Source organism: Pseudomonas sp. 1121_17, assembly GCF_052850745.1.
Genome location: NZ_VXCX01000004.1, coordinates 346029 through 386773 on the forward strand (window position 1 = coordinate 346029; position 40745 = coordinate 386773).

General features: G+C 62.0%; 33 protein-coding genes and 1 pseudogene (1 of these 34 only partly in view). 18 read left to right on the forward strand and 16 right to left on the reverse strand.

Annotated features, from left to right (window positions below):
- Positions 1-351, forward strand: partial view of a LysR substrate-binding domain-containing protein gene (locus FW789_RS11725; RefSeq protein ID WP_103436596.1) — the end only. Its footprint begins 534 nt before the window's first position; only the last 351 of its 885 coding nucleotides appear in the window; its start codon lies beyond the left edge, outside the window; the stop codon is at positions 349-351.
- A 67-nt stretch (positions 352-418) separates the two neighbouring features.
- On the opposite strand, the gene FW789_RS11730 is transcribed toward FW789_RS11725, so the two are convergent.
- The 6 genes from FW789_RS11730 to FW789_RS11755 form a co-directional block, all read right to left on the reverse strand.
- Positions 419-1840, reverse strand: a complete 1422-nt coding sequence (locus tag FW789_RS11730) for an amino acid permease (RefSeq protein WP_446431478.1) — start codon at positions 1838-1840, stop codon at positions 419-421.
- A gap of 597 nt (positions 1841-2437) precedes the next feature.
- Positions 2438-3544: a 23S rRNA pseudouridine(2605) synthase RluB gene (rluB, locus tag FW789_RS11735; protein ID WP_103436594.1), complete on the reverse strand. Its 1107-nt coding sequence runs from the start codon at positions 3542-3544 to the stop codon at positions 2438-2440.
- A 142-nt stretch (positions 3545-3686) separates the two neighbouring features.
- Complete coding sequence (gene scpB, locus FW789_RS11740) at positions 3687-4451, reverse strand: SMC-Scp complex subunit ScpB (protein WP_150569809.1); 765 nt, start codon at positions 4449-4451, stop codon at positions 3687-3689.
- Between the two features lie 20 nt (positions 4452-4471).
- On the reverse strand, positions 4472-5185 hold the full coding sequence (locus FW789_RS11745; protein WP_181003841.1) for a segregation and condensation protein A: 714 nt from the start codon (positions 5183-5185) through the stop codon (positions 4472-4474).
- 110 nt (positions 5186-5295) lie between these two features.
- Positions 5296-5925 carry an L-threonylcarbamoyladenylate synthase gene (locus FW789_RS11750; RefSeq protein WP_101317683.1) on the reverse strand — a complete coding sequence of 210 codons (630 nt, stop codon included), beginning with the start codon at positions 5923-5925 and terminating at the stop codon, positions 5296-5298.
- Positions 5926-5938: 13 nt separating this feature from the next.
- Positions 5939-6799 carry a PHP domain-containing protein gene (locus tag FW789_RS11755; RefSeq protein WP_101317681.1) on the reverse strand — a complete coding sequence of 287 codons (861 nt, stop codon included), beginning with the start codon at positions 6797-6799 and terminating at the stop codon, positions 5939-5941.
- A gap of 67 nt (positions 6800-6866) precedes the next feature.
- On the opposite strand from FW789_RS11755, the gene FW789_RS11760 reads away from it, so the two are divergent.
- The 6 genes and pseudogenes from FW789_RS11760 to FW789_RS11785 all read left to right on the forward strand — a co-directional run bounded on the left by FW789_RS11760 (position 6867) and on the right by FW789_RS11785 (position 10642).
- Positions 6867-7463, forward strand: a complete 597-nt coding sequence (locus FW789_RS11760; protein WP_186698563.1) for a septation protein A — start codon at positions 6867-6869, stop codon at positions 7461-7463.
- 1 nt (position 7464) lies between these two features.
- Positions 7465-7764 (forward strand): YciI family protein, encoded by a 300-nt coding sequence (locus tag FW789_RS11765; protein ID WP_103436592.1) that lies wholly within the window; start codon positions 7465-7467, stop codon positions 7762-7764.
- Positions 7765-7882: 118 nt separating this feature from the next.
- Positions 7883-7966 (forward strand): annotated as a pseudogene (locus FW789_RS11770) (translation initiation factor 2); the annotation flags it as partial.
- Between the two features lie 7 nt (positions 7967-7973).
- Positions 7974-8651, forward strand: a complete 678-nt coding sequence (locus FW789_RS11775) for a response regulator transcription factor (RefSeq protein ID WP_101317674.1) — start codon at positions 7974-7976, stop codon at positions 8649-8651.
- A gap of 173 nt (positions 8652-8824) precedes the next feature.
- Positions 8825-9241 (forward strand): Spy/CpxP family protein refolding chaperone, encoded by a 417-nt coding sequence (locus tag FW789_RS11780; protein ID WP_101317672.1) that lies wholly within the window; start codon positions 8825-8827, stop codon positions 9239-9241.
- Between the two features lie 66 nt (positions 9242-9307).
- Positions 9308-10642, forward strand: a complete 1335-nt coding sequence (locus tag FW789_RS11785) for a sensor histidine kinase (RefSeq protein WP_446431479.1) — start codon at positions 9308-9310, stop codon at positions 10640-10642.
- Positions 10643-10696: 54 nt separating this feature from the next.
- Here FW789_RS11785 and FW789_RS11790 read toward each other — a convergent pair whose 3' ends face one another.
- Positions 10697-11251 carry an NAD(P)H nitroreductase gene (locus tag FW789_RS11790; protein WP_103436590.1) on the reverse strand — a complete coding sequence of 185 codons (555 nt, stop codon included), beginning with the start codon at positions 11249-11251 and terminating at the stop codon, positions 10697-10699.
- A 148-nt stretch (positions 11252-11399) separates the two neighbouring features.
- Between FW789_RS11790 and FW789_RS11795 the strand changes: the two genes are divergently transcribed.
- Positions 11400-12854, forward strand: a complete 1455-nt coding sequence (locus FW789_RS11795) for a TrkH family potassium uptake protein (protein ID WP_186698558.1) — start codon at positions 11400-11402, stop codon at positions 12852-12854.
- On the opposite strand, the gene FW789_RS11800 is transcribed toward FW789_RS11795, so the two are convergent.
- On the reverse strand, positions 12811-13866 hold the full coding sequence (locus FW789_RS11800; protein WP_103436588.1) for an AraC family transcriptional regulator: 1056 nt from the start codon (positions 13864-13866) through the stop codon (positions 12811-12813). The two genes, FW789_RS11795 and FW789_RS11800, sit on opposite strands and share 44 nt — an antisense overlap.
- Before the next feature lie 154 nt (positions 13867-14020).
- Between FW789_RS11800 and FW789_RS11805 the strand changes: the two genes are divergently transcribed.
- Together FW789_RS11805 and FW789_RS11810 are read left to right on the forward strand one after the other, a co-directional pair.
- Positions 14021-14332, forward strand: coding sequence for a DUF962 domain-containing protein (locus tag FW789_RS11805; RefSeq protein WP_186698555.1), 312 nt, complete (start codon positions 14021-14023; stop codon positions 14330-14332).
- A gap of 159 nt (positions 14333-14491) precedes the next feature.
- Positions 14492-15382 (forward strand): DMT family transporter, encoded by an 891-nt coding sequence (locus FW789_RS11810; RefSeq protein ID WP_411562016.1) that lies wholly within the window; start codon positions 14492-14494, stop codon positions 15380-15382.
- Here FW789_RS11810 and FW789_RS11815 read toward each other — a convergent pair whose 3' ends face one another.
- Positions 15383-15664 carry a SelT/SelW/SelH family protein gene (locus tag FW789_RS11815; RefSeq protein ID WP_103436586.1) on the reverse strand — a complete coding sequence of 94 codons (282 nt, stop codon included), beginning with the start codon at positions 15662-15664 and terminating at the stop codon, positions 15383-15385.
- Between the two features lie 66 nt (positions 15665-15730).
- Between FW789_RS11815 and FW789_RS11820 the strand changes: the two genes are divergently transcribed.
- Positions 15731-17917, forward strand: a complete 2187-nt coding sequence (locus FW789_RS11820) for a patatin-like phospholipase family protein (protein ID WP_446431480.1) — start codon at positions 15731-15733, stop codon at positions 17915-17917.
- Positions 17918-17963: 46 nt separating this feature from the next.
- On the opposite strand, the gene FW789_RS11825 is transcribed toward FW789_RS11820, so the two are convergent.
- Positions 17964-18401: a MarR family transcriptional regulator gene (locus FW789_RS11825; protein WP_101317654.1), complete on the reverse strand. Its 438-nt coding sequence runs from the start codon at positions 18399-18401 to the stop codon at positions 17964-17966.
- A gap of 148 nt (positions 18402-18549) precedes the next feature.
- A complete protein-coding gene (gene recQ / locus FW789_RS11830) occupies positions 18550-20688 on the reverse strand; it encodes a DNA helicase RecQ (protein WP_186698549.1) in 2139 nt (712 codons plus the stop codon).
- 246 nt (positions 20689-20934) lie between these two features.
- On the opposite strand from recQ, the gene FW789_RS11835 reads away from it, so the two are divergent.
- Together FW789_RS11835 and FW789_RS11840 are read left to right on the forward strand one after the other, a co-directional pair.
- Positions 20935-21522 carry a UPF0149 family protein gene (locus FW789_RS11835; protein ID WP_103436583.1) on the forward strand — a complete coding sequence of 196 codons (588 nt, stop codon included), beginning with the start codon at positions 20935-20937 and terminating at the stop codon, positions 21520-21522.
- Between the two features lie 8 nt (positions 21523-21530).
- Complete coding sequence (locus tag FW789_RS11840) at positions 21531-21893, forward strand: YbaN family protein (RefSeq protein ID WP_103436582.1); 363 nt, start codon at positions 21531-21533, stop codon at positions 21891-21893.
- A 44-nt stretch (positions 21894-21937) separates the two neighbouring features.
- On the opposite strand, the gene FW789_RS11845 is transcribed toward FW789_RS11840, so the two are convergent.
- The gene (locus tag FW789_RS11845; RefSeq protein WP_446431481.1) at positions 21938-28891 is read right to left on the reverse strand and encodes a retention module-containing protein; all 6954 of its coding nucleotides are present in this window, start codon (positions 28889-28891) and stop codon (positions 21938-21940) included.
- A gap of 481 nt (positions 28892-29372) precedes the next feature.
- Here FW789_RS11845 and FW789_RS11850 point away from each other — a divergent pair, with 481 nt between their 5' ends.
- The 3 genes from FW789_RS11850 to FW789_RS11860 all read left to right on the forward strand — a co-directional run bounded on the left by FW789_RS11850 (position 29373) and on the right by FW789_RS11860 (position 34322).
- Positions 29373-30746, forward strand: coding sequence for a TolC family outer membrane protein (locus tag FW789_RS11850; protein WP_103436580.1), 1374 nt, complete (start codon positions 29373-29375; stop codon positions 30744-30746).
- A gap of 72 nt (positions 30747-30818) precedes the next feature.
- Positions 30819-32954 (forward strand): type I secretion system permease/ATPase, encoded by a 2136-nt coding sequence (locus FW789_RS11855; protein ID WP_207072749.1) that lies wholly within the window; start codon positions 30819-30821, stop codon positions 32952-32954.
- A 21-nt stretch (positions 32955-32975) separates the two neighbouring features.
- Complete coding sequence (locus FW789_RS11860; RefSeq protein ID WP_101317637.1) at positions 32976-34322, forward strand: HlyD family type I secretion periplasmic adaptor subunit; 1347 nt, start codon at positions 32976-32978, stop codon at positions 34320-34322.
- Between the two features lies 1 nt (position 34323).
- Here FW789_RS11860 and FW789_RS11865 read toward each other — a convergent pair whose 3' ends face one another.
- From FW789_RS11865 to FW789_RS11875, 3 genes are all read right to left on the reverse strand, one after another.
- A complete protein-coding gene (locus FW789_RS11865) occupies positions 34324-34920 on the reverse strand; it encodes a tRNA-uridine aminocarboxypropyltransferase (RefSeq protein WP_446431482.1) in 597 nt (198 codons plus the stop codon).
- An 84-nt stretch (positions 34921-35004) separates the two neighbouring features.
- Positions 35005-36570: a methyl-accepting chemotaxis protein gene (locus tag FW789_RS11870; protein WP_446431483.1), complete on the reverse strand. Its 1566-nt coding sequence runs from the start codon at positions 36568-36570 to the stop codon at positions 35005-35007.
- 136 nt (positions 36571-36706) lie between these two features.
- Positions 36707-37600 carry a LysR family transcriptional regulator gene (locus FW789_RS11875; RefSeq protein ID WP_101317631.1) on the reverse strand — a complete coding sequence of 298 codons (894 nt, stop codon included), beginning with the start codon at positions 37598-37600 and terminating at the stop codon, positions 36707-36709.
- 234 nt (positions 37601-37834) lie between these two features.
- On the opposite strand from FW789_RS11875, the gene speB reads away from it, so the two are divergent.
- Both speB and FW789_RS11885 read left to right on the forward strand, forming a co-directional pair.
- On the forward strand, positions 37835-38785 hold the full coding sequence (speB, locus tag FW789_RS11880; protein ID WP_101317629.1) for an agmatinase: 951 nt from the start codon (positions 37835-37837) through the stop codon (positions 38783-38785).
- 147 nt (positions 38786-38932) lie between these two features.
- Positions 38933-40312 carry a sodium:solute symporter gene (locus FW789_RS11885; RefSeq protein WP_446431484.1) on the forward strand — a complete coding sequence of 460 codons (1380 nt, stop codon included), beginning with the start codon at positions 38933-38935 and terminating at the stop codon, positions 40310-40312.
- Positions 40313-40375: 63 nt separating this feature from the next.
- On the opposite strand, the gene FW789_RS11890 is transcribed toward FW789_RS11885, so the two are convergent.
- Positions 40376-40504 (reverse strand): PA1414 family protein, encoded by a 129-nt coding sequence (locus tag FW789_RS11890; RefSeq protein ID WP_256585700.1) that lies wholly within the window; start codon positions 40502-40504, stop codon positions 40376-40378.
- Positions 40505-40745 lie beyond the last annotated feature (241 nt).

Sequence of the window (40745 nt, forward strand, 5' to 3'; positions counted from 1 at the left end):
GATGGCCAGCAATGGGACCCAACGCGGATCAGCCAGGAAGTACTGCTGAACGTGGCCAACAACCCTCATGCATGGGGCGAATGGTTCTCCCATCAGGAGCTGCCACACCGATCGATGCGCCTGGGGCCGAGCTTCGAGCTGACCTCGCACCTGATCCAGGCGGTGCGCGCTGGCATCGGCATTGGCCTGGTGCCGCGGATTCTGGTCGATGAAGAATTGGCCAAGGGCGAGCTGTACAGCCCGGGCGCAGCCTTTGCCAGCCAGCGCAGCTACTACCTGATCTATCCGCCGCGCAACGAAGCGTTGCCCTCGCTGCGGGCATTCCGTAGCTGGTTGCTGGCGCAGATCTGATCCGCAGCCAATAAAAAACCCGATGCCAGTGATCTGACATCGGGTTTCGGGTAAAGCCCGTGACCGTTTACTTGGCCACGCTCTCTACAGCTACCTCGGCAGGACCGGCACGTTTGCCGCCCTTGAGGACATAGGCCAGGTACATCACCAGCAGCCATACCGGGATGGCGTAGACCGACACCTGGATACCCGGGATCATCAGCATGGTGCCGAGGATCAGCACGACAAAAGCCATCACCAGGTAGTTGCCGTAGGGGTACCACAACGCCTTGAACAGCGGTTTCTGGCCAGTACGGTCAAGGTGCTGGCGGAACTTGAGGTGCGAGAAGCTGATCATCGCCCAGTTGATCACCAGCGCGGCCACTACCAGCGACATCAGCAGCTCGAGCGCATGCTGCGGCATGAAGTAGTTAAGCAGCACCGCTACCAGGGTGACCGCTGCCGAAGCCAGAATCGAACGAACCGGCACGCCGCGCTTGTCGATCTTGGCCAGGCCTGCTGGCGCATCGCCCTGCTCGGCCATGCCGTAGAGCATGCGCGCATTGCAGTAGGTGCCGCTGTTGTACACCGACAGCGCCGCGGTCAATACCACGAAGTTGAGCAGGTGCGCAGCAACGTCGCTACCCAGCAGCGAGAACACCTGCACGAACGGGCTGCTGCCGTAGCTGCCGCCGGCGGCTTCGATGCTGGCGACCAGGGTATTCCAAGGCGTCAGCGAGAGCAGGATCACCAGTGCACCGATATAGAAGATCAGGATGCGGTAGATGACCTGGTTGATAGCCTTGGGGATGACGGTTTTCGGCTTGTCAGCCTCGGCCGCCGTGAAACCGAGCATCTCCAGGCCGCCGAACGAGAACATGATGATCGCCAGCGCCATCACCAGCCCCGTGACGCCGTTGGGGAAGAACCCGCCATGCACCCACAGGTTGGTGACCGACGCTTCCGGGCCGCCACTGCCCGAAGTGAGCATGTAGGCGCCCAGGCCGATCATGCCGACAATGGCCACGACCTTGATGATCGCGAACCAGAATTCGGTCTCGCCGAACACCTTCACGTTCATCAAATTGATGGCGTTGATCAGCAGGAAAAACGCCGCCGCAGTGACCCAGGTAGGGATCTCGGGCCACCAGTAATGGACATACTTGCCCACTGCCGACAGCTCCGACATGCCCACCAGGATGTACAGCACCCAGCAGTTCCAGCCCGACAGGAAGCCGGCAAAACCGCCCCAGTACTTGTGCGCAAAGTGGCTGAAGGAGCCTGCCACAGGCTCCTCGACAATCATCTCGCCGAGCTGGCGCATGATCATGAAGGCAATGAAGCCGCAGATGGCGTAGCCGAGGATCATTGATGGGCCGGCAGACGCCATCACTCCGGCTGAGCCGAGGAACAGGCCGGTACCAATCGCGCCGCCGAGGGCGATCAACTGGATGTGGCGGTTTTTCAGGCCCCGCTTGAGCTCGCCTGACTGCTTGATTTGTCCACTCATGAACGAAGTCACCTGCTTGTTTTTATCTGTGACGGAATCGGACCCACCGCACTCGTGGCGCAGCGGAATGGGCAAGGTGGTTACCTTGGATTTTTTCTGGATTCACGGGAGGCGACGGGCAACAGGCCCAGGATCGGTCAGCCGGGAGTCAGCAGAAATGCGCGGTACGCAAGGGGGTCACAGGTAAAACGCGGCGCATTGTATACCCTCGCAAGCGCGCAGGCGTCAACGCGATGCGTCATTTCCTGTAGGAAAAGCGCACCGATCCGGTGGGAAGAGCCAGTTGTGGCGAACTGATCGGCGTACATTGCGCCTCCATTTGTTGTTTTATTAGCCGGGCTCTTTGGCCAGGCTGTGCACAGGGCATGGGGCTATATCAGCGTGTTGCAGGGCACTGGGCAAGTGGCTGTTTGGGGGCAGAGAGGGCTCTGGGGCGGGGGTTTGGCAAGTTTGCGTTACGCGGTGAGCGTTTGCTTGAGGAATCGGGCGATTCCGTAAGGATTTCTTTACAAGGCGGATGGAAAAGTTGCCAGGCATTGCGCCTAGGTTCGCCATCGAAACGACTGGGGCCGCAAAGCGGCCCCAGATCACACGCTATCAGCCCCGCGGCTTGCCGCGACCACCGCCAGCAGGCTTGCCGCCGGTTGGGCGACCGCCACTAGTGCGGGCACCATCAGGCTTGTTGGTGCGCTTGCGTACATCGCTCGGACGCTCGGCTACCGCACTGGCGGCCGGGGCACGGCTGCCCTTGCGCGCAGCCGCGCTGTCTTCACGCGGCGCACGGGCCGGGCGCTCGGCCTGGCCTTCCTGCGCCGGGCGCAGATTGCGTACGCGTTCGCCACGGCCCAGCGGACGGCTGGACTTGCGCTGCATACGTTCCATCTTGTCCTTGGCCTTGAGGTTCAAGGTCGGCAGCGCAACCGGCTGCAGGCCCACTTCAGCGGCAAGGATGTCGATTTCGTACTGGCTCATTTCGCGCCAGCGACCCATTGGCAGGTCAGAGTTGAGGAACACCGGACCGAAGCGCACACGCTTCAGACGGCTGACGATAACCCCTTGCGACTCCCACAGGCGACGTACTTCGCGGTTACGGCCTTCCATCACCACGCAGTGGTACCAATGGTTGAAGCCTTCGCCACCCGGCGCTTTCTGGATGTCGGTGAACTTCGCCGGGCCATCTTCAAGCACTACACCAGCCTTAAGGCGGTCGAGCATTTCGTCATCGACTTCGCCGCGCACACGTACCGCGTATTCGCGGTCCATCTCGTAGGATGGGTGCATCAGGCGGTTGGCCAGTTCGCCGTCAGTGGTGAACAGCAGCAGGCCGGTGGTGTTGATGTCGAGACGACCGATGTTGATCCAGCGGCCCTCTTTCGGCCGTGGCAGGCGATCGAACACGGTTGGACGGCCTTCCGGGTCGTCACGGGTGCAGATCTCGCCATCTGGCTTGTTGTACATGATCACCCGGCGGGTGGCCTCGGAGGCCTCCACGCGCTTGATCAGCTTGCCATCGACCGAGATCGCGTCATGCATGTCGACACGCTGACCAAGGGTCGCGGCAACGCCGTTGACCTTGATTCGGCCCTGGCTGATCCAGGCCTCGACATCCCGACGCGAGCCCACGCCGATGCGGGCGAGAACTTTTTGCAGTTTTTCGCCGGATGGAGGAATAGGTTGGGTATCGAGCAGCTCTTTGTCACTCATCTGGGCACCTCCCGGTGTAAGAATGAAATGCGGTATCTGGCCACGAATGGGCCAGAGGGGCGCGCACTATACGCGGTTCATCAGCCAAGCGCACTGCAGAGTAGCGCCTTTTACGCAGGCAGCCAGGCTTTGCGCCGAACGGTCAACTCAGTTCGGCGTCATCTTCGGGCAACGGATCAGGCTGCGCCTCGGGCAGGTCTTCAAAATCAATTTTCAGACCTTCTTCCATCGCATCCAGCTCGACCAGCAGGCTGCGGAAGCTGGTCTCGGTCGGCGGCTCGCCCACCTCTTGCTCGCCCAGGCTGGCATCAGCCAACGCCTGCAGATGCGCCGGCACCGGGGCGTCGTCCGGGTCAAGCAGGGGCTCGGGCTCCATCTCGCGAAGCTCGGCCAGGGCTGGCAACTGGTCAAGGCTCTTCAGGTTGAAGTGATCGAGAAACGCCTTGGTAGTGGCAAACATCGCTGGGCGCCCCGGCACTTCACGGTAGCCGACGATGCGGATCCACTCGCGCTCCATCAGCGTCTTGACGATGTTGGTGTTGACCGCCACACCACGCACGTCTTCGATCTCGCCGCGAGTGATGGGCTGGCGATAAGCGATCAGCGCCATGGTTTCGAGCAGGGCCCGCGAGTAACGCTGCGGCCGTTCTTCCCACAGCCGGCCTACCCAAGGCGCAAAGTTCTCGCGGATCTGCAGGCGATAGCCACTGGCGACCTCTTTGAGCTCAAAGGCGCGGCCATTGCAGGACTTGGCCAGCAGTTCGAGGGCCTTCTTGAAGACAGCCGGTGCCGGACGCTCGGTTTCATCGAGCAGCTCGTACAGCCGTTCAAGCGATTGCGGCTTGCCCGAGGCCAGCAGAAAAGCCTCGATCAGCGACGCCAGGTCGCGCGGTTCATTCAGGTTCATTGGAGTTGGGTCGGCTTGTTTCAGTCGGTCCGCGCACGGACATGGATCGGGGCGAAGGGCTCATTCTGCACCAGTTCGATCAGCGATTCCTTAACCAGCTCCAGAATCGCCATGAAGGTGACCACCACGCCGAGCTTGCCCTCTTCGACGGTGAACAACTCGACAAAGGGCACAAACGCGCCGCCCTTGAGGCGCTCGAGCACCTCACTCATGCGCTCACGGGTAGAGAGTGTCTCGCGGCTGATCTGGTGGCTCTCGAACAGGTCATTGCGGCGCATGACTTCAGCCATAGACAGCAGAATCTCTTCCAGGCTGACATCGGGCAGCAATTTGCGCACCTGCGCCTGCGGTGCGTCCAGCCTGGGAATGATCACGTCGCGGCCAACCCGAGCCAGGGTGTCGATGCCCTCGGCTGCGGCCTTGAAGCGCTCGTACTCCTGCAAACGGCGGATCAGCTCAGCACGCGGGTCGCCCTCCTCCTCTTCAATCTCGCTGGAGCGCGGCAGCAACATGCGCGACTTGATCTCGGCCAGCATCGCAGCCATCAGCAGGTACTCTGCGGCCAGTTCGAGGCGCACCGACTTCATCAGCTCGACGTAGGTCATGTACTGGCGGGTGATTTCCGCAACGGGAATATCAAGGATGTCGATGTTCTGCTTGCGAATCAGGTACAGCAGCAGATCGAGAGGGCCTTCAAATGCCTCAAGAATCACTTCAAGCGCATGCGGCGGGATGTACAGGTCCAGCGGCAGCTCGGTAACCGCCTCGCCATATACCAGCGCTAGCTGCAGTTGCTGCGGTACTGAAAGGTCGCTGGCCGCTGCCTCGGGCTGCGCCAGTTGATTCACGCATCCACCAGGAACGGCGTCGGATCGCCACAGCCAACCCGGATCACTTCAGGCTCGTCGCCGCTGAGGTTGATCACCGTCGACCCTTCTACGTTGCCAAAGCCGCCGTCGATGATCAGGTCGACGTGATGTTCCAGCGCCTGGCGGATCTCGTAGGGGTCATTCATCGGCTCTTCGTCGCCGGGCATGATCAGGCTGACGCTCATCAATGGCTCGCCCAGCTCGGCCAACAACGCCAGCACGATCGGATTGGACGGCACGCGCAGGCCGATGGTACGGCGCTTTTCATGCAGCAGCAGGCGCGGCACTTCGCGCGTGGCATTGAGGATGAAGGTATACGGCCCCGGTACATGCGCCTTGAGCAGGCGGAACGTGGAGGTGTCGATCTTGGCAAACAAGCCCATTTGCGACAGGTCGCAGCACAGCAGGGTGAAGTTGTGGTTCTTGTCGAGCTGGCGCAAACGGCGCACCCGTTCGATGGCGCTCTTGTCGCCGATCTGGCAACCCATGGCATAGGCGGAGTCGGTCGGATAAACCACCACCCCACCCTTGCGAATAATCTCCACTGCCTGTTTGATCAGGCGCGGCTGCGGGTTCTCCGCATGAATCTGGAAAAATTGGCTCACTAAATCGTCCTGTTCAAACCGCCATAGGCTGCTCATGCTTGAATCGACGCCACAGAGGTGGCAGGTCCTCAGGCAATGGCCGATAGGCACCGATCTCGCCCCAGGTGCCGGGGCCGTGGAAATCACTGCCAGCGCTTGCCAGCAGGCCGAACTCACGGGTAAGGATGGACATGGTGCCCACCTGCTCAGCCGGCATCATGCCGTTGACCACTTCAAGTGCCTGCCCGCCTGCTTGAATATAGTCGGCAATCAGCCGTCTACGCTTGCTGCGGGTCAGTTCGTAGTGCATCGGATGCGCCAGGCTTACCCAAGCGTTGGACTGGCGCAGGGTCGCGACAGTTTCCTCGAGTGTAGGCCAATGCAGCTTCACATCGCCCAGCTTGCCGGCACCGAGCCATTTGCGAAACGCTTCGCCGCGGTCCTTGACGTGTCCGGCACGCACCAGGTAATCGGCAAAGTGCGGCCGCGCCGGAGCATTGCCGCTGTCGCCGAGTTCCTGCTGCACGGCGCGAGCACCTTCGAGGGTGTTGGGCATACCCTTGGCAGCCAGGCGTCGGTCGATTTCTTCGGCGCGCAGCCAGCGACCACGGTGCAAGGCTTCGATTGCGCTCAGCAACGGCGGCGCATCGAGAGGAAAATCGTAACCCAATATGTGGATGGTCGCGCCGCCCCAGGTGCACGACAACTCGATGCCGCTGACCCAGTGCATACCCCGCTCAATGCAGGCCTGGCGGGCCTCGGGCAGGCCTTCGATGGTGTCGTGATCGGTCAAGGCGAAGGTCTGCACGCCGTGCTCGTGAGCGCGAGCGACCAGAATCGAAGGCGCCAGAGCGCCGTCGGAGGCCGTGCTGTGACAGTGCAGATCAACATTCATGGAGGAGCGCTTTCGCTGGAATCGATGTTTGATATTATGCCGTCACATCCCGCTTCTGGCTGCCATTGTGAAACAATTCGTCGATTTCATTCCGTTGCTGCTGTTTTTCATCGTCTACAAGCTCGACCCGCGCCCACTCGAAGTGGCCGGTCACAGCTTCGAATTCGGCGGTATCTACAGCGCCACTGCGGTGTTGATCGCAAGCTCGCTGGTGGTCTACGGCGCGCTGCTGATCCGCCAGCGCAAGCTGGAAAAAGGCCAATGGCTGACCCTGCTCGCATGCCTGCTGTTCGGCGGCCTGACCCTGGCTTTCCACAGCGAAACATTCCTTAAATGGAAAGCCCCGGTGGTCAACTGGTTGTTTGCCTTGGCTTTTGCCGGCAGCTACTTCATCGGTGATCGGGTGCTGATCAAACGCATCATGGGCCACGCCCTGACCCTGCCGGATGCGATCTGGGCACGGCTGAACCTGGCGTGGATCTGCTTCTTCCTGATCTGCGGTGCGGCCAACCTGTTCGTGGCCTTTACCTTCCAGGACTTCTGGGTCGACTTCAAAGTGTTCGGCAGCCTCGGCATGACCGTGATCTTCCTGGTCGCCCAAGGCGTTTACCTGTCGCGCCACCTGCACGACAGCGACTCAACTACCCCCAAGACCGAGGATTGACATGCTCTACGCCATCATCTCCAGCGACGTCGCCAACTCTCTGGACAAACGCCTGGCCGCGCGCCCTGCGCATATCGAGCGCCTGCAGCAGCTGCAAGGCGAAGGCCGCGTGGTCCTGGCTGGGCCGCACCCGGCCATCGACAGCAATGACCCGGGCGCTGCCGGCTTTACCGGTAGCCTGATCGTCGCCGAGTTCGACAGCCTGGCTGCAGCGCAAGCCTGGGCCGATGCCGACCCGTACGTGGCTGCAGGCGTATATGAGAAGGTGGTGATCAAGCCGTTCAAGCAGGTCATGCCATAATCCGCTGCACGTGTCGGCCCTGCCTGCAGGGCCGGCATCCAATCGCTCTCATCTAATCCGACGAGCGGCCGATACCCCCTCAGTCAACACCCCGAACCGACAAATGCGCTGCGTAATTGGCGCAGACGTTGCACTGTTCTCGGTAGTCTGCGGTATCTTTGCCACTGGCGGACACAGAAGACGCCGTCAATGGTTGAATTGAGTGAGTCATGAGCGAGCTGTTACTGATTGATGATGACCAAGAGCTCTGCGAGCTGCTTTGCAGCTGGCTGACCCAGGAAGGTTTTGTAGTGCGGGCTTGCCATGATGGCCGCAGTGCGCGTCAGGCGCTGGCCGAATGCGCGCCGGCGGCCGTGGTGCTGGACGTGATGCTGCCTGATGGCAGCGGCCTTGAGCTGCTCAAGCAGCTGCGCAGCGAGCACGCCGAACTGCCGGTGCTGATGCTCTCGGCACGTGGCGAGCCATTGGACCGGATCCTCGGCCTGGAACTGGGCGCCGACGATTACCTGGCCAAACCCTGCGACCCCCGCGAGCTGACCGCCCGCCTGCGCGCCGTATTGCGCCGCAGCCACCCGGCAGCGCCGAGCAGCCAGGTCGAAATCGGCGACCTGGCGTTCAGCCCGGCCCGTGGCGTGGTCAGCGTCGAAGGTCGCGAGATGACCTTGACCTTGTCCGAGAGCCGCATCCTCGAGGCGCTGCTGCGCCAGCCTGGCGAGCCGCTGGACAAACAGGAGCTGGCCCAGATCAGCCTTGGCCGTAAACTGACGCTGTATGACCGCAGCCTGGACATGCACGTCAGCAACCTGCGCCGTAAAGTTGGGCCCCACCCCGACGGCCGCCCGCGCATCGTCGCCCTGCGCAGCCGTGGCTATTACTACAGCCTCTGAGCCCAGCAGCAGACACAGGCAAGCCGCGCCACGCGGTTTGCCTTTCGCTCTAGAGAGCCGCAACGCCCTGCAACCTCTTTACCTTGCCTTTACCTTGACCTGACTGCGCCTGACCTTGATCTCCCTAAACTGGGCTCATCCGGTAACAACCGGCCCATGAGAGGAGAAACACCATGCGCAAGACCCTGATCGCTCTGATGTTCGCCGCTGCCCTGCCAACCGTAGCCATGGCCATGCCAGACGGCGGTCCACGTCACGACGGCCCGCATCACCGCGGCAATGCGCCTTACGCCCAGCTCGACCTGACTCCGGAGCAACGCCAGCAGATCGGCAAGCTCAAGGGCGACGGCATGAAAGCCCAGCGCGAGATTACCAAGCGCTACCTGGACAAACTGCCGGCGGCCGATAAAAAAGCCATGCAGGACGAGCTCAAGGCCCGTCACGACAAGACCGACAGCGAGATCCGCGGCCTGCTCAAGCCCGAGCAACAGAAGATGTTCGACGCGCAGCAGAAAGAACGCGCTGCACGCAAGGCTGAATGGAAGGAATTCCAGGCCTGGAAAGCTGAAAAAGCCGGCAAGGCTCAGTAAGCTGTAACCCACTGCCCGGCCCGCTCAGAAGCGGGCCGGGCTTTTCTCGTTTGTGGAGGTCTCGTCTTGCGTTCATTGTTCTGGCGCATCCTGGCCAGTTTCTGGCTAGCCATCGCCCTGGTCGCAGGGTTGTCGATCCTGCTTGGCCATATGCTCAACCAGGACAACTGGATCCTCAGCCGTCACCCAGGCCTGAATACCCTGGCCAGCGGCTGGGCACAGCACTATGAACAAGACGGCGTGGCCTCGGCCCAGCGCTTTCTGGAACGGCGCAAGCAGCGCTACAAGGTCGATGTGCAAGTACTCAACGACGCCGGCGATGCGGTGGTGCCGGGCACCTTCCCGCGCCGTGCGGCTGATTTTGAAGCGCGCCAGCACAATGACCAGCGGCGCTTGCCGTGGCGCCGATTGACCGAGGAATACACCAGCCCCAGCAGCGGCGAGACCTACCTGCTGATCTACCGCATCCCGCACCCGGAGCTGGATGCCTGGCACCGCGAAAGCCTGCTCTGGCCACTCAGCGCGCTCGGCATCGCCCTGGTGGTGCTGACCTTGTTCAGCCTGTTGGTGACGCTGTCGATTACCCGCCCGCTGAGCCGCCTGCGCGGCGCCGTGCATGACCTTGGCCAGACCAGCTACCAGCAGAACAGCCTGGCCCAACTGGCGGCCCGGCGTGACGAGTTCGGCGTGCTGGCGACCGACTTCAACAAGATGGGCGCGCGCCTGCAGAGCTTGATCGGCAGTCAGCGCCAGTTGCTGCGCGACGTCTCGCACGAGCTGCGCTCACCGCTGGCGCGCCTGCGTATCGCCCTGGCGCTGGCCGAACGCGCGGAACCCGAGCAGCGCCAAGCTCTGTGGCCGCGCCTGACCCGCGAATGCGACCGGCTGGAAGACCTGATCAGCGAGATTCTGGCCCTGGCCCGAGTCGATGCCGAGCAGGCGTTGGTTGAGCCGATCGACGTCAACGCTCTGCTGGGCAGTGTGCGCAAGGACGCGCAGCTGAGTGCGCCGGAGCAGGAGATTCGCTTGGAAGCCGCGTCCGGGCTGACCTTGCAGGGCTGGCCGACGCTGGTCGAGCGCGCCGTGGATAACCTGGTGCGCAACGCATTGCGCTTCAATCCCAGCGGCAAACCGATCGAGATCAGCGCCAGGCTTGAGCAGCAGAGGGTGCTGATAACTGTGCGTGATCATGGTCCAGGGGTTGCGCCGGAGTATCTTGCTCAACTCGGCGAGCCGTTCTTCCGTGCACCGGGACAGGACTCCGCCGGTCATGGGCTTGGTCTGGCGATAGCCCGGCGTGCAGCCGAACGGCATGGTGGCAGCCTGATCCTGAGCAACCATGCCCAAGGAGGCTTCGTTGCTCGTCTGGAGTTGCCGATCACGGCCGTTGTTGGCAGTTGATCGAGCGCTCCCTTACACAGAAAGCGACGGGGCGCAGGGCGCCCCTTGCACAACTCAGCCCCAGGCGCGGACGAAGTCGGCCGTGTCCAGCACAGGCGCGGTGCGTGGCTCGTTGAGCGGCGTTCCGAGGTACAGGTAGCCAATCAACTCCTCGGTCGGCTCAAGCCCCAGGCCTTGGTGAACATGGGCGTCGAAAGCCATCTCGCCGGTACGCCAGACAGCGCCGATACCTTGTGCATGGGCGGCGATGAGGATGCCGTGTGCAGCGCAACCGGCGGCCAGCCGCTGCTCGGACTTGGGCACCTTGAAGTGATCCTGCAGACGCGCGATGACCACGATCAGCAGCGGCGCGCGCAGCGGCATGGCGCGCGCCTTGTCCAGTGCAGCCTGGCTGGCGTCGCCTTTGTTGGCCAGCGCTTCGGCAAACAGCTCACCGAGCTTTGCCAGCCCCTCGCCCTCGATAGTCAGAAAGCGCCATGGGCGCAGCTGGCCGTGGTCCGGCGCGCGCAACGCCGCCTGGAACAACCCCTCGCGTTGCGCCGCATTGGGCGCCGGCTCGGTCAGGCGTGGCACGGATACACGGTTGAGCAATGCGTCGAGAGCCTCCATCGGCTACCCTCCTGGCAGATAGAAAGTGCTGCCATTCTGCACTATCGACGCCTGCCATGGCAGCACCGCTGCATCTGCCAAGGGCGTTTACTTAACCAGCCCCACAGGTAGAATGGCGCCCTTTCCGATTCGAGTCAGAGCAGATCACATGGCGTTGCCGACCTTAAGAATCATTGGTTTCATCATCGGCATCTTCCTGATCACCCTGGCGGTCAGCATGGTCGTGCCGATGGCCACCCTGCTGGTGTTCGAGCGCACCGGCGACATGCCGTCGTTTCTCTGGTCGAGCCTGATCACCTTCATCGCCGGCCTGGCGCTGATCATCCCCGGCCGCCCCGAGCACGTGCACCTGCGCCCACGGGACATGTACCTGCTCACCGTCAGCAGTTGGCTGATCGTCTGCGTGTTCGCGGCGTTGCCGTTCCTGTTGACTCAGCACATCAGCTATACCAACGCCTTTTTCGAGAGCATGTCGGGGATTACCGCCACCGGTGCGACGGTGTTGAGCGGGCTGGACACCATGTCTCCTGGCATTCTCATGTGGCGCTCGATGCTGCACTGGCTGGGTGGTATCGGCTTTATCGCCATGGCGGTGGCGATCTTGCCGTTGCTGCGCATTGGTGGCATGCGCCTGTTCCAGACCGAGTCCTCGGACCGCTCGGAGAAGGTCATGCCGCGCTCGCATATGGTCGCCAAGTCGATCGTGCTGGTGTACGTCGGCATTACCTTCCTCGGCAGCCTGGCGTTCTGGTGGGCGGGCATGAGCCTGTTCGATGCGATCAACCACGCCATGTCGGCGATCTCCACCGGCGGTTTTTCCACGTCGGATCTGTCGCTGGCCAAGTGGGACATCCCGGCCGTGCACTGGGTCGCGGTGGTGGTGATGATCTTCGGCAGCCTGCCGTTCACGCTGTATGTGGCGACGCTGCGCGGCAATCGCAGAGCGCTGTTCAAGGATCAACAGGTGCAGGGCTTGCTGGGCCTGCTGGTGATCACCTGGCTGGTACTTGGCACCTGGTACTGGGCAACCACCGAACTGCACTGGCTGGATGCCCTGCGCCACGTCGCGCTGAACGTCACCTCGATCGTTACCACCACCGGTTTCGCCTTGGGCGACTACAGCCTGTGGGGCAACTTCTCGCTGATGCTGTTTTTCTATCTGGGCTTTATCGGTGGCTGCTCCGGCTCGACGGCCGGCGGGATCAAGATTTTCCGCTTTCAGGTCGCCTACATCCTGCTCAAGGCCAGCCTCAATCAGTTGATCCACCCGCGCGCGGTGATCAAGCAGAAGTACAACGGCCATCGCCTGGATGAAGAGATCGTCCGCTCGATTCTGACTTTCTCGTTCTTCTTCGCCATCACCATCTGCGTAATCGCCCTGCTGCTGTCGCTGCTGGGGGTGGACTGGATGACAGCGCTGACCGGCGCCGCGGGCACTGTGTCCGGCGTAGGCCCGGGCCTGGGCGAAGTGATTGGCCCAGCGGGCAACTACGCCACTTTACCGGATGCCGCCAAGTGGATCCTGGCCGGCGGCATGCTGCTCGGCCGACTGGAAATCATCACCGTGCTGGTTCTATGTATGCCGGCGTTCTGGCGTCACTGACCGCCTCGGCGCCCAGCCGCGAGCGGTATTCGCTGGGGGTGGCGTCGAACCAACGGCGAAATGCCCGGTAGAAATTGCTCGGGTCGGAAAAGCCCAGCAAGTAGGCGGTTTCGAGCAGGGTCATGCCTGATTGGGCCAGGTACTGCTCGGCCAACTCGCGACGGGTGTCGTCAAGCAGCGTCTGGAAACTGGTGCCCTCCTCCTGCAAACGCCGCTGCAGGGTGCGCTGAGACATATGCAGCGCCTGCGCCACGGTTTCGCGCTTGGGCTCGCCCTGGGGCAGGATCCGGCACAACACCTGACGCACCCGATGGGTGACGCGGCTTTCAGAGAAGCGTGCCAGATATTCGCCGGCAAAGCGGTCATGCAACACCGCCATGGCTTCATTGGCAGTGGGCAGCGGCGCTTCCATATCAGCCCGCTCGAACAGCAGCGCGTCTTGTGCAGCGCCAAATACCAGCGGCGAGTGAAAGGCAACCTTGTAAGGCTCGATGTCGTCAGGCTGTGGCCCTTGGATAAGCACGCGCCGCGGCTGGATCGGTCGCCCGCTCAACCATTTGCTCAACGCCAGCGCGCACGCCAGCGAGGCTTCGGCACTATGGCGGGTTGGCGGCAGGTGGTCGCCGTGCACGGTCAGCACCAGCGAGTACCCCTCAGGCCCGAGGCGAAAGCTCAGGTCCGAGCTTTCGGCGATGATCCGCTGGTAGCGCACCAGCCGCTCGAAGCCCTCGGCCAGGGTACGGCTGGACATCAGCGCATAACCGACCACATGAAACGATGCCGGGCGCACCACCCGCGCCATGTTCAAGCCGATCGCCTGGTTACCCGACAGCTCGACCGCCAGTTGCCACAGGCGGGTCATCGAATCCTGCGGGAAGCGCGCGTCCGGGTCATCCAGCGCAGCGAAGTCCAGGCCGAGTTCCTTGAACATGGCCCGGCAGTCGAGGCCTTCCAGCTCGAGGGCCTTGACGATGCCGGATGCCCAGCTGGCGGATGTGGTTCTTTCACTCATAACCGGCTTCTTGTGCTGACCGCTCCTGCGGTGAATGCCAAGGATACTCAATTGGCGCTTATTGTCACTGGCTCGCTTTGCCTATGACTCTAGACTCTAATCAGGCTCCACGCCGTGTACCCACGCCATAAGCAGTTGCTCAGGGAGCGAAATAATGGACCGCACAGCGCAGTTTCGCAGTTTTGCCGAGTTTTACCCCTTCTACCTCGGCGAGCACAGCAACCCCACCTGCCGGCGGCTGCACTTCGTCGGCACCAGCCTGGTGATAGCACTGCTCGCCTACACCATTGCCAGTGGCAAATGGTTGTTGCTGTTGTTGATCCCGGTTGCCGGCTATGGCTTTGCCTGGATCGGGCATTTTGTCTTCGAGAAGAATCGCCCGGCGACGTTCGATCATCCGTGGTATAGCCTGATCGGCGACTTCGCGATGTTCCGTGACATCCTGCTGGGCAAGGTCAGCTTGTAAGGCGCCAGGGCTGGGTACCCGGTGATGCGCGGCACGGAGATGGGCAAATTTGCCACAGACAGCGCCCCCGCCTGCGCTTAAACTGGCTCGCACCTGTCATCAGCCACCGCTGCGCCACGCCTCGTACCTATCGCCAGCGGTCCGCACCAAGGGACTCCCATGACACCCCGCACCGCCCTCGGCGCTCTGCACATCGGCGCGCTGCTGTTTGGCCTGACCGGTGTCTTCGGCAAGCTCGCTGTCTCGGCCAGCCCGGCCATCATTGTTTTTGGCCGTGCCGCCTTCGCCGTGCTGGCGCTGGGTCTGTTTGCCCAGTTCATGCGTCAGACCTGGCAACCACTCATAGGCGCTGATTTGCGCCGTTTACTGCTTGGCGGCGTATTGCTGGCCAGTCATTGGGTGAGCTTCTTCATCGCGGTCAAGGTTGCCGGTGTGGCTATCGCCACCCTGGGCTTTGCCAGCTTCCCGGCGTTTACGGTGATCCTTGAAGGGCTGTTGTTTCGCGAGCGTATCCGTCGCAATGAGATGGTGCTGGTCGTGCTGGTGAGCATCGGCCTGATCCTCGTCACGCCCGCCTTTGACCTGGCCAGCGAGGCCACCAGTGGCCTGCTCTGGGCATTGCTGTCGGGGTTGCTGTTCTCGCTGCTGTCGCTCACCAACCGCGCAGGCGGGGCGCGCTTGCCGGCGGCGCAGGCAGCGCTCTGGCAGAATCTGGTGGTAGCGCTGTGCCTGCTGCCGTTCGCAGCGCCGAGCCTGGCCGACGTTCGCGCTGTCGATTGGCTCTGGATTGGCCTGCTTGGGGTGTTCTGTACCGGCATTGCGCACAGCCTGTTCGTCGCTGCGCTGGCGGTGATCAAGGCGCGCACCGCCGCCGTGGTGTTCGGCATGGAGCCGGTCTATGGCATCGCCGTGGCCTGGGCGCTCTTCGCCGAGCGGCCTTCGCTGACCATGCTCGCCGGCGGCGCCTTGATCGTGCTGGCGATAATCCTCTCCAGCCGCCTGGCCAGCGAGCCGGCCAGCGCCGCCAAGCCTGCAACCCAGAACAGCTGATCAGCGATCGTTGTGGCCGAGGTCGCGCTGCGGGTCGATTTGATCGCGTACGCGCTGCTTGAGCTGCTTGGCCTCAGGGAAGCCGCCATCCGCCTTGCGCTCCCAGATCTGCACACCGTTGCAGGTGACCCGGAACACGCCACCGGTGCCTGGCTCCAGCGCGACCCGGGCCAGATCGTCGGCAAAGGTGCTGAGCAACTCCTGCGCCAGCCAGGCGGCGCGCAGCAGCCATTGGCACTGAGTGCAATAATTGATGACTATTTCGGGCTTGCTCGCAGACATGATCAACTATCTCCAGAGTGGGGGCCGCTTATACTAGCGGCCTTTCCCTCTGCTTGAGACTGGACGATGCACCGCTTGCTGTTGTGCCTGATGCTGCTGCTTACCTGTTTGCCGATCACAGCAGCCGAAAACACCCGACCCAAGGTCGGCCTGGTGCTGTCTGGCGGCGCAGCCAGGGGCCTGGCGCACATCGGCGTGCTCAAGGCGCTGGAAGAGCAAGGCGTGCGCGTCGATGCCATTGCCGGCACCAGCATGGGGGCGGTCATTGGCGGCCTGTATGCCTCGGGCTACAGCGTCGAAGAGCTGGAAAAACTCGCCACCACACTCGACTGGCAGCAGGCGCTGTCCGATGCGCCACCGCGCAAGGACGTGCCGTTTCGGCGCAAGCAGGATGATCGCGATTTTCTGGTCAAGCAGAAGCTGAGCTTTCGCGACGACGGCAGCCTGGGCCTGCCGCTGGGGGTGATCCAGGGTCAGAACCTCGCCCTGCTGCTGGAAAGCAAATTGGCCCACACCGCTGATACCCGCGACTTCGACAAACTGCCGATCCCCTTCCGCGCCGTCGCAACCGATATTGCCAGTGGCGAAAAAGTGGTGTTCCGCCGTGGCCACCTGCCGCAGGTGATCCGCGCCAGCATGTCGATCCCGGCGGTGTTCGCCCCAGTCGAGATGGATGGGCGCTTGCTGGTCGACGGCGGCATGGTCGATAACATCCCGCTGGATGTCGCCCGCGAGATGGGCGTCGATCTTGCCATTGTGGTCGACATCGGTACTCCGTTGCGCGACCGCAAGCAACTGAACACGGTAGTGGATGTGCTCAACCAGTCGATCACTCTGATGACCCGGCGAAACTCCGAAGAGCAACTGGCCAACCTGCACCGCGATGACATCCTGATTCAGCCGCCCTTGGCGGCATTCGGCGTCACTGACTTCGGCCGCACCGCCGAGATGATCGAGGCCGGCTACCGCGCCACCCGTGCCCTTGATGCCCGGCTGGCTACACTGCGCCAGGCTGAGGGCGATACTCTACTTGCCATCGCCCGCTCGCCGCGCCAGCGCACCCCGGTGATTACCGCAATTAAGGTCGAAAATGATTCGAAGGTCAGCGACGACGTGATCCGCTACTACGTTCGCCAGCCGATTGGCGAGCCACTGGAGCTGGAACGTCTGCAGACCGACATGGGTACCCTGTATGGCCTGGATTACTTTGACGGTGTGCAGTACCGCGTGGTGCACAAGGGCGACGACAACACCCTGGTGATCAAGGCCAGCGGCAAACGCGGCGGTACCGACTACCTACGCCTGGGCCTCAACCTGTCGGACGACATGCGCGGCGACAGCGCCTTCAACCTCGGCGCCAGCTACCGCATCAATGGCATCAATCGGCTGGGCGGTGAATGGCTGACGCGTGCGCAGATCGGCGATCAGCAAGAGCTGTACAGCGAGTTCTATCAGCCGCTGGACATCGGTTCGCGGTATTTCGTCGCGCCGTATCTGGATCTGGGTTCGCAGAACATCGAAGCGACACTGGAAAATGACCCGGTCGCCGAATACCGCCTGCAACGGTATGGTTTCGGCATCAACCTCGGCCGCCAGATCGGTACCTATGGCGAGGTGCGTGCAGGCGTGGGCAAGGCCTGGGGCAAAGCCGACGTTCGCATTGGTGATCAGGACCTGCCCTCGGTCAGCTTCAACGAAGGTTTCTACGAGCTCAAGTACTCGTTCGATACGCTGGACAACGTGTACTTCCCGCACAGTGGCGAAGACATCAGCCTGACCCTGCGCAACTACGACAAGTCGCTGGATTCGGACAGCAACTATCGCCAGTGGGAGCTGAACGTGGACAAGGCACTCAGCAGCGGCGCCGATACGCTGGTGCTTGGCGGGCGCTACGGACGCACGCTGAACGACGCCGACGTGGTCACTTCGAGCTTCGTGCTCGGTGGCGCCCGGCAGCTGTCGGGCTTCCGTCAGGACTCGGTGTCGGGGCAGAACGTCAGCCTGATGCGGATGGTCTATTACCGGCGCCTGACGCCACGCGCCTACCTGCCGCTGGACTTCCCGCTGTACATCGGCGGCTCGCTCGAACGCGGCCGGGCCTGGAACAACGACAATGACTTCGACAGTGGCTACATCAACGCCGCGAGCATATTTTTAGGGTTGGAGACGCCGCTAGGGCCGTTGAACCTCAGTTATGGGGCCAACAGCGAGCAGCAGCAAGCGGTTTATCTCAATCTGGGCCACACGTTCTGATTGAAGGCGGCCAGGGCTGCCTCTGCATGGCAGCCCTGGCGTCGCCTCAGGATTTTTCCAGGTTACCGAGAATCTTCGCGTGGACCCGCATGCAGATATCCAGGTCAGCCTCGTCTACCCCGCTGAACAGTTCGGTACGCAGCTGGTTGGCGATGGTTTCGATTTGCTCAATTAGCGGCTTGGCGGGTGGGCAAAGCAGAATCTTTTTGGCACGACGATCTTCCAGCACCGCCTGGCGGCGCACCAGACCCTGGGTTTCCAGGCTATCGAGCAGGCGCGCCAGCGTTGGGCCTTCAACGCCCACGCTCTGCGCCAGTTCACGCTGGGTCGGAGCTTCGGCGAAGCGAGCGAGGTGCAACAGCACCAACCAGCGAGCCTGAGACAGATTCAGCCCGGCCAGTCGGCGATCCAGTTCAGCGCGCCAGCCCCGAGACATCTGGGCCAGTTGCATGCCAAAGCGGTGTTGATTGTCGGTAAGCGGCATAAACAACTCGATGGATAGAACTAATTATTAGCCAGCTAATCATGGCCTTGCGCTCCAGGCAAGGCTGGGCGCCGCGGAAATGTCCGATAATCATCAAAAAATATGACAAGGATCAGCCAGATGCCGCCCCCAGCGGCATCGCGCCTGGTTACAGCTCAAACTCTGCCGCCAGCGCAGCGCGGATGCAATACAGCACACCCTCCGGCACGCGCTGGGCGAATTGCGCTGCGATCGCCGCCACCGGCGGTAGCTCGCCCTCGCCATCAAGGAAGGCATCCTGCACTTCCATCATCAGGTCTTCGGGCAAGTCCAGCGCCTGGTCCAGGCTCAGTTCCTGACGGCCGAGCGCCTCGGCCAACAGGCTGTAGACATTCTTTTCGCTGCAGTTGAGCTGGCCGGCAATCTGCATCGGCGTCATGCCCGCCCGCGCCAGGCTTACCAGTTCGTGGCGCAGGTCAAGCACCACCTTTGGCGCCTGCGTGCTCTCGCCGCCGTTGAGCACCTCGAGAAACGCCTGGCCATAGCGCTCCAGTTTGCGCGCGCCGACACCACTGACCTGGCCCATGTCGGCAAGGCTTGCAGGCTGACTGCGAAGCATTTCCAGCAAGGTCGAATCGGGGAAGATGACGTAAGGCGGTACGCTGTGCTCTTCAGCCAGCTTGCGCCGCAGGGTGCGCAAGGCTTCCCACATCTCGCGCTCTTCGCCACGCACCAACTGGCTGGCCGGGCTGCCACCGCTGGAGCTCTTGGTGCTGGTCTGTGGTTTGAGGTCGCGACGCAGCTGCAGGTTGACCTCGCCACGCAGCAATGGCCGGCAGCTGTCGGACAGGCGCAGGCCGCCGTAGCCTTCGAGGTCGATATCGACCAGGCCACGTGCGACCAGCTGGCGGAACAGCGAGCGCCACTCATGTTCACTCAGGGACTTGCCGACGCCGTAGACCGAGAGCTTCTCGTGACCAAAGCTGCGGATCTTCTCGTTGTCCTTGCCCAGCAGCACATCGACCAGATGACCAACGCCGTAGCGCTGACCGGTTCGAAACACCGCCGACAGGGCCTGACGCGCAGGCTCGGTTGCGTCCCAGGTCTGCACCTGGTCTACGCAGTTGTCACAGTGACCGCAGGGCTGTTCGAGGACTTCGTCGAAGTAGGCCAGCAGCGACTGTCGGCGGCAGCGGGTTTCTTCACACAGGGCCAGCATGGCGTCGAGTTTGTGCTGCTCGACCCGCTTGTGACGCTCGTCACCTTCGGAGTTCTGCAACATCTGCTTGAGCATGACCATGTCTTGCAGGCCGTAGGCCATCCAGGCGTCGGCGGGCAAGCCGTCACGACCGGCACGACCGGTCTCCTGGTAATACGCCTCGAGCGACTTGGGCAAGTCGAGGTGGGCAACGAAGCGCACGTTGGGTTTGTCGATGCCCATGCCAAATGCAATGGTCGCAACCATGATCAGGCCTTCCTCGTTGAGGAAGCGGCGCTGGTTGCTGGCACGGGTGTCGGCGGCCAGGCCGGCATGGTAGGACAGTGCCGGAAAGCCCTGTTCGCAGAGAAACGCTGCAGTCTCGTCAACCTTTTTGCGTGACAGGCAGTAGACAATCCCGGCGTTGCCGCGGCGCTCGCCAAGAAACGCCATCAGCTGTTTGCGCGGCGCTTCCTTGGGCACGATGCGGTAAAAGATATTCGGTCGGTCGAAGCTCGACAGAAAGCGCTCGGCGCCCTGCAGGTGCAGACGCTGGACGATCTCTTCGCGGGTGCGCATGTCGGCGGTGGCGGTCAGGGCGATGCGTGGCACATGCGGAAACTGTTCGGCCAGCTGGCCCAATTGCAGGTACTCAGGCCGGAAGTCATGGCCCCACTGCGACACGCAGTGCGCTTCGTCGATGGCGAACAGCGATACGTCGAGGCCCTGCAGGAACTCGAGCATGCGTGGTTGCACCAAGCGCTCAGGCGCGAGGTAGAGCATCTTCACCTCGCCGCGGCGCAAGCGCCCGGCCAGCTCGCGTTGCTGCTCTGCACTCAGGGTCGAATTGAGGGCTGCCGCGGCCACGCCGAGTTCGTCGAGGGTGGCAACCTGATCGTCCATCAAGGCGATCAGTGGCGATACCACCACAGTCAAGCCGGGCCGCAACAAGCCAGGGACCTGGAAGCACAGCGACTTGCCGCCGCCGGTAGGCATCAGTACCAAGGCATCGCCGCCATTGGCCACACATTCGATGATCGCTGCCTGGCGCCCCCGGAAACTGTCGTAGCCGAAGATGTCCTTGAGGACGCGCTGAGCCTGTTCGAGCATTGCAAACTCCGAAATCGCCGTATCATTCCCGAACACAGGCTGGACGATAAACTCGTCCGGCACACGCGCGAATGCGTAAGCAGCTTTTGCCAAGGGCCGCACAAACACTGTGCCCGGCTGAAAACCGCGGATTATACCCCAGCGACGAGTGCTAAAGGACGCTACGGTGACAGACGTTCCCTTTGCCCCGTGATCGCAGCAAGGTGCTAGAATTCGTTATCGTTTATTCTTCAAGGTAGCCCCGTAATGTCCTTCGCCGAGCAACTGACCCGCCTGCAAGTCTTCCTCGATGCCGACGAGCTGCACGAAGAAGCGCTGGATTACGTCGCCGCCCACGGCTACCTGACCGCGCTTTCGATCACTTCCGAGGTCGTTCCTGACCGCGAATGGATCGACGCGCTGTTTGCCGAAGAGCCCAAGTACAGCAGCGACGCCCAGCGCGTCGAAATCGAAGCCACGCTGGTCGCCCTCAAAGCCCACATCAGCCGTCAGCTGGCCAGTGACGAAGAGTTCGAGCTGCCGTGCGACCTCGACCTGGGTGAAGACCCGGACGACTCCGATCTGCGCGGCTGGTGCATCGGCTTCATGGAAGGCGTGTTCCTGCGTGAAGAAGCCTGGTTCGAGAACGCCGAAGAAGAAGTCAGCGAAATGCTGCTGCCGATCATGGTCGGTTCGGGTCTGTTCGATGAGCAGCCAGAGTTTGAAGACATCGCCAAGGACGCCAACCTGCAGGACGACATGATCGTGCAGATTCCGGAAGCCCTGACCGCGCTGTACCTGCTGCTGCACGCTCCGGAAGAAAAGCCAGCCCTGCTCAAGCCGCGCCATCACTGACAGCAATCATGCGCTACCTGTTGCTGGCCGTTGGCTGGCTCAGCGTTGCGCTGGGGGTATTGGGGATTTTCCTGCCGGTATTGCCGACCACCCCCTTTTTGCTGCTGGCGGCCGCCTGCTTCGCCCGCAGCTCGCCGCGCTTCCACGCCTGGCTGGTCAATCACCCGCAACTGGGACCGTGGATTCGCGACTACCTCGGTGGTGAGGGGATCCCGCTCAAGGGCAAGGTCTACGCCATTGGCCTGATGTGGGCCAGTATCGGTTTGTCCTGCTATCTGGTGCCGTTATTCTGGGCGCGGCTATTCATGCTGACCAGCGCGGTGCTGGTGAGCCTGTACATCCTCAAGCAGAAGACCCTGCGCCGCAGTTGACCCAGCCCTTGGGCAGCGCCAGGCGGGCACTGCCCTACCTAGCCTCAGACGGTATCCACCTTCAACGAGTGATCGTTGAGCATGCCGTTGATGATGGTTGCGGTGTCATGCCCGGATGCAATCAGACCACCCGCCCCCGCCGTTACGCCATAGTGCTGGGAAAGGTCGACGCCGGCCAGGTCGATGGTCTGACTCGGCGCCGCACCGGCCACGCTGCTGACTTCGATGGTCGACACCACCGTACCTCCCGCTGCGCTGACCTTGAAGTGCAGGAAGTCATCCAGTGAAGCCGCCGCGCCACCATCGCCCTGAAGCAATTGCGACAGGTCAAGATGATCAGCGCCTGGCGTGAAGTCAGTCACAGTGTCGTGGCCGGTGTCACCCTTCTGCCAGACGAAGGTGTCGTTGCCGCCGCCCCCGGTCAGCAGGTCATCACCCCGACCGCCAATCAGCACGTTGTCATTGGCGTTGCCAATCAAGGTGTCGTGGTAGTCCGAGCCGATCAGGTTGTCGATCCTGACCAGGGTGTCCAGCCCACCGCCGCCGGTATCCTGCTGGCCCACCAGGTTGAGGTCGACCACTACGCCTGCCTTGGCTGTGGCATAGCTGACGGTATCCATATCGTGCCCGCCTTCGAGCAGGTCATTGCCTGGGTTGCTTGCCAGCACCGCCTCGCCTTTGCCCTCCTCCACCGCCAACAACGTATCGGCGGTCAGCGCGCTGCCAGTGCTGTCTGCGTGGTAGACGATGTCTGCAATGCCAGTTGCCGGGTCACTGCCAACTGCCTGGCCGACAGGGTGGCTCTGGCCTTGGACATTGCTCGAATCGATCAGCAGGCTGAGCTTGAAGCTGTCCTGCGCCGGGGCAGTGCTGTCGGTAGGGCTGGTCAGCTGGATGCTGTACAGGCCATCGTGGCTGGCGGTGAAGCTGCCGCCGTCCGCCACAGGGTGATAGCTGCCAGCTGCGCCCTTCCATTCCATGAGCAAGTTGCCCGGCGCGCGATCGTGGTCGAGGGTGAGCGTCTCACCCTTGCGCAGGGCCACCGTGTACACGTCCTGCTCGCCGGCGTGGCTGTTGCCCATCTGCGCCATATAGCCGGCTACCACCAGTGCGGAAGTCATGGCGCCGCTGTTGACAGCGAACGCGCTGCGAGCAAGCTCCTTGAGCGAGCCGGTGGCTTTGTGTTCGTCAACGTCGAACCGGATCGGCGCCGCTTTGTCAGTGGCCGCCGAGCGAGCGCCAACAGCTCCATCAGCGCAGCCCGCCTGGCTGGCGTCCTGGACGTTGAAGGTCACCGTCGTAGTGCTTTCATCACCGTCGGCGTCACGGATGGTGTAGACGAAGGTGTCGGTAGCTCCAGCCGGTGACACGCTGTTGGGGTTGGCGTGATAAACGCCATTACCGTTGGCATCCAGCGTTGCGTAGCCATAGGCGCCTTGCACTTCTGTGCCGAGTTGGCCCACAGCAGAAGTCGAGGTGTCGCTGCCGGCACGGATCCCGATCACATACTGGCCAGCGGCAGAGACGTCGGCGCCGATCACGTCATTCCACAGCAGGTTGCCCGTCACGCTGCTGCCTTCGACCACATTGGCGAAGTCGCAGTGGGCTTGGGGCACGTCATCGACAATGCTGACGACGATGTTGCTGGTGGTGGTGTTGCCGAGCGAGTCCTTGACCTGATAGGTGAAAGTTTCGGTGACGATATTGGGGCCATCGTTCTGCTGCGGCGAAGAGCTGGCAGGCGAAGTCAGGGTGTAGGTGTAAGAGCCATCGCCGTTGACCTGGATCTGGCCGAAATGGCCCTCGGCATTGCCGACCAGGCTGTAGGTGAGGATGCCTACGCCGCCGCTCACGGCGCCAACCAAGGTGCCGCTGGCTGTTTCAGCGGCCGATCCCGGCTGGCTGCCGAGCACAGTGCCCGGAGCCAGGTCATGGCAGTCCTTGTTCAGGTCCAGAGCGTTTTCGTAGACGGTGACGTCGTGATCCGGTGTCGCCACCATCTGGCAGTTGAGCACGTTGATACTGACCGTCGCGGTGCTCTGGTCACCGTCGGCATCACGGATGGTGTAGACGAAGGTATCCGTGGCGCCCTCTGGGGCATTGCTGTTCGGGTACGAGTGGTAAACCCCGTTCCCTTCGGCATCGAGGGTGATGTAGCCGTAAGTGCCCTGGACGTTGACGCCGAGTTGGCCAGAGGCAGGCGTCGACGTATCTGAACCGGCGCGTACACCGACTACATATTTACCATCGGCGGAGATGTCGGCGCCGATCACGTCGTTGAGCAGCACGTTACCGCTGACCTGCCCACCCATTTCCACACGAGCAACGTCGCAGTGCGCTTGGGGCACGTCATCGACGATGCTGATGACGATGTTGCTGGTGGTGGTATTACCGAGCGAGTCCTTGACCTGATAGGTGAAGCTCTCGGTAATGATGTTCGGCCCCTCGTTCTGATGGGTCGGCGAATTCGCAGGCGAGGTCAGGGTGTAGGTGTAGGAGCCATCGGCGTTGACCTGGATCTGCCCGAATTGCCCTTCAGTGTTGCCAACCAGGCTGTAAGTCAAAGCACCTACGCCGCCTGTGACCGAACCGACCAAGGTCCCATTGGCTGTTTCGCCGGTCGAGCCCGGCTGGCTGCCAGTGACGGTGCCGGGCGCGAGGTCGTTGCCGTCCTTGGTCAGGTCCAGAGCGTTTTCATGGACGGTGACATCGTGGTCTTGTGCAGCAACCATCTGGCAGTTGAGCACGTTGATGGTGACGGTCGCGGTGCTCTCATCGCCGTCAGCATCGCGAATGGTATAGACGAAGGTGTCCGTCGCGCCTGCTGGAGCATTGCTGTTCGGGTTGGAGTGATAAACCCCGTTCCCATCGGCATCGAGGGTGATGTAGCCGTAAGTGCCCTGGACGTTGACGCCGAGTTGGCCAGAGGCAGGCGTCGACGTATCTGAACCGGCGCGTACACCGACTACATATTTACCATCGGCGGAGACGTCGGCGCCGATCACGTCGTTGAGCAGCACGTTACCGCTGACCTGCCCACCCATTTCCACACGAGCAACGTCGCAGTGCGCTTGGGGCACGTCATCGACGATGCTGATGACGATGTTGCTGGTGGTGGTATTACCGAGCGAGTCCTTGACCTGATAGGTGAAGCTCTCGGTAATGATGTTCGGCCCGTCGTTCTGATGGGTCGGCGAATTCGCAGGCGAGGTCAGGGTGTAGGTGTAGGAGCCATCGGCGTTGACCTGGATCTGCCCGAATTGCCCTTCAGTGTTGCCAACCAGGCTGTAAGTCAAAGCACCTACGCCGCCTGTGACCGAACCGACCAAGGTCCCACTGGCTGTTTCGCCGGTCGAGCCCGGCTGGCTGCCGGTGACGGTGCCGGGCGCGAGGTCGTTGCCGTCCTTGGTCAGGTCCAGAGCGTTTTCATGGACGGTGACATCGTGGTCTTGTGCAGCAACCATCTGGCAGTTGAGCACGTTGATGGTGACGGTCGCGGTGCTCTCATCGCCGTCAGCGTCGCGAATGGTATAGACGAAGGTGTCCGTCGCGCCTGCTGGAGCATTGCTGTTCGGGTTGGAGTGATAAACGCCGTTCCCTTCTGCGTCCAAGGTGATGTAGCCATAAGTCCCTTGGACATTGACGCCGAGCTGCCCAGAGGCCGGCGTCGAAGTGTCGGACCCTGCACGCACGCCAACCACGTATTTGCCGTCGGCAGAAACATCCGCGCCGATCACATCATTGAGCAGTACGTTGCCACTGACCTGCCCACCCATTTCCACACGAGCAGCATCGCAGTGCGCCTGTGGCACGTCATCGACGATGCTGATGACGATGTTGCTGGTGGTGGTATTACCGAGCGAATCCTTGACCTGATAGGTAAAGGTCTCGGTAATGATGTTCGGCCCGTCGCTCTGATGGGTCGGCGAATTCGCAGGCGAGGTCAGGGTGTAGGTGTAGGAGCCGTCACCGTTTACGTGGATCTGGCCGAATTGCCCTTCAGTGTTGCCAACAAGGCTGTAAGTCAAAGCACCTACGCCGCCTGTGACCGAACCGACCAAGGTCCCACTGGCTGTTTCGCCGGTCGAGCCAGGTTGGCTGCCGGTGACGCTGCCGGGCGCGAGGTCGTTGCCGTCCTTTGTCATGTCCAAGGCGTTTTCATACACTGTAACGTCAGTATCCTGCCCGGCGATCATCTGGCAGTTATTGACGTTGATGGTAACGGTCGTGGTGCTCCGATCGCCGTCAGCATCGCGGATGGTGTAGACAAACACATCGGTAGCACCAGCCGGTGCATTGCTGTTCGGGTAGGCGTGATAAACGCCGTTACCTTCGGCATCCAGCGTGATGTAGCCATAGGTGCCCTGGACATTGACGCCCAACTGTCCAGAGGCCGGCGTGGAGGTATCGGAGCCGGCACGCACGCCAACTACATAGCGGCCATCGGCCAAGTCATCGGCGCCAATCACATCATTGGCAAGCACGTTGCCGCTGACCTGACCGCCTACCTCGACTCTGGCGAAGTCGCAGTGAGCCTGCGGCACATCATCGACGATGGTTACATCGAGGCTGCCAGTGGCGGTACTGCCGTCGGTGTCCTTGGCAACGACCGTGAAGCTTTCCTGCAACCCGTTGGTGCCGTTGCCATCCGGGTGAGTCTCGTTGTCGAGCAAGGTGTAGGTGTAGCTGACCACACCTGTCGTAGGGTTGTAGCCGGTGATGGTGAGGGTGTTGCCCAGCGCGGTAGTGATCGTCTGCGGGAAGCCTGCGGCTACGCCGCCACTGATTACGTTGATGCCGCCGACGCTCAAAGATTGCAGGCCATCCGCCGCAGTCACCGTGAAGGTGCCGCCTTGTTGCAGGGCCGGGCCGTCAGCTGCGCTGCCATCGATCAGGTTTTTCTCGTAAACGGTAACCTCGCCTCCGCTCACGTCGAGGCCGCCAAGTACTACTGGGTCATTGAGGTTGCTGATGTTCAGGGTCAGGGTCGCACTGCTGGTGTCACCATCAGCGTCTTTGATGGTGTAGGTGAAGGTCTCGATACCATTGCCACCGCCGGTAAGGCCTTTGAAATCGGCATCGTCAACGTTGAGGGTGTAGGTGTAGGTGCCATTCGCAGCCAGCACCAGCGTACCGTAGGTACCAGTGAAGGTACCGGCAACCACCGGGCCACCCACGACCCGGTCAGCGCCTTGTACGTCGTTGCTGAGAACATTGCCGCTGAGTTCCACCTGCTGTTCTGTGGCCGTTACCGCGTTGCTGTCATCCACCGCCTTGGGCACATCGTCGACAATGCTCACGTCAAGGTTGGCCGAGGCAGTGCTGCCATCGCTGTCCTGGGCTGTCACGACAAATGTTTCGCCCAGGCTGTTGTTGCCGTTGCCGGTGGCGTGGGCTTCATTGTCGAGCAGCGTGTAGCTGTAGCTCACCACGCCTGTGGCCGGGTTGTAGCCGGTGATGGTCAGTGTGTTGCCCAGCGCGGTCGTGATCGACTGTGGGAAACCGCCTGCTGCGCCGCCGCTGACTACTGTGATGCCGCCCACGCTCAGGCTCTGCAAGCCATCTGACGCAGCAACGGTAAAGGTCCCGTTCTGCGTCAGCGCAGCGCCGTCTGGCGCGCTGCCATTGAGCAGATTCTTTTCATAGACAATCAGCTCACCACCGGCGACATCCAGCCCGCCGATCGTCACTGGGTCGTTGAGATTGCTGATGTTCAGCGTCAGGGTTGCGCTGCTGGTATCGCCGTCGACGTCTCTGATGGTGTAGGTAAAGCTCTCGGTGCCACTGCCGCCACCTTTGAGCCCTTTGAAATCAGGGTCATCGCCGTTGAGGGTATAGGTGTAGGTACCGTCCGCAGCCAGCACCAATGTGCCGTAGGTGCCGCTGAAGGTACCGGCAATCACCGGCCCGCCGACGACCCGGTCGGCGCCCTGCACATCGTTGTTGAGTACGTTGCCGGTCAACTCAAGCTGCTGCTCGGTGGCTGTCACTGCGTTGCTGTCATTCACCGCTTTGGGCACATCGTCACGAATGATCACGTCGAGGCTGCCGCTGGCTACATCGCCGTCGCTGTCGCTGACCTGCACCGGGAACTGCTCGCCGATCACGTTGGTGCCGCCACCGTTGGCGTGCTGCTCAGTGCCGTTAAGGGTGTAGCTGTAATTGACCACGCCGGTCGCCGGGTTGTAGCCGGTGATGGTCAGGGTGTTGCCAAGGGCGGTGGTGATGGATTGGCCAATACCGGTAACCACCCCGCCGGTGACTACGTTGATGCCACCTACGCTGAGATTGAACACGCCGTCGGCGGCGACAACGGTGAACGAGCCTTGCTGGGTCAGCGCCGCCGGGTTGCTGTTGGAGCCGTCGGGCAAGTTGGCCTCGTCGAGGATCAGTTCGCCGGGGCTGACATCAAGGCCTTGCAGGGTGACCGGGTTGTCTGGCGGATTCACCGGAGGTGGGGACGCGGGCGGCAGCACATCGTCGGAACTGGTCGGATCGAGGTCACCAATGTAGCCATTGACCAACAGCGGTACACCGTTGAAGCCCGCAGTCGGGAAGCCAACCGTAGGGTCTACGCGATCGGCAACTTCGGTCAGCATGACAAAGCTGTGGCCGCCGCCCAAAGCGCCCGGGGCACCTCCATTGGGCCCAGCCGCCGTAGCCTCGGCCTCTTCACTAGGGTCGGCACCCGCAGCGATGGCTTGTTGCAAGCGCTCGACATCGGTCAGTTGCGCCTGGCTGGGGGCGACGTCGTCGGTCTGCACATGGGCGGCCTGATTAGCCAGCAGCTCTGGCGACATCTGCAGGCTGCTGTCGCGGCCCAGGGTCAGCTCTGCGCCGTTGTCCAGGCGCACCGCAATGGCTCCGGCGTTACCGGTTTCGAGTTGTTCGCCAGCATAGAGTCGGTCGCCTTCGACCAACAGGCGGCGGCTGCCGTCGCTGTCGACCGCGAAAACCTGGCCGACCACCTTGCTGACCACTCCGATAAATTTAGCCATGCCCTATGTCTCCCCTGCCGAACGGATCCTGCAGCTTGAATGCAGCAAAAACACAGTGGCGCCAGGCCGAATAAAGGCGTCAATCAAACGCCAAAAGTCAGCAAACAGCTCTACACTGCGCAGGCCAAGTCGATAGAGATGATGGAATTTTGCTACTACAGCGTGACAATTAATTGTCGCCAAATTCCGACACGGCCCATTTTTTTACTGAGTTCTTAGCTGCAAAAGTTCTGGAACTTGTTGCAATGACCTAAAACCGCTGACTACAGCTTGATTTATAGGCCCGTTGAGTAGAACAATGTCGCGGATTCTTTAGACCGCATAAGTTTTTTTTCGCATAGACCTTATGAACAAATCTTCTTAGCTCGCGCGTTAAATGTTCTTAGCTCTGTTGTTACAAACTTGAAACGGTCTACCTCATAATAATCGTCATTTTTTTGGCGAACGCTGGACACTTTTAGAGACAATGGAGATGTACCCCATGCGCGTTCTTACCCCCATCACCAGTGCAATCCTGTTGGCCATGGCGAGTGCCAACATTCAGGCGATGTCGATCACCGAAGCCGTTCAGAACGCCGTGGATCATCACCCGCAAATCAGTTCCTATCGCAACAGCCGGTTGTCTGCCGACGAAGATGTGAAATTCGCCCGTGGCGGGTTCTACCCAAGCGTCGATCTGGTTGCAGGTTACGGTCGCCAACGCTCCGACAACCTCAACACCCGTGGTCTGAACGCTGACGGCACGCGCAACCACAACAAAGAAACCATGAACTACACCCAGTCCGAGCTGCGTCTGCGCCAGATGCTGTTCGACGGTTTCAACACTTCCAACGAAGTCGGCCGTACCGAAGCGGTTTCCAACTCGCGTGCCTACTACGCTCAGGCAATCGCCCAGGACGTCGCCCTGCGTACCATCGAGGTCTACCTCGAAGTGCTCAAGCGTCGCGAACTGGTGACCCTGGCCAAGAACAACATGCAAGCGCACCTGCGCGTCAACGACCAGATCGGCCTGCGTACCGAGCGCGGTGTCGGCAGCAGCGCTGACCTCGACCAGTCGCGCGCCCGTCGTGCCCTGGCTGAAAACAACCTGGACACCGCCGAAGTCGATCTGGCTGACGCCGAAGCCAACTTCTACAGCGTGGTCGGGCTGATGCCGGACGAGCTCGAAGCGCCTTCGACCATCAAGGTAGAAATGCCAAGCACGCTGGAAGATGCACGCCGCGGCATGCAGGAAAACAACCCGTACCTGCGTTCGGCTCAGGCCGATGTGAATGCCGCCGAGAAGCAGTACGAAGTCGCCAAGTCGACCTTCTACCCGCGTCTGGACGCCATCCTCGCCACCGGCGCCAACAACAACCTGGGCGGCGAGCGCGGCCACAGCAACAACGATTGGCAGGCAGGCGTCGAGCTGAACTACAACCTGTTCCGCGGCGGCAGCGACAAGGCTCGCCTGCAGTCGGACTCGCACAAGATCAACCAGGCTCTGGACATCCGCAACAACGCCCTGCGCGAACTCAACGAGAACCTGAGCCTGTCGTGGAACGCCATGAACAACGCGCGCAAGCAGACGCCCACCGCGCGCGAATACGCTGAAACCACCCAGCGCGTGCGTGCCGCCTATCAGGATCAGTTCGGTCTTGGTCAGCGTACCCTGCTCGACGTACTCGACAGTGAGAACGAGCTGTACAACGCCAACCGCCGTTACACCGAAGTGCGTTACACCGAGGAATACTCGATGTACCGCGTACTTTCGACCATGGGTGAATTGCTCAGCAAACAGCGTATTGCGCTGCCGGCAGAAGCCATCGCCAAGACTGAAGTACGCAGCGAAGCGAAGTTGCCCGAAATGCGTTAACCGATATCGAGCAACGTTTCGGATGTAGCCGTACACCCTCCATTGCGGCAGGAGTAGGCCATCGTGACCAGTATGCAAAATGCCCAGCCCCGGCTGGACGTTGACGATCCGTTGCTCGATGGCCTGTTGATTCTGTGCAAACTGCACGGCTACCCCGCCAGCCGTGCCAGCTTGTGCAGCGGCCTACCGTTGGCCAGCCAGCGGCTGGGGCCCGAGTTATTGCCCAGAGCCGCAGCCCGCGCAGGCCTGCAAGCGCGGATTCTCAAGCGTGAGCTGGGCGCAATTTCCACACTCAACCTTCCCGTGTTGCTGCTGCTCAAAGACGGCCGCTGTGCTGTTCTACAGCGCTTTGGCGAAGACGGCCGCGCGTTGATCCTGCCGTCCGAGGCCGAAGGCGGCGAGCAATGGGTCGAGCGCGAGGCGTTGGAACAGGCCTACGCCGGCCACGCCCTGTTTGCCCGCCCGCGGCACACTCTGGAAAACCTGCGCACCCCGCTGATGCCGAGGGTCGATGCCTGGTTTCGCGACACCTTGCGCCATTCCCGCTGGCTGTACAGCGATGCCTTGCTGGCCAGCCTACTGATCAACCTGCTGGGCCTGATGGTGCCGCTGTTCGTCATGCAGACCTACGACCGGGTGGTGCCCAACCAGGCAGTCTCGACTTTGTGGGTGCTGGTGGCCGGGCTGTTCATCGGCACCGCCTTTGAAATGGTTCTGCGCATGGTCCGCGCGCACCTGCTGGACCAGGCCGGCAAGAAGACCGACCTGATCCTTTCGGCAACCCTGTTCGAACGCATCACCGGCATGTCGATGAAGGCGCGCCCGGCCACCATCGGCGGCTTCGCCCAGAGCATTCACGACTTCCAGGGGCTGCGCGAGTTTCTCACGGCGGTGACCTTGACCAGCATCATCGACCTGCCGTTCGTGGCGTTGATGCTGGTGGTGGTTGGCCTGCTGGGCGGCTGGCTGGTGGTGATCCCGCTGATTGCCTTCCCGCTGGCGGTTGGTTTTGCCTTGATCATCCAGGTCCGCCTGCGCGACACCGTGGAAAAAAGCCTGAGCCTGGGAGCAGTGCGCCAGGCCCTGTTGATCGAAACTCTGGGTGGGCTGGAAACGCTCAAGGCCAACGGCGCTGAAAGTGAGCGCCAGTACCATTGGGAGCAGACCAACGGCGCGATTGCCCGGCTCGATGCGCACGCACGCAACCTGTCTTCGCTGGCCAGCAACGGTACGCTGTTCATCCAACAGTTCTGCGGCATGGCCACGATCGTTGCCGGGGTCTACAGCATCATCGCCGGCAACCTCAGTGTCGGCGCACTGGTGGCCACCTACATGCTCGGCAGCCGGGTACTGGCACCACTGGGCCAGATCGCGGGCCTGATCACCCGCTATCAGCAAGCGCAGCTGACCATGCGCAGCACCGATGCGCTGATGGCCTTGCCGCAAGAGCGCCAGGCCGAGCAACAGGCGCTGGAGCACACCAGCCTCAAGGGCGGCGTGGCCGTCAGCCATGTCAGCTTCCGCTACCCTGGCCAGACGGCTGCGGCGCTGAATGACGTCAACCTGACCCTGCAGCCCGGCGAGCGCATCGGTATCGTCGGCCGCAGCGGTTCGGGCAAAAGCACTTTGGGTCGGTTGCTGATGGGTTTCTATCATCCTGATGAAGGCCAGGTGTTGCTGGACAACCTCGACCTGCGCCAGCTGGACATCGCCGACCTGCGCAGCCAGATCGGCTACGTCGCCCACGACCTGCCGCTGCTGGCTGGCAGCCTGCGCGACAACCTCACCCTGGGTGCCCGCCACGTCAGCGATGCACGCATGCTCGAGGTGGCCGAACTGACCGGCGTGACCGAACTGGCGCGCCAGCATCCGCAGGGTTTCGACCGCCCGGTGGGTGAACGCGGCCAGCTGCTCTCGGGCGGCCAGCGCCAGGCCGTGCTGCTGGCCAGGGCGCTGCTGCTGGAGCCGCCGATCCTGATCCTCGACGAGCCCACCAGCCACATGGACAACAGCAGCGAAGAGCAACTGCGCCAGCGCCTGCTCGACTGGGTGCCGGGCAAGACCGTACTGCTGGTCACGCACCGGACCTCGATGCTGAGCCTGGTCGACCGCCTGCTGGTGCTGGACAACGGCAAGATCGTTGCCGACGGGCCGAAGGATGCAGTCATCGATGCGCTGCGCAAAGGGCGCATTGGCGCCGCGCTGTAGACGCTTTTGAGGAGTAGTCCGATGGCCTTCTTGCGCAGTTATTTCCAAGGTGCCGGCAACACTGCCGAGCGCGACTACATGCCCGAACTGGCCGGCGCCACGCTGCAGGACTCGCCGCGCCTATCGCGCCTGACGGTGTGGCTGGCAGCGGCGCTGCTGCTGGTTGCGCTGGCCTGGGCGAGCCTGGCGGTGCTCGATGAGGTGACTGTCGGTGAGGGCAAGGCGATCCCCTCGGGCAAGGTCCAGGTGGTACAGAACCTTGAAGGCGGCATCGTCACCGAGATTTTCGTGCGTGAGGGCCAGATGGTCGCCAAGGGCGCAACCCTGCTGCGCCTTGACGACACCCGCTTTCTGTCCAACAAGGGCGAAAGCGAGGTCGACCGCTACGCACTGACGGCGCAGGTCGAACGGCTCTCGGCGGAGGCTGAAGGGCGGCCGTTCACCGTACCGGACGAGATTCGCAGCAAGGCGCCACAGGTCGCCGAGGACGAACTGGCGCTGTATCAGTCACGGCAACGGCGGCTGACCAGCGAGAAGCAGACGCTCAACGAACAACTGCGGCAGAAGACCCAGGAACTGGCCGAGTTCCGCTCCAAGGTCGATCAGTACCGTTCGGCGTTGGGCTTGCTCCAGCAAGAACTGAACATGTCTTCGCCATTGGTAGGCACCGGAGCGATTTCGCCGGTGGAGATTTTGCGTTTGAAGCAGCGCACGGTCGAAGCCCGCGGTCAGCTCAACGCCACCAGCCTGGCCATTCCGCGGGCAGATGCGGCAGTGGCAGAAATCAAGAGCAAGATCCAGGAAGCCGATGCCACCTTCCGCTCGGAGGCGGCCAAGGAACTTAACGACAAGCGCACTGACCTGTCCAAGATCAGCGCCACCAGCATCGCCATCGACGACCGGGTCAAGCGCACCACGGTGGTGTCGCCGGTGCGTGGCATCATCAAGCAGCTCAAGGTCAACACCATCGGCGGCGTGGTCCAGCCGGGCAGCGACCTGGTCGAGATCGTGCCGATCGAAGACAACCTGCTGATCGAGGCCAAGGTGCGCCCGCAGGACGTCGCCTTCCTGCACCCGGGGCAGACCGCGATGGTCAAGTTCAGCGCCTATGACTACACCATCTATGGTGGGCTGAAGGCCAAGCTGGAGCTGATTGGCGCCGATACCGTGACCGATGACAAGGGCAACGCGTTCTACCTGATCCAGGTGCGCACCGACAAGAATCACCTGGGCGGCGACAACAAGCCGTTGCTGATCATTCCAGGGATGGTCGCCACGGTGGATATCATCACCGGGCAGAAAAGCGTGCTTGACTACTTGCTCAAACCGGTGCTCAAGGCCCGCACCGAGGCCATGCGCGAACGTTGATTCAGCAACCGTGGTTGCGCTCGAAGGTGTCGCGACCCATGGCGCGGATCTGGCCTTCGATCAAAGCGTCGAACGGGCGCAGCAGCGCATCGAAACACTGCGGCTGCTCCAGCGCGTTGAGCGCCTGCACCACGGCTTCGATAGTGGCCAGGGCACCCTCCGCCGGCGCCTTGCGCAGGCGATAGCGCGAGGTTGTTACCTGCGCCAGGGTCACCCGTGGCAGCGCTGCCAGCAGCGGATTCAGGTACAACAGCTTGCGCGCCTTGCGCCAGGTGCCATCCGGCACGATCAATAGCAGCGGCTGCTCATCAGGTGACGCATACGCGGTCAGTGCCTGCGCCTCGTCACCGGGAAACAACAGCACCGGCCGATAACCCGGCGTTGCCAGCAACTCCGGCAGCTGGGCAAACACTTCCCCCACCCACAGCTGTGCATTGTCCAGGCCGAGCGCGGCCAGGCGAGCAGTATTCAGCGCATGCGCGGTTTCACTGGGGTGCTGCAACAGGACGACCCGGGTACGGCTGTCGAGGCAGGGGATCAGCGGGCATAAGCAATGGTCTTGCGCGCGCTTGCAGCGTTCGCAGCGGGGTCTGGACATCGGGTTCTCCTGGAGGGCGCCAGTGTGCCATAGCCACTCGAGAAGAACATACAGCGCCCACGTCCATGTGGGTTCGGGAGGTGGTCAGCGGTTGAAACGTTCGGCCAGGCTGTGCAGGTACTCGGCCATCTGCTCCAGGTCCTGGCTGATCTCGGCGCCCTGCCTGGCCTGTCCGGCACTCTCGTCGCACAGGTGGGATATGCGCGTGATCTGCTGGTTGATGTCTTCGGCGACGTGGCTTTGCTGTTCCGAAGCAGTCGCCATCTGCTGGCTCATGCCGGTAATGCGACTGACCGCCTGGGCAATGCCGCTCAGCGCCTCACGCACCGCTTCGACACTATGCACGCTGTCGCGGGAGATCTGTTCACCGCGGCTGGCCGACGACACTGCACGCTCGGCACCCGCACGCAGGCTGCTGATGATCTGGTGAATCTCGTCGGTCGAGGTGCGCGTGCGCTGGGCCAGTGAACGCACCTCGTCGGCGACCACGGCAAAGCCACGGCCCTGCTCGCCCGCGCGGGCTGCTTCGATCGCGGCGTTGAGCGCCAGCAGGTTGGTCTGTTCGGCAATCGAGGTGATCACATCGACCACGCTACCAATCGACTGGGTCTGCTGAGCCAAGGCGTGCACGGCCTGGCCGATGTCGTTGACCGCCTCACTCATGCTGCCCATCGCCTGCAGGCTTTGCTGGGCTAACTGACTGCCGTGCTGGGCCAATTGGTCGGCGTCACCGGCAGCCAGGGCGGTGCTCTGTACGTTGTGCGAGACCTCCTGGATTGTCGCAGCCATCTGGGCAATGGCCGTGGCCGATTGCTCGGTTTCGCTGCGCTGGCGGTCAAGCATCTGCGCCTGGGCATCGGACAACCCAGCAGACTGCGCTGCGCGTGCCTTGACCCCGACACCTGCATCGACCAGGCGGGTCAGCGCCGTTTGCAAGCGCGCCTCTTCGCTGATGATAGCCAGGTCCAGCTGGCCATGCAGGCCGCGGTTATCGCTGTAGGTCAGGGCCACCAACGGGTCGGTGAAGGCTTTCGGGTGTTCGTCCAGGGTGCGCTGCAGAGCGCGAGCGTGCAGGCGGTTCAGCGCATAGCCGGCGCCCAGCAGGCTGGCCAGCAGCACGCCTATCGCAGCCTGCGGCGCGAGCCAGAGATAGCCTGCAGTAGACAGCGCAGCAGCAGCCAGTATTGGCCAGCTCTGGCCAAGCCCGTGCAGCACACGCGTCGACCACGACACTGCGCGCTGGCCACTGCGCAGGCGCGCGTACAGCCGTTCAGCACGGCTGACCTGTTCACGGCTGGGCACCGAGCGGACCGACTCATAACCACTGATGCGGCCGTTTTCGTACACCGCCGTGACATACGCGCTGACCCAATAGAAGTCGCCGTTCTTGGCGCGGTTCTTGACTACGCCCATCCACGGTTTGCCCTGTTTGATGGTGTCCCACATCAGCGCAAATATCGGCGCCGGCATATCTGGATGGCGCACCAGGTTGTGGGTTTGTCCGACCAGTTCATCGTAGGTAAAACCGCTGATGGCCACGAATGCGTCGTTGCAATAGGTAATGCGGCTATTGAGGTCGGTAGTGGAAATAAGCCGCTGTTCGTTGGGGAAGGTTCTTTCATGCTCGGTAACGGGCAAGTTCAGGCGCATCAAGGCAATCCTTGCGTGTGCAAACGATGGAAATTCATCAGGGGCCAATCAATATTTAGCAGAGCGAAAGCCTGTCAGCAGGCACTTTTGTAGGAAATTTACCGTTCCTGACGGAGTGCATTCATCCAGGCGTTTATCAGCTTACGTTCAGCTGACTTTTGAGCAGATCACGGAAGGTCTGAATCAATGGTTCGCGGCTACGGCCGCGACGGATGATCAGGGAAAACGGGGCTTGGTAACCAAATGTGGCGGGCGATAATACGCGCAAATCGCCCTTGTCGACCCACGCCTGTGCATAGTGCTCGGGCAAATAACCGATATAGGCGCCGGATAGAATCAGGATCAGCTGCGCCTCCATGCTTTCCACCGTTGCCGCGCTGTGCTTGAAGCCGTGCCGGGCCAGCTCGGCCTGGCTCCAGTAGCCTCGGCCAACCATGCGCTGCTGGGTGATGACGGGCTCCGGAATCCGCCGCTCGGCAAACAACGAATGGCGGTTGCTGCAGTAGAGCCAGTGTTGCTCGCGGTACAGCGGCTGATAGACCAGGCCGCTCATGCGCGAAGAAAATGCACCGATGGCCAGGTCCAGGCGGTTGTCCTGTACCCCCAGCTGCAGCTCGTATGGACTGGACACCGACAAGTGCAGGTGCACGGCCGGATGCTCCTGACTGTAGGCGCCAATCGCCTCGGCCAGCGGCAGGGCGCGATCGCCTACGGTCGAGTCGAGCACGCCCAGGTTGAGGGTGCCGCGCAATTCACCTTTGAGTGCCGCAGCGTACTGTTCAAAACCATCCAGCTCAGCCAGCAGGCGCAGCGTCTCCTGGTGGAACAGCTCGCCCTTGCTGGTCAGGCTGAAGCCACCGCGGCCACGGTGGCAGAGCACGATGCCTAACCCCGCCTCCAGCTGGCTCATGTAGGTGCTGATGGCCGACGTCGACAGGTTCAGCTCACGTTGGGCATTTGCAAAGCCTTGGTGGCGCACCACGCTGACGAAGATCCGCAGCAGTTTCGGGTCGGGCAGTGACGAGGCCATGGTGTTGATCGGTCCGCAGTGGCAGTGGGCAAGTGGCAATGGGCGGAGTCTACCTTGGCGGCGGCCCTTAGTTCAGAAATTCCTGAACTAAGTATTTGTCGGTAGCGATTCTTCTCGGCTACTAGCTTGCGCAGACTGCCCGCAATGACCTGCTCGCCGCCCGCTGCGCTCAGCTGCAGCAGGCTGGCCAAGGTTTGAACAACCATAACAATCGACCGACTGAAGAGGCCCACTGTGGACAAGACTCTGCACCAACCACTGGGCGGCAACGAAATGCCGCGTTTCGGCGGCATCGCCACCATGCTCCGCTTGCCCCACCTGCAAAGCCCTGAAGGCCTGGACGCCGCGTTTGTCGGCGTCCCGCTGGACATCGGCACCTCGCTGCGCTCCGGCACCCGCTTCGGCCCGCGCCAGATCCGCGCCGAATCGGTCATGATCCGCCCCTACAACATGGCCACCGGCGCCGCGCCCTTCGACTCGCTGTCGGTTGCCGATATCGGCGATGTGGCGATCAACACCTTCAATCTGCTGGATGCCGTGCGCATCATCGAAGAAGCCTACGACACCATCGTCGAGCACAACGTAATCCCGCTGACCTTGGGTGGTGACCACACCATCACCCTGCCGATTCTGCGCGCGCTGCACAAAAAACACGGCAAGATCGGCCTGGTGCACATCGATGCCCACGCCGACGTCAACGACCATATGTTCGGCGAGAAGATCGCCCACGGCACCACCTTTCGCCGCGCCGTCGAAGAAGGCCTGCTCGATTGCGACCGGGTCGTGCAAATTGGTCTGCGCGCCCAGGGCTACACGGCCGATGACTTCAACTGGAGCCGCCGGCAGGGCTTTCGCGTAGTGCAGGCCGAAGAGTGCTGGCACAAGTCGCTGGAGCCGTTGATGGCTGAAGTGCGTGAGAAGGTCGCGGGTGGCCCGGTATATCTGTCCTTCGACATCGATGGCATCGACCCGGCCTGGGCGCCCGGTACCGGCACCCCGGAAATTGGCGGCCTGACCACCATTCAGGCCATCGAAATCATCCGCGGCTGTCAGGGCCTGGACCTGATCGGCTGTGACCTGGTCGAGGTCTCGCCACCTTACGACACCACCGGCAACACCTCGCTGCTGGGTGCCAACCTGCTGTTTGAAATGCTCTGCGTACTGCCGGGAGTAGCGCGCCGCTAGTGATGTAATCAGCGCGCTCGATTGGAGGCGCGCTGCTGGTTGAATGGGCCCGTTCCAGGCCCGCCCGCACTTGCTGACACCTCCGGGCACCGTGAGGCTGCCCGGGCACTTGATCTCGCCATAATAATGATAATCGGGAGACCCCCAATGGCCTTGGACCTCATCGTTGTATTGATCTATGCCGCCGGCATGCTCGCCTTGGGCTGGTACGGCATGCGCCGCGCCAAAACTCAGGAGGACTACCTGGTGGCCGGGCGCAACCTCGGCCCGACCTTGTACATGGGCACCATGGCCACCACCGTACTCGGCGGCGCATCGACCGTCGGCACCGTGCGCCTGGGCTATGTACACGGCATCTCCGGCTTCTGGCTGTGCGCCGCACTGGGTCTGGGCATCATTGCGCTGAACCTGTTCCTGGCCAAACCGCTGCTGCGCCTGCGCATCTACACCGTGACCCAGGTGCTGGAGCGGCGTTACAACCCGATGGCCCGCCAGGCCAGCGCGCTGATCATGCTGGCCTATGCCCTGATGATCGGGGTGACCTCAACCCTGGCCATGGGCACCGTGCTGCAAGTGCTGCTCGACCTGCCGTTCTGGCTGTCAGTGGTGCTCGGCGGCGGCGTGGTGGTGATCTACTCGACCATTGGTGGCATGTGGTCGCTGACCCTGACCGACATCGTACAGTTCGTGATCAAGACCGTGGGCCTGATGTTCATCCTGCTGCCGGTGTGCCTGTACAAGGTCGGCGGTTGGGATCAACTGGTGGCGCAACTGCCGGCGTCCAGCTTCAACTGGACCACTATCGGCTGGGACACCATCCTCACCTACTTCCTGATTTACTTCTTCGGCATCCTGATCGGCCAGGATATCTGGCAGCGGGTGTTCACCGCGCGGGATGAAAAAGTCTGCCAGCGCGCCGGTACCACTGCCGGTGTCTACTGCGTGTTGTACGGCCTGGCCTGTGCCCTGATCGGTATGGCGGCGCATGTGCTGCTGCCGGACCTGGCCAACCCCAACAACGCCTTCGCCGCCATGATCAAGACCACCCTGCCTGACGGCATTCGCGGCCTGCTGATGGCTGCCGCGTTGGCGGCGATGATGTCGACTGCGAGTGCAGGCCTGCTGGCGGCCTCGACCACGGTCACCGAAGACCTGCTGCCCAAGCTGCGCGGCGGCAAACAATCAAGCCTGGCCACCAGCCGCCTGTTCACTCTACTCACTGGCCTGGTGGTGTTGGCCATCGCCCTGGCAGTGAATGATGTAATCAGCGCCCTGACCCTGGCCTACAACCTGTTGGTGGGCGGCATGCTGATCCCGCTGATGGGCGCGATTTTCTGGAAGCGCGCAACTACCGCAGGAGCCATCGCCAGCATGTCGCTGGGCTTTGCTACCGCGATGTTGTTCATGGTCAAGGATGGCCTGGATGCCAATACGCCGATCTACTACAGCCTGGCGGTTGGCCTGGTGAGCTTTGTGCTGGTCAGCCTGCTGTCGCGGCGGCCGGTGGCTAGCGCAAATCTGGCCTGATTTGACTGCACTGCGCTGAAAGACAAAGGCCGCTGCATATTCAAATGCGGCGGCCTTTTCGTTTCAACGGCGACGAGGCTGGCGTTTGCGCTGCTCTTCGTCGGTGGGGATCGGCACCGGTTGCAGCGGTGGCGGTATCAGACCCAAGGCGACAGCCAGGTCATGGAGCCAGTTGAACAGTGGTGTTTTCATAGTGCCCCCTTCACGGGTCAGCCTCACGGCAAATCGATCATTCGATGTTTCATACAGATCATAGTCCTATGTCCTGCATTACGCATGCGTCTGATCCTATACATAAGGCCGATTTTGACAGGGATCAAGCAGCGGCGGGCTGTTCCGACCGCCGGTCAACTGTTTCTCCCTGTTGCAAGCGGCACATGGTGAGGTCCACCCCCTCATTCCTAACCGCGGAAAGCTCCACCCGCCTGGCTTT

What these genes read in the sequence shown, in the direction of transcription:
- recQ (WP_186698549.1), bottom strand. Translation starts at nt 20,688, where the DNA reads ATGCTCGAACAGGCTCAGCGCGTCCTCAAGGACATCTTCGGCTACGAC.
- FW789_RS11805 (WP_186698555.1), top strand. Translation starts at nt 14,021, where the DNA reads ATGGACCGCACAGCGCAGTTTCGCAGTTTTGCCGAGTTTTACCCCTTC.
- FW789_RS11890 (WP_256585700.1), bottom strand. Translation starts at nt 40,504, where the DNA reads ATGAAAACACCACTGTTCAACTGGCTCCATGACCTGGCTGTCGCCTTG.
- scpB (WP_150569809.1), bottom strand. Translation starts at nt 4,451, where the DNA reads ATGAACCTGAATGAACCGCGCGACCTGGCGTCGCTGATCGAGGCTTTT.
- FW789_RS11840 (WP_103436582.1), top strand. Translation starts at nt 21,531, where the DNA reads ATGCGCTACCTGTTGCTGGCCGTTGGCTGGCTCAGCGTTGCGCTGGGG.
- FW789_RS11730 (WP_446431478.1), bottom strand. Translation starts at nt 1,840, where the DNA reads ATGAGTGGACAAATCAAGCAGTCAGGCGAGCTCAAGCGGGGCCTGAAA.
- FW789_RS11835 (WP_103436583.1), top strand. Translation starts at nt 20,935, where the DNA reads ATGTCCTTCGCCGAGCAACTGACCCGCCTGCAAGTCTTCCTCGATGCC.
- FW789_RS11860 (WP_101317637.1), top strand. Translation starts at nt 32,976, where the DNA reads ATGGCCTTCTTGCGCAGTTATTTCCAAGGTGCCGGCAACACTGCCGAG.
- FW789_RS11870 (WP_446431483.1), bottom strand. Translation starts at nt 36,570, where the DNA reads ATGCGCCTGAACTTGCCCGTTACCGAGCATGAAAGAACCTTCCCCAAC.
- FW789_RS11775 (WP_101317674.1), top strand. Translation starts at nt 7,974, where the DNA reads ATGAGCGAGCTGTTACTGATTGATGATGACCAAGAGCTCTGCGAGCTG.
- FW789_RS11850 (WP_103436580.1), top strand. Translation starts at nt 29,373, where the DNA reads ATGCGCGTTCTTACCCCCATCACCAGTGCAATCCTGTTGGCCATGGCG.
- FW789_RS11855 (WP_207072749.1), top strand. Translation starts at nt 30,819, where the DNA reads ATGCAAAATGCCCAGCCCCGGCTGGACGTTGACGATCCGTTGCTCGAT.
- FW789_RS11790 (WP_103436590.1), bottom strand. Translation starts at nt 11,251, where the DNA reads ATGGAGGCTCTCGACGCATTGCTCAACCGTGTATCCGTGCCACGCCTG.
- FW789_RS11765 (WP_103436592.1), top strand. Translation starts at nt 7,465, where the DNA reads ATGCTCTACGCCATCATCTCCAGCGACGTCGCCAACTCTCTGGACAAA.
- FW789_RS11865 (WP_446431482.1), bottom strand. Translation starts at nt 34,920, where the DNA reads ATGTCCAGACCCCGCTGCGAACGCTGCAAGCGCGCGCAAGACCATTGC.
- FW789_RS11820 (WP_446431480.1), top strand. Translation starts at nt 15,731, where the DNA reads ATGCACCGCTTGCTGTTGTGCCTGATGCTGCTGCTTACCTGTTTGCCG.
- FW789_RS11815 (WP_103436586.1), bottom strand. Translation starts at nt 15,664, where the DNA reads ATGTCTGCGAGCAAGCCCGAAATAGTCATCAATTATTGCACTCAGTGC.
- FW789_RS11885 (WP_446431484.1), top strand. Translation starts at nt 38,933, where the DNA reads ATGGCCTTGGACCTCATCGTTGTATTGATCTATGCCGCCGGCATGCTC.
- rluB (WP_103436594.1), bottom strand. Translation starts at nt 3,544, where the DNA reads ATGAGTGACAAAGAGCTGCTCGATACCCAACCTATTCCTCCATCCGGC.
- FW789_RS11795 (WP_186698558.1), top strand. Translation starts at nt 11,400, where the DNA reads ATGGCGTTGCCGACCTTAAGAATCATTGGTTTCATCATCGGCATCTTC.
- FW789_RS11825 (WP_101317654.1), bottom strand. Translation starts at nt 18,401, where the DNA reads ATGCCGCTTACCGACAATCAACACCGCTTTGGCATGCAACTGGCCCAG.
- FW789_RS11755 (WP_101317681.1), bottom strand. Translation starts at nt 6,799, where the DNA reads ATGAATGTTGATCTGCACTGTCACAGCACGGCCTCCGACGGCGCTCTG.
- FW789_RS11845 (WP_446431481.1), bottom strand. Translation starts at nt 28,891, where the DNA reads ATGGCTAAATTTATCGGAGTGGTCAGCAAGGTGGTCGGCCAGGTTTTC.
- FW789_RS11875 (WP_101317631.1), bottom strand. Translation starts at nt 37,600, where the DNA reads ATGGCCTCGTCACTGCCCGACCCGAAACTGCTGCGGATCTTCGTCAGC.
- FW789_RS11800 (WP_103436588.1), bottom strand. Translation starts at nt 13,866, where the DNA reads ATGAGTGAAAGAACCACATCCGCCAGCTGGGCATCCGGCATCGTCAAG.
- FW789_RS11810 (WP_411562016.1), top strand. Translation starts at nt 14,492, where the DNA reads ATGACACCCCGCACCGCCCTCGGCGCTCTGCACATCGGCGCGCTGCTG.
- FW789_RS11780 (WP_101317672.1), top strand. Translation starts at nt 8,825, where the DNA reads ATGCGCAAGACCCTGATCGCTCTGATGTTCGCCGCTGCCCTGCCAACC.